Origin of the sequence: Gallibacterium genomosp. 3, assembly GCF_001678475.1 — a bacterium.
GTDB classification, from domain to species: domain Bacteria; phylum Pseudomonadota; class Gammaproteobacteria; order Enterobacterales; family Pasteurellaceae; genus Gallibacterium; species Gallibacterium faecale.
Genome location: NZ_JTJR01000050.1, coordinates 1 through 57,671, shown reverse-complemented (window position 1 = coordinate 57,671; position 57,671 = coordinate 1). Strand labels below are relative to the sequence as shown.

The 57,671-nt window shown below is 36.2% G+C and carries 54 protein-coding genes (1 of these 54 running past the window's edge); 24 read left to right on the top strand and 30 right to left on the bottom strand.

Annotated elements, in window-relative coordinates; genetic code table 11:
- The 7 genes from QV06_RS11165 to QV06_RS11135 form a co-directional block, all read right to left on the bottom strand.
- Window positions 1–709 carry the 5' portion of a carbamate kinase gene (locus QV06_RS11165; protein WP_065238208.1) on the bottom strand. The gene continues 197 nt to the left of window position 1, outside the view, so 709 of the gene's 906 nt are visible here — the first part of the coding sequence; the start codon lies at window positions 707–709; its stop codon lies off the left edge, out of view.
- A 112-nt stretch (window positions 710–821) separates the two neighbouring features.
- Window positions 822–2,345: a xanthine permease gene (locus QV06_RS11160; protein ID WP_065238207.1), complete on the bottom strand. Its 1,524-nt coding sequence runs from the start codon at window positions 2,343–2,345 to the stop codon at window positions 822–824.
- A gap of 11 nt (window positions 2,346–2,356) precedes the next feature.
- Window positions 2,357–3,778, bottom strand: a complete 1,422-nt coding sequence (locus QV06_RS11155) for a DUF1116 domain-containing protein (RefSeq protein WP_065238206.1) — start codon at window positions 3,776–3,778, stop codon at window positions 2,357–2,359.
- Window positions 3,779–3,781: 3 nt separating this feature from the next.
- Window positions 3,782–5,329, bottom strand: coding sequence for an acyl-CoA synthetase FdrA (gene fdrA, locus QV06_RS11150; RefSeq protein WP_065238205.1), 1,548 nt, complete (start codon window positions 5,327–5,329; stop codon window positions 3,782–3,784).
- On the bottom strand, window positions 5,308–6,117 hold the full coding sequence (locus tag QV06_RS11145; protein WP_065238204.1) for a DUF2877 domain-containing protein: 810 nt from the start codon (window positions 6,115–6,117) through the stop codon (window positions 5,308–5,310). Before QV06_RS11145 ends, fdrA begins: the two co-directional genes overlap by 22 nt.
- A gap of 13 nt (window positions 6,118–6,130) precedes the next feature.
- Window positions 6,131–6,721: an ankyrin repeat domain-containing protein gene (locus tag QV06_RS11140; RefSeq protein ID WP_065238203.1), complete on the bottom strand. Its 591-nt coding sequence runs from the start codon at window positions 6,719–6,721 to the stop codon at window positions 6,131–6,133.
- A 23-nt stretch (window positions 6,722–6,744) separates the two neighbouring features.
- A complete protein-coding gene (locus tag QV06_RS11135) occupies window positions 6,745–7,653 on the bottom strand; it encodes a LysR substrate-binding domain-containing protein (RefSeq protein WP_082985098.1) in 909 nt (302 codons plus the stop codon).
- Window positions 7,654–7,987: 334 nt separating this feature from the next.
- Between QV06_RS11135 and QV06_RS11130 the strand changes: the two genes are divergently transcribed.
- From QV06_RS11130 to QV06_RS11090, 9 genes are all read left to right on the top strand, one after another.
- Complete coding sequence (locus tag QV06_RS11130; RefSeq protein WP_065238201.1) at window positions 7,988–8,932, top strand: tripartite tricarboxylate transporter substrate binding protein; 945 nt, start codon at window positions 7,988–7,990, stop codon at window positions 8,930–8,932.
- A gap of 48 nt (window positions 8,933–8,980) precedes the next feature.
- Entirely contained in the window at window positions 8,981–9,427 is a 447-nt protein-coding gene (locus QV06_RS11125; protein ID WP_065238200.1) for a tripartite tricarboxylate transporter TctB family protein, read from the top strand.
- Between the two features lie 8 nt (window positions 9,428–9,435).
- Entirely contained in the window at window positions 9,436–10,938 is a 1,503-nt protein-coding gene (locus tag QV06_RS11120) for a tripartite tricarboxylate transporter permease (protein WP_065238199.1), read from the top strand.
- 17 nt (window positions 10,939–10,955) lie between these two features.
- The gene (locus tag QV06_RS11115; RefSeq protein ID WP_065238198.1) at window positions 10,956–11,885 is read left to right on the top strand and encodes a dihydrodipicolinate synthase family protein; all 930 of its coding nucleotides are present in this window, start codon (window positions 10,956–10,958) and stop codon (window positions 11,883–11,885) included.
- Between the two features lie 54 nt (window positions 11,886–11,939).
- The gene (rbsK, locus tag QV06_RS11110) at window positions 11,940–12,863 is read left to right on the top strand and encodes a ribokinase (RefSeq protein ID WP_065238197.1); all 924 of its coding nucleotides are present in this window, start codon (window positions 11,940–11,942) and stop codon (window positions 12,861–12,863) included.
- A 35-nt stretch (window positions 12,864–12,898) separates the two neighbouring features.
- On the top strand, window positions 12,899–13,894 hold the full coding sequence (locus tag QV06_RS11105; protein WP_065238196.1) for a substrate-binding domain-containing protein: 996 nt from the start codon (window positions 12,899–12,901) through the stop codon (window positions 13,892–13,894).
- Window positions 13,895–14,030: 136 nt separating this feature from the next.
- Entirely contained in the window at window positions 14,031–15,059 is a 1,029-nt protein-coding gene (locus tag QV06_RS11100) for a TAXI family TRAP transporter solute-binding subunit (protein WP_065238195.1), read from the top strand.
- Window positions 15,060–15,061: 2 nt separating this feature from the next.
- The gene (locus tag QV06_RS11095; protein ID WP_065238194.1) at window positions 15,062–15,547 is read left to right on the top strand and encodes a DUF1850 domain-containing protein; all 486 of its coding nucleotides are present in this window, start codon (window positions 15,062–15,064) and stop codon (window positions 15,545–15,547) included.
- Window positions 15,525–17,507 (top strand): TRAP transporter permease, encoded by a 1,983-nt coding sequence (locus QV06_RS11090; RefSeq protein ID WP_065238193.1) that lies wholly within the window; start codon window positions 15,525–15,527, stop codon window positions 17,505–17,507. The genes QV06_RS11095 and QV06_RS11090 overlap by 23 nt, the downstream gene beginning before the upstream one ends.
- A gap of 35 nt (window positions 17,508–17,542) precedes the next feature.
- On the opposite strand, the gene recQ is transcribed toward QV06_RS11090, so the two are convergent.
- The 3 genes from recQ to cyaY all read right to left on the bottom strand — a co-directional run bounded on the left by recQ (window position 17,543) and on the right by cyaY (window position 20,543).
- On the bottom strand, window positions 17,543–19,387 hold the full coding sequence (gene recQ, locus QV06_RS11085; protein WP_156542072.1) for a DNA helicase RecQ: 1,845 nt from the start codon (window positions 19,385–19,387) through the stop codon (window positions 17,543–17,545).
- Window positions 19,377–20,162, bottom strand: coding sequence for a phospholipase A (locus QV06_RS11080; RefSeq protein WP_245174290.1), 786 nt, complete (start codon window positions 20,160–20,162; stop codon window positions 19,377–19,379). The genes recQ and QV06_RS11080 overlap by 11 nt, the downstream gene beginning before the upstream one ends.
- 72 nt (window positions 20,163–20,234) lie before the next feature.
- Window positions 20,235–20,543: an iron donor protein CyaY gene (cyaY, locus tag QV06_RS11075; protein ID WP_065238191.1), complete on the bottom strand. Its 309-nt coding sequence runs from the start codon at window positions 20,541–20,543 to the stop codon at window positions 20,235–20,237.
- A 113-nt stretch (window positions 20,544–20,656) separates the two neighbouring features.
- On the opposite strand from cyaY, the gene lptM reads away from it, so the two are divergent.
- From lptM to QV06_RS11065, 3 genes are all read left to right on the top strand, one after another.
- Entirely contained in the window at window positions 20,657–20,785 is a 129-nt protein-coding gene (gene lptM / locus QV06_RS11620) for an LPS translocon maturation chaperone LptM (protein WP_082985097.1), read from the top strand.
- A 22-nt stretch (window positions 20,786–20,807) separates the two neighbouring features.
- Entirely contained in the window at window positions 20,808–22,061 is a 1,254-nt protein-coding gene (lysA, locus tag QV06_RS11070) for a diaminopimelate decarboxylase (protein ID WP_065238190.1), read from the top strand.
- 145 nt (window positions 22,062–22,206) lie between these two features.
- Window positions 22,207–23,232, top strand: a complete 1,026-nt coding sequence (locus tag QV06_RS11065; RefSeq protein WP_156542069.1) for a hypothetical protein — start codon at window positions 22,207–22,209, stop codon at window positions 23,230–23,232.
- Window positions 23,233–23,315: 83 nt separating this feature from the next.
- Here QV06_RS11065 and QV06_RS11060 read toward each other — a convergent pair whose 3' ends face one another.
- Both QV06_RS11060 and QV06_RS11055 read right to left on the bottom strand, forming a co-directional pair.
- Window positions 23,316–24,617, bottom strand: a complete 1,302-nt coding sequence (locus QV06_RS11060) for an MFS transporter (RefSeq protein WP_065238188.1) — start codon at window positions 24,615–24,617, stop codon at window positions 23,316–23,318.
- A gap of 182 nt (window positions 24,618–24,799) precedes the next feature.
- The gene (locus QV06_RS11055) at window positions 24,800–25,156 is read right to left on the bottom strand and encodes a PepSY domain-containing protein (protein WP_065238187.1); all 357 of its coding nucleotides are present in this window, start codon (window positions 25,154–25,156) and stop codon (window positions 24,800–24,802) included.
- A 235-nt stretch (window positions 25,157–25,391) separates the two neighbouring features.
- Between QV06_RS11055 and QV06_RS11050 the strand changes: the two genes are divergently transcribed.
- The 6 genes from QV06_RS11050 to prmA all read left to right on the top strand — a co-directional run bounded on the left by QV06_RS11050 (window position 25,392) and on the right by prmA (window position 30,855).
- The gene (locus tag QV06_RS11050) at window positions 25,392–26,084 is read left to right on the top strand and encodes an AzlC family ABC transporter permease (RefSeq protein WP_065238186.1); all 693 of its coding nucleotides are present in this window, start codon (window positions 25,392–25,394) and stop codon (window positions 26,082–26,084) included.
- Window positions 26,081–26,371, top strand: coding sequence for an AzlD family protein (locus QV06_RS11045; RefSeq protein ID WP_065238185.1), 291 nt, complete (start codon window positions 26,081–26,083; stop codon window positions 26,369–26,371). Before QV06_RS11050 ends, QV06_RS11045 begins: the two co-directional genes overlap by 4 nt.
- 84 nt (window positions 26,372–26,455) lie before the next feature.
- Window positions 26,456–28,162, top strand: coding sequence for a proline--tRNA ligase (proS, locus tag QV06_RS11040; protein WP_065238184.1), 1,707 nt, complete (start codon window positions 26,456–26,458; stop codon window positions 28,160–28,162).
- A 128-nt stretch (window positions 28,163–28,290) separates the two neighbouring features.
- A complete protein-coding gene (locus QV06_RS11035; RefSeq protein ID WP_065234178.1) occupies window positions 28,291–28,539 on the top strand; it encodes a YhdT family protein in 249 nt (82 codons plus the stop codon).
- Between the two features lie 2 nt (window positions 28,540–28,541).
- Window positions 28,542–29,993, top strand: coding sequence for a sodium/pantothenate symporter (panF, locus tag QV06_RS11030; RefSeq protein WP_065238183.1), 1,452 nt, complete (start codon window positions 28,542–28,544; stop codon window positions 29,991–29,993).
- The gene (gene prmA / locus QV06_RS11025) at window positions 29,974–30,855 is read left to right on the top strand and encodes a 50S ribosomal protein L11 methyltransferase (RefSeq protein WP_065238182.1); all 882 of its coding nucleotides are present in this window, start codon (window positions 29,974–29,976) and stop codon (window positions 30,853–30,855) included. The genes panF and prmA overlap by 20 nt, the downstream gene beginning before the upstream one ends.
- Before the next feature lie 63 nt (window positions 30,856–30,918).
- Here prmA and QV06_RS11020 read toward each other — a convergent pair whose 3' ends face one another.
- From QV06_RS11020 to QV06_RS11000, 5 genes are all read right to left on the bottom strand, one after another.
- Window positions 30,919–31,662 carry an amino acid ABC transporter ATP-binding protein gene (locus tag QV06_RS11020; protein WP_065238181.1) on the bottom strand — a complete coding sequence of 248 codons (744 nt, stop codon included), beginning with the start codon at window positions 31,660–31,662 and terminating at the stop codon, window positions 30,919–30,921.
- A gap of 2 nt (window positions 31,663–31,664) precedes the next feature.
- Window positions 31,665–32,381 (bottom strand): amino acid ABC transporter permease, encoded by a 717-nt coding sequence (locus tag QV06_RS11015; RefSeq protein WP_209435897.1) that lies wholly within the window; start codon window positions 32,379–32,381, stop codon window positions 31,665–31,667.
- Window positions 32,382–32,403: 22 nt separating this feature from the next.
- Entirely contained in the window at window positions 32,404–33,183 is a 780-nt protein-coding gene (locus tag QV06_RS11010; protein ID WP_065234173.1) for a transporter substrate-binding domain-containing protein, read from the bottom strand.
- A 30-nt stretch (window positions 33,184–33,213) separates the two neighbouring features.
- Window positions 33,214–34,032: a transporter substrate-binding domain-containing protein gene (locus QV06_RS11005; RefSeq protein ID WP_065238179.1), complete on the bottom strand. Its 819-nt coding sequence runs from the start codon at window positions 34,030–34,032 to the stop codon at window positions 33,214–33,216.
- 218 nt (window positions 34,033–34,250) lie between these two features.
- Window positions 34,251–37,307 carry a glycoside hydrolase family 2 TIM barrel-domain containing protein gene (locus tag QV06_RS11000; RefSeq protein ID WP_065238178.1) on the bottom strand — a complete coding sequence of 1,019 codons (3,057 nt, stop codon included), beginning with the start codon at window positions 37,305–37,307 and terminating at the stop codon, window positions 34,251–34,253.
- A 318-nt stretch (window positions 37,308–37,625) separates the two neighbouring features.
- On the opposite strand from QV06_RS11000, the gene dusB reads away from it, so the two are divergent.
- Both dusB and fis read left to right on the top strand, forming a co-directional pair.
- On the top strand, window positions 37,626–38,600 hold the full coding sequence (gene dusB / locus QV06_RS10995; protein WP_065238177.1) for a tRNA dihydrouridine synthase DusB: 975 nt from the start codon (window positions 37,626–37,628) through the stop codon (window positions 38,598–38,600).
- Between the two features lie 27 nt (window positions 38,601–38,627).
- Window positions 38,628–38,924 (top strand): DNA-binding transcriptional regulator Fis, encoded by a 297-nt coding sequence (gene fis, locus QV06_RS10990; RefSeq protein ID WP_065234168.1) that lies wholly within the window; start codon window positions 38,628–38,630, stop codon window positions 38,922–38,924.
- A gap of 106 nt (window positions 38,925–39,030) precedes the next feature.
- Here the strand turns inward: fis and QV06_RS10985 are convergent, their stop codons facing one another.
- The 10 genes from QV06_RS10985 to QV06_RS10940 all read right to left on the bottom strand — a co-directional run bounded on the left by QV06_RS10985 (window position 39,031) and on the right by QV06_RS10940 (window position 50,910).
- On the bottom strand, window positions 39,031–39,351 hold the full coding sequence (locus tag QV06_RS10985; protein WP_065238176.1) for a ComEA family DNA-binding protein: 321 nt from the start codon (window positions 39,349–39,351) through the stop codon (window positions 39,031–39,033).
- A 542-nt stretch (window positions 39,352–39,893) separates the two neighbouring features.
- On the bottom strand, window positions 39,894–40,445 hold the full coding sequence (locus QV06_RS10980) for an NUDIX hydrolase (RefSeq protein ID WP_065238175.1): 552 nt from the start codon (window positions 40,443–40,445) through the stop codon (window positions 39,894–39,896).
- Window positions 40,423–41,556 carry a hypothetical protein gene (locus tag QV06_RS10975; RefSeq protein WP_065238174.1) on the bottom strand — a complete coding sequence of 378 codons (1,134 nt, stop codon included), beginning with the start codon at window positions 41,554–41,556 and terminating at the stop codon, window positions 40,423–40,425. The genes QV06_RS10980 and QV06_RS10975 overlap by 23 nt, the downstream gene beginning before the upstream one ends.
- A gap of 246 nt (window positions 41,557–41,802) precedes the next feature.
- Window positions 41,803–42,900, bottom strand: a complete 1,098-nt coding sequence (gene glpQ, locus QV06_RS10970) for a glycerophosphodiester phosphodiesterase (protein ID WP_065238173.1) — start codon at window positions 42,898–42,900, stop codon at window positions 41,803–41,805.
- 64 nt (window positions 42,901–42,964) lie between these two features.
- Window positions 42,965–44,422 (bottom strand): glycerol-3-phosphate transporter, encoded by a 1,458-nt coding sequence (gene glpT, locus QV06_RS10965; RefSeq protein WP_065238172.1) that lies wholly within the window; start codon window positions 44,420–44,422, stop codon window positions 42,965–42,967.
- A 279-nt stretch (window positions 44,423–44,701) separates the two neighbouring features.
- A complete protein-coding gene (galU, locus tag QV06_RS10960) occupies window positions 44,702–45,592 on the bottom strand; it encodes a UTP--glucose-1-phosphate uridylyltransferase GalU (RefSeq protein WP_065238171.1) in 891 nt (296 codons plus the stop codon).
- A gap of 85 nt (window positions 45,593–45,677) precedes the next feature.
- Entirely contained in the window at window positions 45,678–47,042 is a 1,365-nt protein-coding gene (locus QV06_RS10955) for a phosphomannomutase/phosphoglucomutase (RefSeq protein WP_065238170.1), read from the bottom strand.
- A 27-nt stretch (window positions 47,043–47,069) separates the two neighbouring features.
- A complete protein-coding gene (gene csrA, locus QV06_RS10950; RefSeq protein ID WP_065234162.1) occupies window positions 47,070–47,258 on the bottom strand; it encodes a carbon storage regulator CsrA in 189 nt (62 codons plus the stop codon).
- A 105-nt stretch (window positions 47,259–47,363) separates the two neighbouring features.
- A complete protein-coding gene (alaS, locus tag QV06_RS10945) occupies window positions 47,364–49,988 on the bottom strand; it encodes an alanine--tRNA ligase (protein WP_065238169.1) in 2,625 nt (874 codons plus the stop codon).
- Between the two features lie 334 nt (window positions 49,989–50,322).
- Entirely contained in the window at window positions 50,323–50,910 is a 588-nt protein-coding gene (locus QV06_RS10940) for a UbiX family flavin prenyltransferase (protein ID WP_065238168.1), read from the bottom strand.
- 235 nt (window positions 50,911–51,145) lie between these two features.
- Between QV06_RS10940 and asd the strand changes: the two genes are divergently transcribed.
- Window positions 51,146–52,258 carry an aspartate-semialdehyde dehydrogenase gene (gene asd / locus QV06_RS10935; protein WP_065238167.1) on the top strand — a complete coding sequence of 371 codons (1,113 nt, stop codon included), beginning with the start codon at window positions 51,146–51,148 and terminating at the stop codon, window positions 52,256–52,258.
- A gap of 56 nt (window positions 52,259–52,314) precedes the next feature.
- Window positions 52,315–52,902, top strand: a complete 588-nt coding sequence (locus QV06_RS10930; RefSeq protein WP_065238166.1) for a DNA glycosylase — start codon at window positions 52,315–52,317, stop codon at window positions 52,900–52,902.
- A 43-nt stretch (window positions 52,903–52,945) separates the two neighbouring features.
- On the opposite strand, the gene cysS is transcribed toward QV06_RS10930, so the two are convergent.
- Entirely contained in the window at window positions 52,946–54,325 is a 1,380-nt protein-coding gene (gene cysS / locus QV06_RS10925; protein ID WP_065238165.1) for a cysteine--tRNA ligase, read from the bottom strand.
- Window positions 54,326–54,442: 117 nt separating this feature from the next.
- Between cysS and QV06_RS10920 the strand changes: the two genes are divergently transcribed.
- Window positions 54,443–54,955: a peptidylprolyl isomerase gene (locus tag QV06_RS10920; protein ID WP_065238164.1), complete on the top strand. Its 513-nt coding sequence runs from the start codon at window positions 54,443–54,445 to the stop codon at window positions 54,953–54,955.
- A gap of 50 nt (window positions 54,956–55,005) precedes the next feature.
- On the opposite strand, the gene QV06_RS10915 is transcribed toward QV06_RS10920, so the two are convergent.
- Window positions 55,006–55,920 carry a DMT family transporter gene (locus tag QV06_RS10915; RefSeq protein WP_065238163.1) on the bottom strand — a complete coding sequence of 305 codons (915 nt, stop codon included), beginning with the start codon at window positions 55,918–55,920 and terminating at the stop codon, window positions 55,006–55,008.
- A 172-nt stretch (window positions 55,921–56,092) separates the two neighbouring features.
- On the bottom strand, window positions 56,093–56,332 hold the full coding sequence (zapB, locus tag QV06_RS10910; protein ID WP_065235139.1) for a cell division protein ZapB: 240 nt from the start codon (window positions 56,330–56,332) through the stop codon (window positions 56,093–56,095).
- A gap of 169 nt (window positions 56,333–56,501) precedes the next feature.
- On the opposite strand from zapB, the gene glpX reads away from it, so the two are divergent.
- Window positions 56,502–57,518, top strand: a complete 1,017-nt coding sequence (glpX, locus tag QV06_RS10905) for a class II fructose-bisphosphatase (protein WP_065235138.1) — start codon at window positions 56,502–56,504, stop codon at window positions 57,516–57,518.
- Window positions 57,519–57,671 lie beyond the last annotated feature (153 nt).

The following is a 57,671-nucleotide window of genomic DNA, read 5'->3' as shown; positions in this document are numbered from 1 at the left end:
TTTTTCCCCAATTTAAATAAATACCATCGCCATCAGTTAAAATTAAAAAATACTCTGCTTGAATCTCTTTAGCTAATAGCGAAGCTGAAGCATCTTTGTCAATGACACAATCAATATTTAATAACTGCCCATTTTGCTTAGATACTGGAATACCGCCACCACCACAACAAATAACAATATTATTCTGATTCAATGCTGACCTAATAATACTATTTTCCTGAATAGATAACGGCTTTGGAGAAGCTACAACACGGCGATAATAGTTACCATCTTGTTTAATTTGCCAATGGTATTTCTTAGCTAACTTCTCTGCTTCTTCTTTGCCATAGACACTACCAATAAATTTATTTGGCTCTAAAAAAGCTTCATCACTAGAATTCACTTCAACATGCGTAATAATTGAAGTAATCGGGAGTTTTACTAGCTTACGTAACTCTTGTATTAACATTGTAGAAATCATACCTTGAGTTTCTGCCACTAAACAACTTAAAGGATAAGCTGGAACATCAACATAAACATCATTTTGCTGAGCTAACAACCCAACTTGTGGTCCATTACCATGTACAATCGCAATTCTATACTTATCCACTAACTTACTAATTGAATCAGCAACAAGACGAATATTTTCTAATTGATTATCATATGACATTACTTGTCCTCGCTTTAATAAAGCGTTCCCGCCTAAAGCAATAACTATTGTAGGCTTCATGTTATTTCCTCTATTTATAAAATGAATATGCTTTATAGACAAAAAGACTATTTAACCTTTTTGAAGTTAAATAGTCTGAGAAATTATTCTCAGACTATTAATAATTTTTATCTTAGGAAGTGACTTCTGTTGATTTATTTCGATCTAACCAATATTTTAATAAAAATAAAACCATTACCATTAAATAAGCAATGACAAACATTATTGGAGAATCGCCACCAATAACAGGTTTTGCTTGATGAATAATGCCAAAGAATGCTAAAACAGAAGCTAATGCAGCACTAATAGCACCTTTCTTAGGTTGGTTTGTAATTGCGAAAATTGCTATACATCCCCATAACAATGAAGATAATGGTGCACCACTACCTAAATGAAATAATCCTGTAAAATCTACACCATTTTTTTCTAAAATATCCCAACCTAATTTTCCTGCATTTGTTCCTGCGCTTTTCAGCGTATTCCCTACAGTAGTTAAAGCCCAAGCACCAATCCATGGAAATAAGCAGACAAAAATTACTGGCACTTCAAGTTTAGGCGTTTCTCTAACAACTTGATTTGCAGTAACAATACCGATAAAAATCAAGATTGGTGCAATCGCAGCCATTGGAATTAAGGAGAGTAAGAAACCACCTAAGCCAAGTAAACATACTAAAAACATTACAATACCTGTACCAAGTGTATAACCTATACCTGCCCCCATTTCCTTATAAGCGGTATGTCCAACATAAACCGTAACTGGGAATGGATTTCCCATTAAAGCACCAAACATTGTTGAACATCCGTTTGCAATCATTACTCGGCGAGTCGGGTAAGGATCACCCGCTGCATGAGCACTTTCTATATTTTCAAGATCAAATACATAGTTTGCTAAAGCTAATGGTACTGCGGAAGCAAGATAAGGTGCCGCCACTGTAAGACCTTCAAGAAAATTACTAATATGTAATTGTGGTGGGTTAAATCCTGCGCTATGTAAAGCCTCTCCAATTTTTCCTGCATCCTGTAATCCAAATACCCAAGCTAAAATTGTTCCTACAATAAGCAGGAGGAGTCCTGTTGGTATATGCTTGAAAATCGGCGATCGTCCAAACCAATTAATAAAAATTAATACAAGGACAACAAAAGAAACTACTGGAGTATGAAAGGCTTGCAGCATAGGGTTCATTGCTAATAGCAATAATCCTAATCCAGCTAAACAAGATAATAATACAGTCCTAGGCACGGCTCGTCTTAATAGATCCCCCATAAAAGATCCAATAAAAAGAATAAAACCTTCTACGAAGCCCCAAACCACACCAATACTTAACGCTAGCTCATAATCTTGTGTTTGCTGATATACTGGCAATAGTACTAAAAAAGTTACGGTAAAAATTGAAGGAGCACTAGGTCCTGATGGTAAGGCAACCACATCATCCCTACCAGATTGTTTTGCTAATATTTTTGCAAAAATTACATAGCAAATACTCGCACAAAGAACAGCTAATCCGAATGCAGGGACTACTCTTCCAAATACTACTTCAGAAGGAATCCCTACAACAATTGTTAATAAAGCAATCATTGTTAGCAAATTAGTTAAATTATTACTAAAAAGACCAAAGAAAGCAGCCCAGTCACCTTTTTTCCAAAATTGTGTTTTCATTTTCTGCTCCTTTATCTTTTTGCATATTTATCAGTAAAAGCCAATATTGCTTTATTAAAGGCTTCTATTGGTGGGTTGACAATCCCTGCGCCAATCATTCCAATACCAGCCTCTTTATGTGCAATAGCAGTATTAATAACTGGCAAGATATTACTTTCAATAACCTTACGAATATCAATCCCTGTCGGTATGCCCATAAAATTTAATGCAGGAATAGTAATATTAGGATTATTTCCTACAGTAATTTGATTCATTGTTTTACTGTAATTTATGGCATCACTTACTGTACCACCAACTAAGGAAACAATTGCAGGTGCAGCAGCCATAGCAAAACCGCCAATTCCATAAGTTTCTGTAATTGCTGAATCTCCTACATCTAGCCCAGAATCTTCTGGTTTATAGCCAGCAAACATAGGTCCTATAACTTGTTGTGCTGGTCCAGTAAACCACTGATTTGGTAACCCAGAAACTCTAATACCGAAATCTGTACCATTTCTTGCCATAGTCGTAAGAACGGTAGAATACGGAATACCTTGCGCTGCATCTAAAGCAGCCTTACAACAAACCATCCAAGTTGGTCCAGAAAAATAATCCGATGAAGCAACAAATTTAAATACATCTTGCTTATCTTTATTACTAAAATCTGTTTCTAAAATATAAGGTGTTAGCTTTTGAATCAGTAATACCGTACCTGCCACATTACGATTATGACATTCATCCCCCATATGAAGTGCTTGTGAAAGCATTAAACGTAAATCAATCCCTTCCTCACAATAAGACATCGCCTGAGCAAGCATAGGCCCAAAAACATCTCTCATCCAATTTAAACGATCAATCACGCTTTTATCATTAGCCCCCATTCTTAATATTTTCGCTAATTGTTCAGATAAATTAGTAAAAGCGATATTGCCGTGAGTCTTATTTTCTACAATATGAACATACATAGAAGGGCTGGTTATTCCTGTCATTGAGCCAACTGCTTGGTGTTCATGACAAGGTGAAAAAATAATCTCACCACTTGCAGCTAATTCTTCAGCCTCTTGTAGGTTTCTAGCCCACCCTTCAAATACAATAGCACCAGTGATTGCTCCTTTCATTGGTCCATTCATTCTATCCCAATCAATAGGTGGTCCAGCATGTAATAACATTTTCTCTTTCATGCCTGGAATAACATCTTTTGCTTGTCCATACCCCGTTAATATAGGTTGTGCTTGGGTAATTCGTTGGAATGCTTCTTGGTTTGCTTGCTCAATTTTTTCTGTAATTTCGACCTGTTCTAAATAACTTAATGCTTCAATTAATGCTGCATTCCCGTTACCAGCTGGTTTCCAATCTAATTGACACACTTCAACTTGCTGACTAACTAGATCTTCTGCAAATTGGCGTAACCCAACATTAATAATACTTAAAGGTTGTTCAAATAAATGAGTCATACTCTATTCTCCTTTCACGACAAATTCTCTAGCTAACAACCCTGCATTAGTTGAACTAGAGGCAATAGTTATACCAGCCTGTTCTAAAAGCTCTACCTGACTATTTACAGTAGGACAATCTAAATCTGTACCTAGAACATACGCCAAAATCTCTAAATGTCGCCCTACAGATTGCGCTTCTTGCTTCACTTGAACTAAAGCTTTCAATGTTTCACTAACTGGATCAGAATTGGCGCCGAAACCAACTACAAAATCTAGTAATAGAACACCAACCTCAGGATCTCTACCTTCTTGTAAGATACGCTCTATACGATAGCTAGGATCAATCATTGGATGAGCCTTACCCTGTGTAAACTCATCATCACCAAAATCAATAAATGTATGACCTTTTGATATATCTTTTGCAGATATCTTATAAAGTGGATTTGGGTGAATATTTGAATAAACCTCACCATGCTTTTCTAATGCAGAAAATAATGCTTCATCACACAAGGTACCACCACAAAATAGCCCTCTAATATATTTTTGTTCTGGTGATAGTTTTTTCCTTACTTCTGCTATTAATGGCCAGTTAAGAGCATGTTTATCAATACTTTCTTCTGAAATACCCGATGCAATTACTGCTTTCATAGCTGTTGGTTTACTATGAGAAAATATTTCAATATTTGGATATATAGTTTGTTGACTTTGATAACCTAAAAACCAAATAAAAATTGGTTTGCTTATTTGTTGGCAAGTAGTTAGAATTTTTTCTGCAACTGATGGTGCTGGTGGTTTAGAAACAATTACAATAACTGATGTATGGGGATCTTCAGCAAGTAATTTTAAACCATCTAGCATCATTATTCCGCCAATATCCTCGGAGAGATCTCGACCACCTGTTCCGATTAATTGGGAAACGCCCCCACCAAACTCATGAATTCTTACTGATATTTCTTGAGCTCCTGTCCCTGACGCAGCAACAATACCAATATTGCCTTGACGTACTTTATTCGCAAAGCCCAAACCTACTCCATTAATGATAGCTGTTCCGCAATCTGGTCCCATCATTAAAAGTTCTTTATCATGAGCTAATTGTTTTAAAGATAGTTCTTCTTCAATAGAAACATTATCAGAAAATAACATAACATGTTTATTTAGCCTTAATGCTTTTTCTGCTTCTCTAGTGGCATAAGTACCATTTACAGACACAATAACTAAATTACTATCTGGATGTTTCTCTGCGGCAGCACTAATTGTATGAAAGACTTCTTCACAATCCTTTTGATCGCGAATAGGTTTCCGTATTAGTAATTCATCAATTTGTGCAAATATTGTATCTACATCAATGCTATCTTCCAGGATTACCGCAATCATTAAATCAGATATTGTTGCATGACTTAATTCACTAGTTAATAAACCTGCTTCAGTTAATACAGCTTTATTCATAGGGCTACCCATTGCAACTTGGGCTTGAATAACACCATTGAGCTGATTCACAGCAGTGGAAATAGCCATTAATGTTACTGAGTCAATATAAGTATTTGTTTTTAATCGACTATATAAGGGCATAAATATACTCTCTTTGTAGTTAAGTGAGGGAAACCAGCTAATAATCCACTTAATAAATCATAGCCACTTCTATGTCCTAACTTAACGACTCCTTGTATAACAGCAGGACTAGAAAATGGACTTAATAAATTATGGATAAATAGCTGAACTGGTTGGCTTACTTGAGATAAGCAAGCATCTTTTAGAAATCCTACAGAAATAGGGTTTGTTTGTTGTATATTTGCTAGGATAGCTTGAACTAAGTTCTTTCTTTGAGAATGAAATGGACTTTGTGGCAAACATAATGCAATTAATAAACCACACAAGAAATCATCACCACTTGGTGTCAAACCAAAACCTAATCCTAGTAAATTACTAACTTCTTTATATAACGAGCTTCTTGTGGCCAATGCATCTAACAAATTCGCTATTCCTATTCGTAAATACTGTTGAGTTATTATCTGCAGCCTATCTACTGGTACTCTCTGTTCACGAATGAGAACTTGCCAAGATAGTTCCAATAATTCTAAATTCAGTGGATTTAATGAAAATTCTATATCGCAAGAAAATTTTTCTAGCGGAGTCGTAGAAAATAGAAATTCATCAGTTTTAGGAATATTATGCAATAAACGTAATTGGCGTGGCCCATAAGGCACTGACGATTCAACTAATGCAACCACTTTTTTATTAAATAGTTGTAAATTTAAAACGTGCTGATGCCTAGAAAGAATATTAAATTGTCTTGCAATCAGTAACGTATAATCTGGCTCAAGTTTACTATCAATACTAACTACCGTTACTTGTTGCATATTTCGCCTCCTCTTAAAGATATTCTTTAATAATAGAGGCTATTTCATGATAACCTTTGCGACATGCTAATTCTAATGGAGATACACCCCATTCATCTGTCATAGTTGGATCTGCATCATGTTCTAATAACAAGCGAACTATTCTTTGCATTTTCTCTCCACCATCATTAAGAATAATAGCTTCAATTAATGCCGTCCAACCTACAGTATTAGTTAAATTCACATTAATATCCGTATTTTCTAATAGAAATCGAACAATATCCTCATGACCTTTTTCTGCTGCAGGAGTCAATCCATTTCCACCAAAGCGTGTTAAGCAAGTTAAGTCACACCCTAACTCCACCATTAGCTTCACAAGTGATAAATCATTATGAATACAACCATAAATAAATGGATTAAAGCATTTATTATCTTGAAGATTAATATCAGCTCCATATTCAGCTAATAATCTAATAGCCTCATACTGTCGATTTTGTGCAGCAACTAGAATAGGCGTACGTTTTCCCTTATCTCTTACATTAACATCCACATTAGCCTGAGATAATAACTGCCTTATCTGATAGCAATTCCCTTCTTCTGCTGCCTTAAAAAGTAATTCATTCATATGTTTCTCCTTTCGATAATGAATTAAATTAACCACTGTGTACGATATTCATCTGTACACAACACATCTAATAAATAGTTAGTAATTAAACTATTTCTTTGATTTTGCCAGGCATAATAAACCCTTATCGGCTGTTTATGCTCCGCAATTATTTTTTCTATTACGCTCCCTTCTGATAATGCTGATGCTGCAAATCCTCTAGGAACAAAACCTATACCAATTCCATCAATAATCATTGATAGCACCATATTAAGGTCTGTCACATAGATAATTTTTTGTCCTTTTAATGCCCATGTTTTTTTCTGCTGTAAAGCAATTGATGAATCATGTACTACAATGGATGGAAATTGACGTAATTTTGCAGATCTTAGAACTTGTTCTTCTTTTGCTAATGGATGATGAGGTGAAACTAAAAATACCCATTCTACATCTCCTAAATATTCAGTAGAAATACTACCATCATTCCAAGGCGGGTTCTGGGGAGCACCAATTACAAAATCAGCACGATCCTCATATAATGAATCCCATGTGCCATTATAAACTTCTGTACGAATAGAAAATTCTGTTGCGGGGAACTTCTCTAATAGATTAGCTAGTAATTGAGGGATAGGTTGGTGGCTTACAATATAATTTAACGCAATCCTAAATTGGCTTTCTACACCTTCATGTAAACGTAAAGCATTCCTTTGTAATTCTTGTAATCCTTGTAAAATCCAATCACCTTGCTCTAAAATATAATTTGCAACTGGTGTTAATATAATATGCCCATTCCGTCTCTCAAATAGTTTTACCCCCAATTCCTCTTCCATTTTTCTTGCTGTATAGCCAATCGCAGATGGAACACGGTGTAAAACTTTTGCTGTTTCACTAAAGCTACCAGTTTTACTAATCACTTGTAATACTTTGATTGAATCAGAACAAAATCCCATCATATACCCCCTTTAACAATATATTGTTTCACAATGGCGAATTATGGATAGCTAATCACTTATTCAATGATGAAAAAATCATATCAACAAAGTAAAAACCAACAAGCAAAAAAATTTGAAAAGTTTTAGCAAGAAATTTGTTAAATACCCCATCTTCCTTGACTAATTCATTAAGCTTTAATGCTATGTTTTCTAATTCAAACTTTATACGATATTTTTATTTTTTGATCGGCTTCACAAATTTAAACATTGCTTATTTTCAGTCATACAAAACTTCTCCATCATCCCTATCGAAACGTTTCGATAATATCTTTTATACTTTTGCTAGAGGTGATTTATGAAAAATTTGACTACTCAAACGTTATTATTATGTTCTTTATTTTCTTCAATAGCTTTAGCTGCTTATCCAGAAAAACCAATTGCAATTATTGTTCCTTGGGGAGCTGGTGGTAATACTGATACGATTGCACGTCTAGTTGCTAAAGGACTACAAACTGAACTAGGTGTTAATGTAAATGTAATTAACCGTACAGGAGGTAGTGGTGTAGTGGGACATGATGCTATTAAACGGGCTAAACCAGATGGATATACATTAGGTGTTGCAACGGCTGAAATTGCTCTAATGAGACATCAAAAAATGACAGATTTAAGTTATAAAGATTATACCCCTATTGTTCGCCTAGCCGTAGTTCCAGGTGGAATACAAGTAGCAAAAGATTCACCTTATAACACTATTAATGATCTCATCAATGACATTAAAAATAATCCTGGCAAATTAAAAGCATCTGGTAGTGGATTAAACTCTATTTGGCACCTTAATTTACTTGGTATTTTAAAAAGTACAAATCAACCAGAAAATGCTGTGAAGTTTATTCCTTCTCAAGGAGCTAGCACGGCATTACAAGAATTAATCTCTGGAGGGATTGATTTTACAACATCATCCCCAGGAGAAGCTAAAAGTATGACAGATGCTGGGCTTGTTAGACATCTAGCAATTACATCTGATAACACAGATACCCTATATCCTGATATTCCTGTATTTAAAAATGAAACTAAAACAAATTGGTCTCTTGGTGGTTGGAATGTGTTAGTAGGACCTCAAGGATTGCCGAAAGATGTACAAGAAAAACTAGTAAAAGCCATGGAAAAAGTTTATGCCAGCGGTGAATTACAGCAATTTTCTCATAAACAAGGCTTTGATGTTGGACCATTATATGGAAATGAATTAATACAATTTATGCAGAATGAAGATTCAAAATTTGGTGAATTATTATCTAAATAAATACTTAGGAGGTTCTAGATCTCACTCAGTGGGATCTAGAAAAGATTTATGATCAGAATATTAACTCCCTTATTGATTTTAACAATTAGTTTAATTATTTCTATATATAGCTACTACACTTACGGGGATTTCACTTCATATGGAGCAGCATTTTACCCTACTATTATCGGAGGAATCTTGTGTATATTTTCTCTTATAGATTTCTTTATGGAAATCAACCTAAAGAAAAAGTATGTATTCAAAAAATTTGATATAAAGAAAGATATTGTTAGTGGGTCTTTAATAATTATAACTATAATCTTCTATATACTAGCATCTAACTTTCTAGGGTTTATATTAACAACCAGTATTATATTAATTAGTTTGACTATCCCATTTATAAAAAATGGGAAAATTATTACAACTATTTTCCTAATTCTCTTATCTTTTTCCATTTATTTTTTATTTGCAAAAATACTTCTTGTTTCCTTACCTAATGGAATATTCTTTGAGTAGGAGATTTTATGGATATTATCTTATCAGCTATCTCATATATTAACTTCAATGCAATCTTAGCGATATTAGCTGCTGGTTTATTTGGTCTCTTTGTTGGGGCAATTCCAGGTTTAACAGCTACAATGGCTGTAGCATTACTCGTTCCATTTACTTTTTTTATGGATCCAATCACTGCACTTGCATTAATGATTTCTGTAGGTGCATCTTCTATTTATGCTGGTGATATACCTGGAGCTTTATTAAGAATCCCAGGAACACCTGCATCAGCAGCATATGTTGATGACTCATATTTACTTGTTAAATCAGGAAAAATAAATAGAGTATTAGGGCTTGGTTTATTAAGCTCAGTCATTGGCGGAATAATAGGTACAATAATTTTATCTTTGGCAGCTCCTAGTTTAGCGAAATTTGCTCTGAAATTTAGCTCTTTTGAATATATGTGGTTATCCTTACTAGGCTTAAGTTGTGCGACTCTTATTTCGGGAAAGTTTATTACAAAAAGTTTAGTTACTTTACTTTTTGGAATCATTATTTCAACTATAGGCTTTGATGAGTTTACCGGACAAGCAAGATTTACTTTTGGATTTGTATCTCTTTATGAAGGTATTAGCTTTATTCCTGCAATGATAGGATTATTTGCCATATCCGGAGCAATTGAATACTATGCTAATAGATATAAATTAGTTCAAGATTCTCATCAAGAGAATTTTAATGCACCAAAATCCTTAAATATATTTAGTGGTTTAAGTAAAACCTTATACAAAAGAAAAGGAAGCATTTTAAGAAGCAGTGTAATTGGAACATTAATAGGTGCTTTACCTGGTGCTGGTGCAGATATAGCTGCATGGATCTCTTATGCAGTTTCAAAAAAATTATCTAAAACATCTGAATTATATGGTAAAGGTTCAGAAGACGCTATTATTGACTCTTCAAGTAGTAATAATGCAAGTTTAGCTGGTAGCTGGATTCCATCACTTGTATTTGGTATACCCGGAGATTCAGCCGCTGCTATTATTATTGGCGTTCTATATATGAAAGATATGCAGCCTGGACCATCACTATTTTTATTTCAACCAGATAAATTATATGCAGTATTTATTCTATTTTTAATAGCTAACATCGCTCTAATTCCTTTAGCTTTAATTGTTGTGAATTTCCTTAAAAAAATTGTTCAAATTAATAAAGATATTCTATATCCAATCATTATTATCTTTAGCATTATAGGCTCTTTTGCAATAAATAATTCTATTGAAGCTATTATTGTAATGCTTATTATGGGAATAATAGGTTATTTTCTACAAAAGAATGCTTATCCAATCTCCCCTATTATTCTAGGTATGATTCTTGGACCTATGCTAGAACGAAATTTACTTGCTTCATTAACTAAAGCAGATGGAAATTTACTAGCTTTCATTGACAGGCCAGTTTCATTAATCCTTTCTTTCTTATTTGCATTAGTAGTTATTCTGCAAATATATGGAATTATAAAAAACTTTAATAAAAAAAATTAATTCAATGGAGAAATAAGATGAAAATTCAAGGTATTATCCCTGTAATGCTAACACCATTTACAGAAAATAATGAAGTTGATTATGAGAGTTTACGTTGTTTAACCGATTGGTATATTGATAACGGAGCAAATACTTTATTTGCTGCTTGCCAATCTAGTGAAATACAATATCTCTCTTTAGAGGAAAGAGTAAAAATAACAGAAACTGTTATATCACAAACAAATGGAAGAATTCCTGTCGTCGCTTCTGGACATATTAGTAATAATATTGAAGATCAATTGAAAGAATTAACTGCTATTTACCAAACTGGGGTTGACGCTGTAATTTTGATAACTAATCGATTAGATATTAAAAATGAAGGAACTTCTATATTAAAACAACATTTTGAAAAATTAATACGAGCATTACCCAAAAATATCAAATTAGGATTATATGAATGTCCTGCTCCATTCAGACGCTTATTGACAGATGAGGAAATTAGCTATTTCGCTCAATTCGATAATATGTTGGTATTAAAAGATGTTTCTTGCGATTTAGAAACAGTAAAAAGAAGAGTGAACTTAACTAAAAACAGTAATCTTAAAATTGTAAATGCAAATGCATCTATAGCATTTGAGGCAATGAAAGCTGGTTCAGAAGGTTTTTCTGGAGTATTCAACAATATTCACCCGGATCTTTATGCCTGGTTATACAAACATAAACATATAAATCATCCTTTAGTACATGAACTAGCACATTTCTTAGCTATTTGTGGAGCTGCTGAAAGTTTTGGATATCCTAATTTTGCTAAACTAATGCATAAAAAATTAGGTATATTTCAATCCTATAACTCTCGTGTTATTCCAGACGATATCCTAATTAAATATTGGGCTGTAGAAGATTTATTACATCATATCATGCAAGCGTCTGATGATTACCGTGAAAAAATTAAAAATACAACTATTTAATATCAATTATTTAGGATGGGGCATATCCCATCCTTCTCTAATGAAGGAACAATAATGACAAAGCAACTTACTATTTTAGGTAGCATTAATGCTGACCATGTTATTCATATTCCACATTTTCCACAACCTGGTGAAACCCTTGCGGGAGAAAATTACCATATTGTTTTTGGTGGTAAAGGTGCAAATCAAGCAGTAGCCGTAGCTCGCTTAGGTGCAAATGTGAATTTTATTGCCTGCATTGGTAGTGACGATATCGGTCAGCAAATGAAAAACTCCTTTCAACAGCAAGGTATCAATGTAGAAACAATCACGACTATTCCACAACAAACCACAGGTATTGCAATGATTCAAGTTGCGAGCAATGGCGAAAACAGTATCGTGATTTCTGCGGGCGCTAATGCACATCTTACTCCTGAAATTGTTGATAAATTTAAACAGCAAATTATTAATTCTGATGCACTATTAATGCAATTAGAAACGCCTTTAGAGGCTATTATTCACGCAACTAAAATTGCCAAACAGGCGGGTAAACATACGATTTTAAATCCGGCACCCGCAAAACCATTGCCTGATGAATTACTTTCTCATCTCACTATGATTACTCCCAATGAAACAGAAGCTGAAGTATTAACTGGGGTTAAGGTGGTTGATGAACAAAGTGCAGCACAAGCCGCAACAGTTTTCCATCAAAAAGGCGTAGCTATTGTATTAATTACCTTAGGCGCCAAGGGCGTATTCATTAGTCATAACCAATTACAAAAAATCATTCCCGGTTTCTGCGTCCAAGCTAAAGATACTACTGCCGCTGGCGATACGTTTAATGGTGCATTGATGACAGCACTACTCGAACAAAAATCACTTGAGGAAGCAATTCAATTTGCACAAGCCGCTGCTGCGATTAGTGTTACACGTTTCGGGGCACAATCTTCCATTCCAACAAGAGAAGAAACACTCGATTTTTTACAAGCAGCTCAATAAAATTAACCTATAAGCAGTATAGTAAGGGGTAATTTATGGCAACCATGAAAGATATTGCAAGGATTGCAAAAGTTTCAACATCTACCGTTTCTCATGTGATTAATAACAGTCGTTATGTTAGTGATGAAATGCGTGAAAAAATTATGAAAGTTGTCCATGAACTAAATTACACCCCTTCTGCCGTAGCCCGTAGTTTAAAAGTTAAAGAAACCAAAACATTAGGAATGTTAGTTACTGCCACCAGTAACCCTTTCTTTGCAGAAGTGGTAAGTGGTGTGGAACATTACTGCAATCAACATCAATATAATTTAATTATTTCCAGTACTGATGGCGATGAAGCTCGTTTATTACAAAATATTCAAATCTTAATTCAAAAACAGGTTGACGGTCTATTATTAATGTATTCTGACTCTCGCCACTCCATTGTTAAACAGCTAAATGTTCAACTTCCTATGGTGATTATGGACTGGTGGCCAACAGCTTTAAATGCGGATCAAATCTATGAAAATTCGGAGTTAGGGGCGTACCTTGCTACAAAAACTTTAATTGAACAGGGGCATCAAAAAATTGCAATTATTACCGGTAAATTAGACAAATCCTTAGCTCATAACCGCCTCATAGGTTATAAAAAAGCGTTACAAGATGCTAATTTAGCTATCCATCCTGAATGGATTATTGAAAGTCATTTTGACTTTGAAGGTGGCGTGGAAGGTATGAAGAAATTATTACAATGTACTGATCATCCAACCGCCATTTTTGCGTGTAGTGATACAATTGCAGTAGGTGTTTACCAGGTTGCTTGGCAACATGGATTACGTATTCCAGAGGATCTGTCTGTCATTGGTTATGACAATATTATGCTGTCACAATATTTAACACCACCACTCACTACTATCCATCAACCTAAAGCAGAATTAGGGGAACTCGCTGTTGAAACGTTGTTACAACGCATTAAATCGCCACAACAAGAATACAAAACTTTAATGCTTGAACCACAGTTAATTTGGCGACAATCAATTAAGAAACTTTAATCCAATAAATTATTTCCTTCTTATCTAAATTGTGATCCACCACACAATTCAAATCACACCTACTTGCATATTTATGCATTAACATCTATTTTACAATTTTATTTACTTCCAATAACACAACATCGGGATAGCTCATATGGCAAACTTTAAAACTCTCTTACTTTCATCACTTTTAGTTTCATCTGTCGTTCTTGTTGGCTGTAATGATGAAAAAGAAAAACCTGCAGCAAACACTACTGCTAATAATTCTGAACAAGCTGCACCAGCTGCTAACAGTACACCAAAACTTGCTTCCAAATTCGTCACTATTGCAACTGGCGGTGCATCAGGCCCTTACAACATCATTGGTACAACTTTAGCAGAGGTTTACTCCACTGAATTAAAAGCCAATTCTAAAACCCAAACCACCGGAGCTTCAGTAGAAAATATTAACCTGCTTAATAGTAAGAAGGTTGAAATGGCATTTGTAATGCGTGACGCATTGAGTGATGCTGTAAACGGTTTAGGTAGCTTTGAAAATAAAAAAATCACTACTGTCAGTGAGTTAGCAGGGCTTTATCCAAACTTCGTACAAATTATTACTTCTAAAAAAACAGGAATTAAAACCATTGCCGACTTAAAAGGACACCGTGTTGCAACTGGTGCACAAAACTCTGGCGTAGAAGTCAACGCGCGTAAATTACTTGCCGGTTTTGGTATTACTTATAACGATATTACTGTTGATTACTTAGGTTATGCAGAAGCCGTAGACGCATTAAAAGCAGGACGTATTGATGCAGCATTCTTAACCAGTGGCTTACCAAACTCTTCATTAATGGAATTACAACAAGGTTTTGATTTACAACTTGTAAGTATTCCTAAAGAAGGTGCTGAAAAAATTATGCAACAATATCCTTACTTCACTTCAATGGTTATTCCGGCTGGCACTTACAACAATCCTGAAGATATTCAAACTATCGCTATTCGTAACGCTCTCGTGGTTCGTTCCGATTTAAGTGATGATGATGTCTATCTGCTTACAAAAACATTCTTTGAAGGATTAGATAAATTGAAAGCTTCTCACCAAGCAGCAAAAGATATTACTTTAGAAGAAGCACAAAAAGGCTCAATTGCCCCATTGCATCCAGGTGCAAAACGTTATTATGACGAAATGAGTAAAAAATAACGATGAAAACAAGTTTTAAGATCGCTATATTTCTGATTATTGTTGCAGTAGCGATCTTAACTTACCCTCTCGACACGATTTATCTAAAATTTAATGATAAATCGTGCCGTTTACCGACTAACAACTTTACACTGCAGTGGAAACACTCTGTCGAAAAACAGTTATGGCAAGAACATTACACTTTACAAGGTAATATCTTGATTTTAGACAAAGTATTTCAGCAAACCTTTGGTGCTGGTTCACCAGCGGATGGTAATAACATTGCTGCACCAGAGGGTTTTGTTGGTTTTGAAAAACACATTACTTTGCCAGGAATTAATTGGATTGTTTCATCCAATATGCAAGGAGTTCTATTTTCTGACGACTTTATTCTTCCTGTTTATCAACTCGTCCCTGATTATAACGAGATAAAAATTATTCCAATAAAACAAAATATTCTATCTTTTTTATTAGGAGTGAAATGCAATGTCAAACCTCGAACACACTAACCAAGAGAAGAATTATCAAGATATTCTCGAAAAATACGACAAAGAATCGGTAGTTAAATCTGTACAATCTAAATGGCAAAATTACGCCATCTCATTTGTTGCGGTTATCTACTCCCTTTTTCATCTCTACATCACTTTTTATCCGATGCCAACATTATTACAACGTGCGCTCCACGTTGGTATCGGTACATTACTTATTTTCTTAATTTATCCAGTAAGTAAGAAATACAGTAAAAGTAGGATTATGTGGTTTGACTGGATCCTAGGAATTGTTGCACTCGTTACCGCAGGCTATCTCTGTTACGAATATGAAGCACTCATGACAACGCGTGGTGGGATTCCTAATCAAGCCGATATTATCTTCGCAATTCTTACAACGTTAATTGTGATTGAAGCTGCACGCAGAATAACTGGGTATATCTTAATTATTTTTGCATTAATCTTCTTAATCTATCCATTTGTTAGTTCCATGGATTTTATGCCCGACCGTTTATTAACTCGTTATTACGATATTGGGGATATCTTTGGACAACTTTATTTAAAAACTGAAGGACTATACTCTTCTGCCATTGGCGCTTCAGTCAGTTTTATTTTCTTATTTATCTTATTTGGTGCATTCTTAGCCAAATCAGGAATGGGGAAATTATTTAACGATCTCGCACTTGCACTCGCAGGTAGTCGCCAAGGTGGGCCAGCAAAAGTGGCTGTTATCTCCAGTGGTTTTATGGGAAGTATTAATGGCGCGGCAGTTGCCAATGTAGTAAGTACTGGTGCATTTACTATTCCATTAATGAAAAAAATTGGGTATCACCCAAACTTTGCTGGTGCAGTTGAAGCCAGCGCCTCTGTTGGTGGACAAATATTACCACCAATTATGGGGGCCAGTGCGTTTATTATGGCTGAAACAACAGGTGTTAAATATAGTACAATCGCCTTAGCAGCACTGTTACCTGCTCTTCTCTACTACATTAGCGTCATTGCGCAAGTCCATTTCCGAGCAGGAAAACACAACCTTAAAGGACTCTCTAAAGATCAATTACCACAACTTAAATTAGTGATGAAAGAACGTGGTCATATGTTCATTCCGATTGTGGCTCTCGTTGTATTCTTAATGGAATCTGTTCCTGTTGGTTATGCAGCCGCTTACACTATTTTAATCACGATTATTGTGAGCTGGTTCCGCAAGGAAACTCAGATGGGTGTAAAAGAGATTATTGAGGCACTTGAAGATGGCGCTAAACAGTCCCTTTCTGTTATGGCGGCTTGTGCGGTAGTAGGTATTATTATCGGTGTCGTTAACCTCACCAGTTTTGGTACCGTAATGACTTCTTATATCGTGACTTTTGGTGCGGGTTCATTACTTCTTACCTTAATCTTAACCATGCTTGCTTCCATTGTGCTAGGTATGGGCTTACCATCCATTCCAGCATATATCATCACAGCAACTATGGCAGCGCCTGCTTTAGCGGATTTCAATATTCCACTTTTAGTAAGCCATATGTTTGTCTTCTATTTTGGTATCTTCGCTAACATTACTCCACCAGTGGCTTTAGCCTCTTTCGCTGGTGCTGGAATCGCCAGCGGTAATCCGATGAAAACAGGTTGGCAATCATTACGCTTAGCCTTAGCAGGCTTCATCATTCCATTTATCTTTGTCTATAATCCAAGTATGTTGATGATTGATATTCACAATTCAGCGATTACAGCAAATTCATTCCCGTTGCCGGCAATCAGCGAAATTATTTCTGTTTGTGTGACATCGATCTTAGGGGTTATTGGTCTATCTGCCGCAGTAGAGGGCTATTTCAAACATAATATCAATATGGTATTCCGCATTATTCTTGCAATTGGTTCAGTCTTATTAATTTCACCTGAATTTATTTCTGATATTGTCGGTATTGTGATTTTATTGATTATGTTATTTATCAATCTTAAACAGAAAGACAAAATTACATCATAAGTTAGCAATTAAGCACCTATTATTAGGTGCTTAATTTATTTCCTCTGATATCCTACAATCACCTGTAAAAAAGGTTGAGCATAACGTTCTAGTTTTTTAAAACCTACCCCATTAATCTGTAACATTTCTGATAACGATGTTGGCATTTCACGGGTCATTTCTTCTAGAGTGGCATCATTAAACACTGCGTACGGTGGAATATTATCCCGGTCGGCGAGCTGCTTACGTAATTGACGTAATTGATTAAATAATTGTCGATCACCTTGGCGGGCTTGTAGTTGGTGGGCATGATTAATCATTGACAGATTTTGACGTGGTAATGCCAACGATAATGGAATTTCACTACGCAAAAGAGGTCTTGCTGCTTCGGTTAATTGTAATGCTGAAAAGTTAGTAATATTTTGTGTTAAAAAACCAAGATGAACTAACTGACGAATCACACTGTGCCAATATTCTTGTGATTTATCTTTACCAATACCATAAACGGATAACTTATCATGTTGTAATTCTTGGATCTTTTGGTTATTTACCCCACGTAATACCGCGATCACATAATAACTACCAAAGCGTTGCCCAGTACGATATACGGTAGATAAAATTTTCTGTGCATCAATTAAACCATCATATTTCTGCGGTGGATTTAAACAAATATCACAATTCTGACAAGGTTGATGACGATGTTCAGCAAAATAATTTAATAACACTAAACGGCGGCAAGTCTGAGCTTCTGCAAATTCTCCCATCGCTTGTAATTTGTGTTGCTCAATCATTTTTTGTGAAGAATCAGGTTTCTCCTGTAATAATTTATTTAACCAAATATAATCCTGATGATCATAGAATAATACCGCTTCTGCGGGTAGGTCATCTCGCCCTGCACGTCCTGTTTCTTGATAATAAGATTCTATGCTGCGAGGTAAATCATAATGCAATACAAAGCGAATATTGGGTTTATTAATTCCCATACCAAACGCTATTGTTGCAACAATCACTTGGATATTATCACGTTGAAAATCATGCTGAACTCGTTCACGTACTTCATTACTAAAGCCTGCATGATAGGCTTTTGCAGCAATACCTCGCCGTTGTAATAGTTCTGCTAAACGTTCGACTTTATTACGGCTATTAGCATACACAATCCCGCTTTTTCCTTTTTGAGCTAAGACAAATTGGAGTAATTGTTCTTGCGGTTTAAACTTTTCCACCACCGTATAACGAATATTTGGACGATCAAAACTACCAATATAGATAAATGGTTGCTGTAAATTGAGAAGCGATAAAATATCTTGGCGTGTCACACGATCCGCTGTTGCAGTTAAAGCCATAATCGGTACATTAGGAAAAACACGGGTAAGATTGCTTAACCTTGCATATTCTGGACGAAAATCATGCCCCCATTGCGAAATACAGTGAGCTTCATCAATCACTATTAAACTCACTTGGCACTGCTGAATAAAATAGAAAAATGCACTGGTCATCACTTTCTCTGGTGAAATATAGAGTAATTTTAGTTGTCCAGAGAGCGCTTGTTGTTCGGTAGCTCGTTGCTGTTCTAACGTTTGACTAGAATTTAGATAAGCGGCAGCAACACCATTGGCAACTAACTGATCCACTTGATCTTGCATTAAAGCGATCAAGGGAGAAATGACTAAAGTCAGCCCAGGGAAACAGAGTGCAGGAATTTGGTAACAGAGCGATTTACCACCCCCTGTTGCCATTAAAATAAAACTACTTTGTCCTTGTAGCGTGGCTTCAATAATTTGTTGTTGTCCTTGGCGGAATTGTTGATAGCCAAACACCTCTTGTAAGATGGTTTTAGCTTGTGCAAAAGCAGGTGAATCCGTAGCTGATGATGCCACCTGCTCTAGCGGATTAAAAGACATTATTTAAACTAATACCTAGTCCGATACGATCAATGGAACGATTATAATCAATCAAGGATTCACCATAACCATGATAATATTGTGCATATAAACGTACATATTTGGCGATTGGATAACTCCAAGAAAGCTCCATTCCACCTTTATTTGAAGCAGTATTATAGCGTGCAGTAGTTTTCACGATATGATCACCAAAACGATAACCTACGCTTAAATCACCATAGCCATAATAATCCACAATATCAGGATTATTATCACTAGATGCTTTTTCTGGGATTCGCCAATATGGTTTTAATTCCACTAACCAATCATCTTTAGTAAAGCTCGCTCGTAAATATAGACGATTCCAACTGCGTGATTTGGCTTGTTCATCACTACGCCCATTAGAAAGGTGAACAATCCCTGTTTCTACATCAGCAAGTTTCCAGCCCCACCATAAATCATAATCGGTTGCCCAAGCGAGAAATAATTGTGGTTGGTAGTTACTTTCTCTGAATGGTGAAGATTGTTCACGATTACTTAATTGGAACCATGAACGTTGTGTATAAGCCCCTGCAAGTACCGAGTTCTTACCGAAAATACCTTTCCAAAGCGGTACCGCAACACTGATTTGAAACTTCACTTCATCATGTTTCATATTTTCAGGGTAATTAAAGTTTCGATTAGAATAAGTTTCCATTAAGTAGTTTTGTTCATAAGGTTTTAAACCAACAAAATTTTCTGGCGCCGCTTGCAATAATAATGCGGTACGACTTTCATATGGCAACACACTCGCCATGGCAGTTGGTAATGCAATTAAAGTAGAAAATGCTAAAAAATAATGAGTGAGGCGCATCGTTATTCCTTTTTATTAAGTAAAATCAACTTGTTCACCATGAGCAAGACAAGCTGCTGTTAAATAGCCCCAGAAATTTTTTCCTTCTGCATTTAACCATTGTCCTTGCTGATAAGTGAAATGATAACCGCCTAACTTACTTGCCAACCAGAGTTCTTGCAGCGGTTCTTGTTTGTTAATCACAATCTGGCTGCGATCAGCAAAAGTAATCGTAAATACCGATCCTTGAGTGTCGCAATCAACATCGCAATCTTGTTCTTCTAACTGTTCTTCTACTTGTTGCCAAGTCTGTTCTACAGCTTGATGATATTCTGCGTTATTCATAACATACTCCTCAAAAAAATAGCTGGGTCATTATAGAGATTTTCCCCTCTTAGAGATAGCACAAAGCACAAATTAATGGTAAAAAGAACACCTATCAAATGAGGAGTTAAGTTATGAAAAAATTATTAATTGCCATGGTTCTAAGTGGCTTTTGTTTAAGTTTAACCGCTTGTGGCGTAAAAGGCCCTTTGTATCATCCCGTTCAAGAACAACCTGTCCAACAAAAAACAGATTCCCAATAATATCGAGGTTTAAGACGTAGTTATGGACTATTTTAATTATAAAAATAATCAACTGATGGCAGAAGAATTGCCAGTAAGTCAGTTAGCACAACAATTTGGTACTCCGTTATATATTTACTCTCGTGCGACGTTAGAACGTCATTGGCACGCCTTTGATTCAGCACTCACTGGTCATCCTCATTTAATTTGCTTTGCTGTAAAATCTAATCCCAATATTGCTTTACTTAATCTGTTAGCAAAACTTGGTTCTGGTTTTGATATTGTTTCACAAGGCGAATTAGAACGTATCTTAGCTGCTGGTGGCGATCCGAATAAAGTCGTTTTTTCAGGTGTCGCTAAATCACACACTGAGATCGCACGTGCTTTAGAAGTTGGAATTCGCTGCTTTAATGTCGAATCAGAAGCAGAATTACTGCGTATCAACCAAGTTGCAGCAGAGATGAAGAAGCAAGCACCAATTTCTTTGCGAGTTAATCCAGATGTTGATGCGAAAACCCATCCTTATATCTCTACAGGTTTAAAGAAAAATAAATTTGGGGTGAGCGTTAAACGTGCTCGTGAAGTTTATCGTCTGGCGAAAGGATTACCTCATATTCAAATTGTTGGTATGGATTGTCATATTGGTTCACAACTTACTGAATTGCAGCCATTTTTGGATTCAGCTGATCGCTTATTAGTTTTATTAGAACAGTTACATGAAGATGGGATTGAATTACATCATTTAGATTTAGGCGGCGGTTTAGGCGTACGTTATAGTAATGAAACACCTCCACATCCAACAGAATATGCAAGTGCATTACTTGCTAAATTTGTTGATTATCCTAATCTCGAAATTATCCTTGAACCAGGACGTGCGATTAGTGCGAATGCCGGTATTTTGGTAACTAAAGTAGAATATTTAAAATCCAATGAAGATTTTAATTTCGCGATTGTTGATGCTGGGATGAATGATATGATTCGCCCAGCGCTCTATCAAGCGTATATGGAAATTATTGAAGTTGATCGTACCCTAGCCCGCGAAAGCAAAACCTACGATGTCGTTGGTCCAATTTGTGAAACTTCGGATTTCTTAGGAAAAGAACGCCAGCTTGCGATTGCTGAAGGCGATTTTATTGCCCAGCGTTCTGCTGGTGCTTATGGTGCAAGTATGGCATCCAATTATAACTCACATCCAAAGGCAGCCGAAATATTAGTTGATGGTAATAAAGCCCATCTCATTAAACGCCGTGAAAGCTTTGCTGAGTTATGGGCAAATGAACAGTTAATTAAAAAATAACTTTACTATACTTGTTGTATCAGATACCTTACATCCAACAACTGATGCCATTTTCAGGCAGCTAGGTTTAGATAATAGGATTAGATAAATTTCAAAATATGGTGTCAATTATTGACATCTCCCAATAACAAAAAGGTAAATTATAATGAACATGCCCCACATAAAAGAGATGATTGCTCCTTTAGCACACATCGAAAAAGAACAGGTATTAACTGAGCAATATAATGCTGCCATTGAACAGGATAATCTAAATTTAGCTGCTGATATTGCTAATTATGTATTAGATGAAGTTCAAACAGAATTCCATATTCGTTTTCGGGCGCATTGCTTTCGTTTTTTGTTGCAATACACTCATGAAAAATTAAGTAATCTGCCAGAAACAGCTCCTGAAAGTGAATCTGATAAATATTTTGAGAATTTGATGGAGCTGATATGGAAATTCAAATGGATTATTCCACATATACCAGAAGATGCTAATGCTACTATGGAAGAAATAGACTATATGTTGGAATTAATGAAAGATTATTATCAATATTTTGAATTTTCTATGGCTCCTGTTTACACATCCAAAATGCTACAATATATGGCTAGAGGTGATCGGGACAAAGCACAAGAATACTTTAAATTATGGCAAAATGAGCCTGCCGATGATATGAATGACTGTCCTGCTTGTGTCGCAGCAGATAAAGTGAATTATTATTATTTTATTGGTGACTATGCCAAAGTATTAGACTTATCCAAAGATATTCTATCTGGCAAATTAGCTTGTGCTGAAGTACCTCACATTACTTATGCTGCAATCCTATATAGCTTATTAGAAACACATCAATTTGATAAAGCTAAGAAACTATTACCAAAAGCTGTCAAATTAATTGAGCAAGAAAAAACACTAAGAGAATTACCTGATTTAATGATTATTGCTTATCAATTAGGTGAAACTGAAATTGCAGCTAACCTTATTGAAAAATACCATGAATCTATTTTCCAAATAGGAGAAAGCGTCCATATCTTAAAGGTTTTAATGGCACTTTCCTACCACGATACTCAAAATTATGATACTGCAAAAGAGCTTGCATTAACTTTAGATCAACGTAATGGTAATCAATTTTACCAAAATAAGATTGATTCTTTAGGTAAACAAATCGGTGTGTTACCACATATTTTACAATAATATTTAAACTAAAGTAGCTTAGCAATATTATTGCTAAGCTACAAAAGTCCTGCATATAGGATACAACACATCTAATATATGTATTAAATTTCTTGATGACTTTTCAAATAAGTTAAAGCCACTGTCGAAATTAACAATACTACTGCAACACCAATATAAAGATCCTGTTTATCCCAGCCTTGATCTAATAATAGACCTGCGATTGTCGGTGCAAGAATTGCCCCGATTCGCCCTACCCCAATGGCTGTACCCACGCCAGTACTACGAATATCTGCCGCATATACACTAGGATTTAAGGTGTAAAGTCCACTAATACATCCGTTAATTAATGCGCCGACTAAAATTCCTAACACCATCGCCAACCATAACACCGTACTCGATAAAATAAATAGTACTACTACGCCAGCGGCGACAACGATAAAAAAGAGTAACACTGATTTTGCTCGCCAATAAGTGGCTAATAAACCATATAATAAAGCGCCAACTGTCCCACCTAATGAGATCATCATACCGATACTAACACTCTGCTCTACTGTCATTCCTGCTTCTTTTAATAATGCTGGCGTCCATGAACTAATAAAATAAAAACTAAACATAATTGAGAAGAACGCAAGCCATAACAGAATACTAGAACGGCGATAAGTTTGATCTAATAAGCGAGAAAAAGGTAAGCGTGTTACAGCAGTAGGTACTGGCTTTTCTGGTAATGTCCATTGATTACCTAACCCTATTTTAGCGGTAATACGATTCAATTTCGCTTGTGCATTTTTCGGTTGTTTAACTAACAAGAAATCTATTGATTCAGGCAACCAAACAACAATTACTACCAAGCAAATTGTGGTTAATACCGCCCCAGCTAAAAAAACAGAACGCCAACCATACTCTGTTTGTAACATGACGGCAAACATTCCTCCTAATACTGCACCAACCCCAAATCCTGCTGCATAGATACTGATTGCTAAACTACGCCAACGACGTGAAGAATATTCACTGGTTAGTACATTGGTTCCAACTAAAATACCACCCACACCTAAGCCAGTAATCACTCGCCAGACACCTAACCAAAATTGACTGCCAGAATAAGCAGAACCAAACATTCCTAAAGCAGACAATAGCACAGCAATCATCAACAATGGACGGCGACCAATTTTATCTGCCACTGGCGCAAGAAACAGCGAACCCGCTGCCATCCCAAATAATCCGGCACTTAATAATGCACCTAATTGTATGCCGCTTAAACCAAACTCTTGACGAATCGCTGTCGCAGTAAAGGCTAATGCTAAAACATCAAATCCATCTAATAAATTCATAATGGCAGCAATTACCACGATTCCCCATTGATAGGCACTCATCGGGCTACTGCTAATCGTATTACGTAAATTCATTGCTCTTCCTTATTCATTTAATCACAACAAAGGTTTTAGATAATAACGGAAATAAATCAGCAAAGAAATGGGACAATCTGAAAGAGAGATAAAAAAACAGTAGCCGAAACGACTACTGTAAACTGCGGGGTAACTAAAATTTAATTATTATAATTTAAGAAAGTGACTAGTGACGACAATCTTTAGTGATCATGTTTTCTATGTCTATGTGGAGCATCCATCTCCTTTACTTCATTCCTAATAACTTCTGAGGTTACTGCATCAATCCTAACTTCTTTAAGTTGTTTTTCCTTAGTAAGGATTTCTACATCATAACTTGGATTTCCTTGTTTACGTGGGTGGAACTCCGCTTCAAGTACTTTGCCATCTACTTTTTTACTTACAATATCAATTGCTTCAACAAGCGTAATTTTACTATTATTTAATGCGGTTTCTAAACGTTGAAAATCAGGATCATCGGCCATTGCGAATTTCGCTGTCCCAACTGTAATTAGTGCAATTGTTGAAAAAATTGCCACATTTTTACTGAGTTTAGACATATTCGTCTCCTTTGTTATTATGTTATACCTACTGAAATTCAAAATTTGTCTCCTTTTCGTCTTTCAGCGGAGCGTAGTCTAGCTAAGCAAAATTAGAGAAAAATTAGTAACCTTAATCTTATGAAGATGGTTACCAGAAAAATCGATACAGAATACTGATCATTCCTGAAATCTTAGCTAGACTAATTCCCTTTTTTCATTATTACAATACGTTGTCAGGACAATAAGAATAAATATGCAACAGACAAATAACTCAATCTCTCAAGGCTTCCGAGATGCCTTTCCCGTATTACTCGGTTTTATTCCTTTTGGTTTGGTATTAGGTGCGCAAGGTACCGCTAGCCATATGACTTTATGGCAAGTCCCTTTAATGACCGGAGTCAATTTTGCAGGCGGTTCCGAATTTGCTGCTATTGGCTTATGGACTTCACCGCCACCGTTACTGCTGATTATGTTTACCACTTTTCTGGTAAATTGCCGTCATATTTTAATGAGTACAGCACTTACACCTTATTTAAAAGGATTACCCTTACGTAAAACATTACTGATACTCTTTTTTATGTGTGATGAAGCTTGGGCCTTAGCGTTAAATCATATTAAGCAACACGCATTACGCCAGCTTGATTTGCGTTATTATTTTTCAATGGCACTTTCTCTTTATCTTGCTTGGATTATTTCAACTGGTATTGGTGCTTGGATAGGCCCATTCTTAGGTGACATCAAACAATATGGTTTTGATATCGCTTTTGTCTCAGTATTTTTGGTATTACTCAAAGGAATGTGGACAGGTTTTCGTCCTGCAATCGCCTGGTTAGTCAGTCTTGTGGTAGCGGCAATCAGTTATCAACTCTTTGCTGGCGCTTGGTATGTGCTATTTGGCACATTAAGTGGTTTAATCATCGCCTATTTCTTGGAGAAACATAAATGAGTTGGGAAGTATTAACTATTTTTGCAATGGCTTCTGTTACCTATTCTACCCGTCTATTGGGCTTTTTCTTATTACAGAAAAAACATCTTTCACCTATGGCAAAAAACTTATTAGCTCAAGTACCACCTTGTGTTTTAATTTCGGTGATTGCCCCAGAATTTACTAGCACCAATATCGCTGATTGGATTGGTTTAATTGCCACATTTTTGGCTGCTACACGTTTCTCTGTATTACCCACAGTGGTCATTGGCATTATTGTGACTGCGTTGGCTCGACATTTTATTTAACTAACTGAGAATTCTGCTATTCCGCCTTGTACAGGCTAATGCTAGAATACGGGCAATTTTTTTGTTTTATGATGGAATTTTATTATGCGTACTAGTCAATATTTACTTGCAACTCTGAAAGAAACTCCAGCTGATGCTGAGGTTATTAGCCATCAGCTTATGTTACGAGCTGGTATGATCCGTAAACTCGCTGCGGGTTTATACACATGGATGCCTACTGGTGTGCGTGTATTGAAAAAAGTGGAAAATATCGTGCGAGAAGAGATGAACAAAAGTGGGGCAATCGAAGTGATTATGCCCGTTGTTCAACCCGCTGATCTATGGCAAGAATCACAACGTTGGGATCAATACGGTCCAGAATTATTACGTTTTACGGATCGTGGTGATCGTCCTTTTGTATTAGGGCCAACTCACGAAGAAGTAATTACAGATCTTGCTCGTCGTGAGCTTTCTTCTTATAAACAACTTCCATTAAATCTTTATCAAATTCAAACTAAATTCCGTGATGAAGTCCGTCCTCGTTTTGGTGTAATGCGTTCACGTGAATTTATTATGAAAGATGCTTATTCATTCCATCTCTCTAAAGAGAGTTTGCAAGAAACTTATGATGTTATGCATCAAACCTATTGCAATATCTTTAACCGGTTAGGTTTAGATTTCCGTCCAGTCCAAGCTGATACTGGTTCTATTGGTGGTAGTGCTTCACATGAATTCCAAGTATTAGCCGCAAGTGGTGAAGATGATATTGTTTTCTCTACCGAATCAGATTATGCCGCAAACATTGAGTTAGCTGAGGCAGTTGCCTTAGGTGAACGTACCGCAGCAACTGAAGAGTTACGTATCGTTGATACTCCTAATGCTAAAACGATTGCCGCTTTAGTCGAACAATTTAATTTACCAATTGAAAAAACAATAAAAACTTTAATCGTTCATGGTGTAGAAAAAGGTCAATTAATTGCGTTATTAATACGTGGCGATCATGAACTAAATGAAGTCAAAGCAGAAAAATTACCTCAAGTAGCAAGCCCACTGACCTTTGCCACAGAAGAAGAAATTCGTGCTGCAGTAGGTGCTGGTCCGGGTTCACTTGGTCCAATTAAGCTACCATTAGAAATTATCATTGATCGTACAGTTGCCAATATGAGCGATTTTGGTGCAGGTGCAAATATTGATGGTAAACACTATTTTGGCATTAACTGGGAACGTGATTTGCCAACACCACAAATTGCTGATTTACGTAATGTAGTAGAAGGCGATCCAAGTCCTTGTGGTAAAGGAACATTACAAATCAAACGTGGTATTGAAGTTGGACATATTTTCCAACTTGGTAAAAAATACTCTGATGCAATGAATGCAACGGTACAAGGCGAAGATGGTAAGCCACAAACTATGATGATGGGTTGTTATGGTATTGGTGTAACACGTGTTGTTGCTGCTGCTATCGAACAAAGTCATGATGATCGTGGTATTATCTGGAGTGATGCACTTGCACCATTCCAAGTAGCAATCGTGCCAATGAATATGCATAAATCTCCCACAGTACAACAATATGCCGAAGAACTTTATCAAACCTTAACACAACAAGGTGTTGAAGTTCTCTTCGACGATCGTAAAGAACGTCCGGGTGTAATGTTTGCAGATATGGAGCTTATTGGTATCCCACATATGATTGTGATTGGCGAAAAGAATCTCGAAAAAGGTGAAATTGAATATAAATCACGTCGTACTGGTGAAAAAGAGATGATTAGCAAACAGCAATTAGTTGAATCCATTATGAATAAATTGAAATAAAACTAAATTACGCTAAGATGATAAAGGCTTGATGAGTAATCAAGCCTTTTTGTTCACAACAATATTGTGAAAATTACAGGAAGTTAAAAATAGATGCTATGACAACAGCTCTCTAAAAGGAGATAAAAGTGCAAAAATTTGAACGTTATCGCCAAGCAACAAAAGAAGCAAAAATTACTTTATTTGTTGCAATTCTTTATGTCATTGGTTGGTGTTTATGTGCCTACCTGCCTACAAACACTCATGGTCCATTAGGTTTTCCACTCTGGTTTGAATTGGCCTGTATTTATTTACCTATTCTCTTTATTGTTATCGGGTATTGGACAATTCGAATCTTTTTCCAAGATCTACCATTAGAAAATGATGATAAGGAGTAACCATGAATTTAGGTGTTATTTTTCCATTGGTTATTTACTTAGTCTTTATTTTCGGCGCCGCACTCTACGCATACAGTAAACGTCATCAAGGTGATTTTCTAACTGAATATTATGTTGGTAATCGCTCTATGACGGGTTTTGTTTTAGCTATGACAACTGCCGCGACCTATGCCAGTGCAAGTTCTTTCGTCGGTGGGCCAGGCGCTGCTTATAAGTTTGGTTTAGGGTGGGTACTACTTGCAATGATCCAAGTACCTGTGGTTTGGCTCGCTTTGGGTACACTAGGTAAAAAATTCGCTATGCTTTCCCGAGAAACCAATGCCCTCACGATTAATGACTTACTGCTATATCGTTATAAAAATAAATATCTCGTTTGGATCGCTTGTATCGCACTATTATTAGCCTTTTTTGCCGCAATGACAGTGCAATTTATCGGGGGAGCGAGATTATTAGAAACCACTATCGGCTTAAATTATACGCAAGCGCTCCTTATTTTTGCGGTTACTGTTGGTTTATATACTTTTATTGGTGGGTTCCGGGCAGTCGTACTAACAGATGCTATCCAAGGTACTGTGATGATTTTAGGGACTGTCATTTTATTAGGTGGCGTGATTTATGCTGCTGGTGGTGTAGAAGCTGCAGTCGATAAATTAGCCACTATTGATCCCGCCCTAGTTTCCCCATATGGGCCAAATGAAATGTTAAGTTTTTCCTTTATGGCATCATTCTGGGTTTTAGTCTGTTTTGGTGTAATTGGTTTGCCTCATACTGCGGTTCGCTGTATGTCTTATAAAGATAGTAAAGCACTTCATCGCGGTATGATTATCGGTACTATTGTACTTAGCGTAATTATGCTAGGAATGCATCTTGCTGGTGCATTAGGACGTGTGATTATTCCTGACCTAACGATCCCTGACCAAGTTATTCCAGCTTTAATGGTTAAAGTGTTACCGCCAATTGTTGCAGGAATTTTCCTTGCAGCACCAATGTCGGCAATTATGTCCACCATTGATGCCCAACTCATTCAGTCTTCTTCTATCTTTGTCAAAGACTTATACCTTTCAGCAAAACCTGAAGCCGCAAAAAATCAAAAGAAGATTAGTCGTTTTTCTTCCTTGATTACGCTATTACTCAGTGCGTTATTAGTTATTGCTGCATTAAATCCACCAGATATGATCATTTGGTTAAATTTATTTGCTTTTGGTGGTTTGGAAGCAGCCTTTTTATGGGTTATTATTCTCGGCCTTTATTGGGAAAAAGCGAATGCATATGGTGCAATTGCTTCAATGATTGTAGGTTTAGGCATTTATATTGGCTTTACTACAGCAGCAATTAAACCTTTCAATTTACACGCAATTGTTCCATCTCTTGTATTAGGCTTAATTGCGTTCTTAATTGCAAATAAATTTGGTGAAAAACGAATTAAGGATACTTATGGCGTGGTTACAAATTAGATTAAATAGCACAAATGAACAAGCAGAACAACTTAGCGATATTTTAGAAGAGCTTGGTGCTGTTTCTGTTACATTTATGGATAGTAAAGATACCCCTATTTTTGAACCATTACCGGGTGAAACTCGCCTTTGGGGGAATACAGATGTAATGGCATTATTTGATGCAGAAACAGAAATGCAAGCGATTGTTGAAGCACTATTTGCAGAACAAGCTATTACCGCTGAAACCGCTTATAAAATTGAACAAATCGAAGATAAAGATTGGGAAAGAGAATGGATGGATAACTTCCATCCACTCAAATTTGGCCAACGTTTATGGATCTGCCCAAGTTGGCGTGAGATCCCTGATCCAACTGCGGTCAATGTGATGTTGGATCCGGGGCTTGCTTTTGGCACAGGGACACACCCAACTACTGCACTTTGTTTAGAATGGCTTGATTCTCTTGATTTACAAGATAAAACTGTCATTGATTTTGGTTGTGGTTCAGGTATTTTAGCCATTGCTGCACTAAAATTGGGTGCTAAACAAGCTATTGGTATTGATATTGATCCACAAGCGATTCAGGCTAGCCGTGAAAATGCAAAACGCAATGGTGTTGAAGATCGCTTACAACTTTATTTATCCGCAGATACCCCACAAGATCTCACCGCAGATGTAGTAGTTGCTAATATTTTAGCTGGTCCATTAAAAGAGTTAGCGCCTATCATCTCTAACTTAGTTATTCCACAAGGGCATTTAGGTCTATCTGGGATTCTCGCTACACAAAGCAACGCTGTTGCTGCTGCCTATGCTGATCAATTTGCCTTAGATGACGTTGCTGAACGTGAAGAGTGGTGTCGAATTACAGGAATTAAAAAATAGGCTTACAGGACGAAAAATAATGAATGTCGGATACAGTGTTCCGACATTCATTTATCTAAAGACTTAACGTCTAATGGAACGCAAAAACGCATTGGTTCTTGGGTTAGTGCTATATTCAAATAGCTGTTCTGGCGTACCCTGTTCAATGATTTGTCCATCCCCCATCAAAATCACATGATCCGCAACTTCACGAGCAAATTGGATTTCATGAGTCACAATCACCATTGTCCATCCCTCACTCGCCAAAGATTTCATTAATACCAACATACCTTGTACTAACTCAGGATCTAATGCTGAAGTCGGTTCGTCAAACAACATTAATTCTGGCTCAATCGCTAATGCACGAGCAATTCCTACTCGTTGTTGTTGCCCACCAGAAAGTTGGAATGGATAAAAATTAGCTTTATCTGCTAGCTCTACTCGAGCTAATAAATGGTGTGCTTTTGCCTCTGCTTCCGCTTTAGCAACTTTTTGCACAACAATTAAGCCTTCCGTAATATTCTCTAATGCGGTTTTATGTGGAAACAAATTATAGTTTTGAAAAACCATACCGCTTTTTTTACGTAATGCCTGTACTTTCTCTTTAGTTAAAGGTTTCGCAAAATCAATCGCCAATGAACCATCATCGAATTCTATTGTGCCAGCATCTGGTGTTTCTAATAAATTTAAACAACGTAATAATGTTGTTTTACCAGAACCAGAAGCCCCTAATAATACGATAACTTCACCTTTATTAATCCGTAAATCAATCCCTTTCAGAACCTGATGATCACCAAATGCTTTATGTAAATTCTTAATCGATAACATACTTACCTCGCCACATACCGTTCAAAATGTTTTTCTAAACGTTGTTGCACATAACTTAATAATGCACACACAACCCAGTACATTAATGCAGCTTCACAATAAATCAGTAAGAACTCATAAGTACGTGATGAGATAATATTTGCCTGACGCATCATTTCTGGCACTAACACCACACTCGCTAAAGAAGTTTCTTTAACTAAGCCAATAAAACTATTGGAAAGTGGCGGTACAGCAACTCGTAACGCTTGTGGTCCAATAATTCGGAAAAAATTCTGCCAATAGCTCATACCAATTGTATAACCTGCCTCCCATTGCCCTTTTGGCACAGATAAGATGGCTGCCCGCACGGTTTCTGAAGCATAAGCCCCAGTATTTAATGAAAAAGCAATAATTGCGGTTGGCAATGGATCTAAAGTAATTCCAACATTTGGCAAAGCATAGAAAATAATAAATAACTGTGCCAATAATGGGGTACCACGAATCGCAGAAATATAAAAATTGGCTACACCATTTGCCACTTTGTGTACAAAATGTTTTTGTGGCGTTACTCGAATTAAAGCAATCGCTAATGCAATTAACATACCGAGTAAAAATGAAATAATAGTTAGTGGAATCGTGAAATAAACCATTCCCTCTAACATAGGAAAAAAAGCATCAATCGCAATTGATGCTTTATTATCATCCATCCAAGGAAGTGCACTCAGAATTGAGTGGGAAATTGCCGAGATGCTCTCCGTAATACTACTGCTCACTAATATCTACTCCAAAAAATTGTTTAGAAATGGCGGCTAATTTACCTTCCTTTTTCAGTTCTGTTAAGGCTTGATTTAATTTTTTTAACTTATCATTGTCATCTTTTCTAACGATAAATCCTGCACTTACTTTACCTTCTTCAGGTAAATCAATCACTTGGATCTTATCATTAGCATTTAATTTTTTCTGGTAATACAACACCGCAAGACGATCATTAAGTGTAAAATCGACACGTCCTTGTGCCACCAGTGCCATTTCTTGACCTAAGCCACCTTCGACTGGTACAACTTCTCCTTGATTCTGACGAACTAAATCAGCAAAGTTACTGGTAAATGCTAAACCACCTTTTAAGCCCTTAAGATCTTTTACTGCATGAACTTGGCTTAAACTACTACGTACGGCTAATGCTGCACCAGAATAACTATAAGGTAATGAACTTTGATATTTCTTTCTTCTTTCATCATTCATAGTAACTTGGTTTACCACTGTATCAAAACGCCCATTATTTAATCCTGCTAATAATGCATTCCAGGCAGTTTCTTTAAATTCAATTTTTAAACCAAGTTTTTCCGCTACTGCTCTAGCAACTTCAACATCGTAGCCGGTTAATTTGCCATTTTCATCATGATAAGTAAAAGGCGGGTAAGTTCCTTCAGTACCGACTGTCAGTGTATCTTTTGTCATCCAATCAGCTTGGTTAGCGAAAGCCGCTGTCGCACTAAAGAAGCCTAACACTACTAATCCTTTAACAATCTTACGTAGTAACATACCCACCTCCACTTATAAATACTGATTTAATTATTCAATAACAGAAACATCTTCACCAAAGAATTGAGTTGAAAGTTCTTTTAATTTGCCTTCTTTCTTTAATTTTTCGATAGCTGCATTAAATTTCGCAATCACCGCTTGGTTACCTTTATTGAAGACAAAACCAGAACCGACTGGTTGTGATTTATCACGTAATACAATTTCTAAATTTGCATTTGGGTGTTTATGTAAGAAATCTAATACTGCAAGGCGATCATTTAAGGTGACATCTGCACGGTTTTGTAACACCAGTTGGATTGCTTGCGCTAAGCCATCAACACCAACAATCTCTGCACCATTTTTAGTGGCTAATTCACCGTAATTACTGGTGAAAGATTGTGCTGATTTTAAACCTTTTAGATCTGCCCAGTCTTTAACACGGGTTTCACCTTTACGAGCCACCACAACTGCACCAGAATAACTATATTCTGTTGTTTTATCATATTTCGCACGACGTTCTGGTGAAGTTAAACCGACTTGGTTAGCAACAATATCAAAACGGTGGTTATTTAAGCCTGATAACATTGCATCCCATTGTGTTTCTTTAAAATCCACTTTCACGCCAAGCTCTTTTGCCACTAAACGAGTTAATTCAACATCATACCCGGTTAGTTTGCCTGACTCATCATGGTAAGTGAACGGAGGATAAGTTCCCTCTGTTCCTACAACGATTGTCCCATGTTCATTAACACGTTTTGCTAAATCTGCCGCTGCTTCTTCATTAGTTAATGCTAATGCAGATTGTGCTAATGCTAAACCTAAAGAAAGAACAAATGTTCCTTTCAAATATTTTTTAAATGTTGTTTTCATTGTGAATTCCTTAAATTAAATTTTAGACTTTATGAATAAATTTTAATGAGAGGTCGATAGAAAGGAAAATAGCTATTTTGCTTTATATATAGCTATAAGTTATAAGAAAAACCAATTTCGTGACTAAATTACCTGAAATTAGGTATAAAAATACCCATAATTTCTAGATTACTGCAAATCATGGGCATTTTTTACTTATAACAAAATACAAATGTTTATTACATCACTAAACCACTTAATGTAAAACTAAAACAGATCCGTTCCGTTGCAGGAATACGATATTCAGGGTGGACTTCTGCTCCCCAACTATCATCACCGCCTACGCCCATTTGTTTAGCTGCTACGGTCACTACTGTGTAATGGATTGGCGGTAATTCATAATGATGTTGTGCATTTTCTATTTCAAATGCTGTATAAGGTAAGAAGTTACACTCTAATGGCTGATCAACGGCTTCTATTTGGAAGCCAGCTGTTGCTGCTTGGTTATAACATTTTACCCAACGCACTCCCGTTCGATTCCCTGTTTCCTGCGGAATACTATAAGGTGCATAATTTTCGCTTACACAATTATGGAAAATCCCTAATTTTGCACCGCAACAACGATCTTGGTAATTTTCTGCTTCACCTAACCCATACCAACTTAATTGTTGATATTCCGCATCTGTCCGAAAACTTAATGCAAAAATTGGCAAATCAGGTAATCCCTCTTGCCCTTCATATTCACAAATTACCCTGATTTCACCAGAATCAAAGACACGATAAATTACAACTACGTTCAGTTGTTGATAAATTGGATAAATATAGGTGAATTTCACCTCCACACACTCATCAGCAATAGATTGCCATACCATTTCTTTACAACGCCCTGATAAGCTCGCCATTAACCAATATCCTGCTTTAAAACGTCTTGCTGTACCACGATCATTATCTGTTGTTGCACGCCAAAACAGTGGCATTGGTGCGGTCTTGATCAACTCTTTACCGTGATAAACCAAAGAGATCAGGCTTCCTTCTTGGCGAGAAAATAGTGCAGAAAAATGTTCCCCTCTCACGCCAAGATTAATATCTCCATTAATCACTGTTAATTTTTGGGTTGCTAATGCTGTTTCAGTTTGAATACCTTCAGCTTGACTAAAAATAAATTGTCCAAAAGCCATCTCACTATCCGCTTCTGCCCACACTGTTTTTTGCTTTAAATGAGCGGTTACTTGTACACAATACTCACCCGCTTGCTGTAAGTTTTCTTGATCCCATTCTAGTTGAATTTCTTCTGTGGATAAGGCAGGAATTATCGCTTCAAATCGAATTTGTTGCTGTTCTACACCATTCAACAGTAAATGTGCAATAAAGTAATAATCTTGCGTATCAATAAAACAATTTTCGTTACGAATTAATACCTTATCTTGTTGTGGCAATAATTTTAAATTTTGATAAAGGTATTTCACTTCTTGCATTTTAGGAGATAAAGTACGATCCGCAAATACTAGACCATTACAGCAGAAATTACGGTCCGTCGGACGATCATCAAAGTCGCCACCATAAGCAAGATAAGGCTTGCCATAACGATCTTTCTGCAATAATCCTTGATCGATAAAATCCCAAATAAAACCGCCTTGATACTGTTCATATTTTTCTAAGGCAATATATTTATCCAGATTGCCATTTGAATTTCCCATTGCATGAGTAAACTCACAGCTAATATATGGCTTAGCGGGTTGTTGTTGCAGATAAGCCTCTATTTCATCTGGTTTTGCATACATTCTGCTTTCCATATCGCTGATCTGATCAAATTCACGACAATGGAATACGCCTTCATAATGTACTAAACGATAAGGATCTTGTTGATGAAAATAACGAGAAACATTTAATAACACTTCTCCAGCATAAGATTCATTACCACAAGACCAAATTAAGATCGAGGCATGATTTTTATCTCGTTGATACATTGATTTAGCCCGATCTAATACAATCTCATTCCAACGCAGATCACTTCCTGGAATGTTCCAAGATGGCTCAACTTTTCCCATTTTTTGCCATGAACCGTGTGTTTCTAAATTCATTTCATCTATCACATATAAGCCATACTGATCACAAAGTTCATACCAAAGGGTTTGATTTGGATAATGTGAAGTACGTACAGCATTAAAATTATGCTGTTTTAATACCTGAATATCCCACAACATATCTTCTTGAGTAATCGCCCGCCCACGAACACAATTAAATTCATGTCGATTTACGCCTTTGAAGACAATGCGCTTACCATTTAATTGCATCACGCCATTCTTTAGTTCAAAACGGCGAAGACCTAATTGTTGAGGTATCACTTCAATTAGTTGTTGTTGCTCATCAAAGATTTCTAGATATAACTGATATAAATAAGGGGATTCAGCACTCCATAGATATGGCGATTGTACGGATAACGCTAATTCTGCTTGTTCTGCTGTGGTAGTACATTCCGTTGTAGCGATTAATTGATCTTGTTGATCAAACAATGATGCTTTAATTGTTTTGATCCCCATTGGACTAGCGGATAAAAATTGAGTTTTAAGTGTAATTTCTGCGTGGTTGAGATCTTCACTCACCGCAATTTTACTATCAAGATCATAGAGATGAATTTTAGGCACGGTATAAAGATAAACATCACGAAAAATCCCTGAGAAACGCCAAAAATCCTGATCTTCTAACCAACTGCCAGTACTACGTTGATAAACTGCTACTGCTAATTTATTTTCACCTGGTTGTAAAAAAGGCGTAAGTTCAAACTCTGCTGGCGTAAAAGAGTCTTCACTATATCCAGCAAATTCGCCATTTAACCAAATGAAAAATGCCGTTTCTACCCCTTGAAACGAAATAAACACAGGTTGAGTTTGCCAAGTTGCTGGAACAGAAAAATAGGTTACATAACTTCCCACACTGTTCTCCGCAACGGGAATCGCTGGTGGGCGAATATCTGCTTTACCATCCCAAGGGTACATCGTATTTACATAATGTGGTTGCACAAACCCTTGTAACTGAATATGCCCTGGTACTCTTATGGTTTGCCAGCTGCGATTATCATAGTCTAATTGATAAAAATCTGATGGCTGTTGTGCTAGGTTCTTTGCATAATGAAAAAACCAATCACCATTCAATGAATATCGCATTGGCATTTCACCTCTGCGTTTTGCTTCTCTTGTTGTAGCGTAATAACGATGATCTGAATGTGCTTGCAATCTATTGACTGCAAAAATGGCAGGATCGGATAACCATTGTAAGTCAGGTTTTCTCTGTTCCATATATTCTCCTTATTCCTTTGCGTTTGCACCTGAGAAATGTCATATGGAAAGAAATCATCGCTTTTTATTCCCTTTTTAGCAATTAGGTTTGATCAATTTTCGATTTTAATCATAAAAATTTTACATTGTTTAAACTTTCAGCGAATTAAGTCGAAAAAAAGTACACTTTTTCTTCGTAAAATCGCATTTAGGGCTTCACTATTGCTATAAAAGTGCGTATTATAAGCGACCGTTTCAGTCCCAAAGACTGGCGATTTTGTCATCATCAATTAATCCATAGAAGAACGAAAAAACGATAGGTAGCAATAGGTAATAAGTGTGCAGATTGGTCAATTTATTTTGAAAAATCCCGTCATCTTAGCACCTATGGCAGGGATTACTGATCTTCCTTTTCGGCGTATTTGTTCACAATATGGTGCGGCATTAACTTTCTCTGAAATGATGTCGACAAATCCTGATGTATGGCATACCGAAAAATCTAAATTACGTTTGGCTCATCATCCTGAGATTGGGATCAATGCTGTGCAAATTGCAGGTAGTGATCCGGATGAAATGGCTCAAGCAGCACAGGTTAATGTCGGTTACGGCGCAGAAATCATTGATATTAATATGGGTTGTCCTGCCAAGAAAGTGAATAAGAAATTGGCGGGTTCAGCGTTATTACAATATCCTGATCTCGTTGCTAAGATTTTAAAAGCCGTGGTAGATGCGGTTGATGTTCCCGTTACGTTAAAAATAAGAACTGGTTGGGATCAACAACATCGCAATTGCAGTTTAATTGCAAAAATAGCAGAAGATGCTGGAATTCAAGCACTCACTATTCATGGTCGCACTCGTGCTTGTCTATTTAATGGGCAAGCAGAATACGACAGTATTAAAGCTGTAAAACAAGCTGTATCAATTCCCGTCATTGCCAATGGCGATATTGATTCCGCAAACAAAGCCAAGGAAGTCTTAGATTATACAGGTGCTGATGCTGTTATGCTTGGCCGTGGAGCATTGGGAAATCCATGGATTTTTCGAGAAATTACCGAATTATTAGAGAAGAATAGCCCAGCATCTGACTTACCATTTTCTGAAAAGAAAGCGGTAATATTGCAGCATATTGCAAACTTGCATCAATTTTATGGTGCCGAGAAAGGTTATCGTATTGCACGTAAACACGTTGCTTGGTATGTGGATCGCTTCTGTTCATGCTCTGATTTTAAGAGATCTTTTAATGCTTTAACTGATCCAAATGATCAATTAGATGCATTAGAGGAATTTTTGTGTTCAATCCGACTAATGTCGTAATCATAATAAAGTAGATAAAGGGAAAAAATGTTCGAACAACGTAGCACTGCCGAAGCTTTAACTGTATCAACGTTAAATGCTCAAGCTCAAGTAACTAATAAACCATTACGTGATTCTGTAAAACAAGCATTAAAAAACTATTTAGCACAACTAAATGGACAAGATGTGAATGATCTCTATGAATTAGTATTAGCAGAAGTTGAGCATCCAATGTTGGATATGGTTATGCAATATACCCGTGGTAATCAAACTCGTGCTGCAACTATGTTAGGCATTAACCGCGGTACATTACGTAAAAAATTAAAAAAATACGGTATGGGCTGATTAAATACTGACCTTTTACAATAGAATCAAAAAGCTCCCAAATTGTCCTTAATTTGGGAGCTATTTTTTTACACTGCTAATCAATTATTGTGTTTGTCTATTTATCTTACTCAATCGTCATTCTCCCCTTATTTTTCTCAAAAATTGCACTGCCAATTCCTTTTACTTCTGTAAGCTGTTCTAAGGCTACAAACGGCCCATGCTGATCGCGATACTCAACAATAGCTTGTGCTTTTTTAGCACCAATGCCAACCAATCCTTTCTGTAACTGTTCAGCCGTCGCAGTATTTAAATTCACCTTATCGCTTTGTACTACCGTCGCTTCAACTTGTGTTTGGTCAGTCGCCTCTGTTGTTGCCATCGAAAAAGGGGTAAATAACACAGACAAAGAACCACAAATCATAAATAGAAGATGTTTTAATTTCATAAATACCTCATCAATAAATAACCATAGAATGTCATAGCATTATGACGAGAGTCATTGTGTAAAAGAGTCAAAACTGAATCTATGTTGAGGTATAGAAAATGGAAGTGAGATCGCAAAAAATAAATTTAATTAAATTGTGTTACATATTGAACTCAAGCTACTGGCAAACCTAAATTTATGCACAAATCTTAATAAATGTTTAATGGGTTCCCTCTCACACTTGCCCGAATGCAAATAAGATTTTTAGGCAAAAAAAGTGATCTTTTTTCGAACGGAGTGAGAAAAATCTCTGTTTTTTGCCGCCCGGAAAATCTTATTGGAATGAGGAATAGCAAGTGAGTGAGGGCGTGTTTATTCGCTTCACTCAGCCTTCAGGCTGTTGCTTTCAGCAACATTCAACGCTTTGCGTTGTCTTTTGCTTCATTTTCTTTGTACGAGCAATGACAAAAAGCGATAGCTTTTTGAACGTTGCTTGCAACGGCCCGTTAGGGTGAGCAAGCTTGCTTGCGAATAAAATGAAGTCGCCCTGCGAAACCTAAATGCTAATTAGATAACAAGCAGAAACCTATACCACAAACAGTAAAGCTATCAATAATCGCACCTTCTTTAATCAATTTAATAATATTATCAATAGTTTCCCATCTAAAATCTTCTATATTTTCCTCGGATTGCAAATGAATTTCTGGCAAGGACTGCTTAAGTTCAATTAAATAAAATGGTGTCATTGTTGCCATAATAGAAGAGCTTACTGCAATTTCACCTAACCTTTTGATTGAATCAATTTCAGGATTAAATGTAATGCCTGTTTCTTCAAATAATTCTCTAATCGCACACGCTTCCAAAGTTTCTCCTTGTTCAACATAACCTCTAGGAAACTCCAGACTCATTCGAGCAATCCCATAACGATAGTTATTAATTAATAATAATTTATCTTCAAATTTACAAATAGCGACTGCACCAGGATAAATTGTTTCTTTTTCGATTAAACGAAGATGTTCAAAAGATTTATTTGTTGTTTCCTCTATGACATTATTATTTTGCAATTCTAAGTATTTATTTTTAAATATCGTATTAATTTTTATTGTCTTTAACACTTGCCTTTACTCCTATTAATAAATTCTTAGACTCTGCTACACCAAGTAACCTTGTCTTTGGTAAAAGATAAGATATTGCTTTATGTGCAGCACTCACACCTCTATCACTCGCTTCATTTAATAGTTCATCAACAAGATAATTTACAATACCTGCAGGATTCGACACTAAGTCTAAGATCTCAATTTTTGATTTAATTTTTTTAATTGTTTTATATAAATTATAAGCTGTTATTAATATCCCACTATCAGCATAAGAATCAAATAATTTTTCATATACAATATCTAATGCATCGATACTTTTATATCGAAAAATTTCGCCTTCTTTGATAAAAGAACTATTATAGGAAATATCTATAATATCTGTTTTTAATTTTTCTTTCAAAATCACTGAATGTTCAGAAAACTCTCGTGCCAACATAGTTTCCAACAAATGATACACCTGTGATCGACTCTTAATATCAATATTACCTTCAATTAATTCTTTAAATTGTTGTAATGAATCAATATATATTTTTTTGAAATTTTCATCCATTTCTGAAAATTTACTAATATCAGTCAGCATATATGTCGATCTATTTAATAATAATGATCTTAAATCTAAAACAGCATTATCATTCCTTATTTTAAAAATATTATTTCCTGTTTCTTGATAAATATATTGAACAAACTCATTTAATGCAGTAAGTTTCTGAGCAATTTTTTCTTGCATTAAACTATCTTTTTCTATTTCTTGCTTAGTTAAATGATATGAACTAAACAAATAATGTTCTCTTAATTTCTCATGATAATATCTTTCAAAAGGATTCTCTTTGGCATTAAAGTCAAAATATCCATCTTCAATAAAATTATTATAAATATGAACATTAATACAATACTCTAAACCTTCCTTCTCTTTCTCTTTGACTTTTTTTGCAAAAAATTTTTTCACTTTAGGATCTGAAATAACCATTTCAAACCCTTGACTGTCAAAAATCATATTCGGATTCATTCCAATACTTTTTGCCATCAAAATACCTGATTTAAAACGTCTCGTGTAATGTGCATTATCATAAGTAGAGTTAACACTATCGCAGTCTGCAACATAAAGATTTGCTCGAAATAATTCTTTCATACAATCACCAATTATTGGAACGTTATGAGCTTAGTGGAGTAAGTTCAGAGATTAATTCCTTAATCGCCAACAAGCTTACAAAGGAATTTATTTAATTCTAGATAAAACGATTTATCAATTATCTAGCTGATAGCAAAACAATATCAGATCTTTGCATAATTAGATAAGAATTGATGGGAATTTTATTAAAAATGTGATCGAAATCTACCCAATATTCAAACAATATTGGGTAGTAATAAAAAAGAACTATTTTTTACATTGAGTTTCTAAGAATTTAACTGCTAAATCAGGAAAATCGGTAAATAATCCTGTTGCCCCTGCTTTGTTATATAACGCATCATACATTTCATTGACATCTTTCATATATTTAGGCAATGCGTCCTTACGTACAGTATAAGGATGTAACTCTAATTTCTGTTTAGCAATATCTTGTACCATCGGGGTATATTTAATATTACCTAATGTTGATTTCTCATCATCAACTAACATATACCAACCTGGTCCAACTCCATCCGCATATTTAGCAACTTCCGCCATTGCACCCAGTTTAAACATCCAGTCATAACTATAATTTACCCATTTACCTTGCGCATTTTTTTCTTCTGTTTCATGCCAATCGGTATAAGCAATTAATTGTACTAATTTAAGATCCATACCCAATTTTGGCTCTAGCTCTGTCTTAATTCGTTTTAACTCATTAAAATCAAAGGTTTGCAGGTAAACACGATCATTTTTACTGGTATAACCATATTTCTTCAATACCTTTAATGTTGCTAAAGCAATATCTTTACCCTCTTGATGGTGTAACCATGGTGCTTTAATTTCTGGATAGATACCAATTTTTTTACCTGTTGATTTCTCTAGCCCTTGAATAAACTCAATTTCTTCTTCAAAGGTATGGATTTTAAAATTAGATTTCCACATAGGGAAACGATCTGGATACACTTGGACTTGCTTACCATTTTCTGTTTTAAAATTTTCAGTCATATTCAGACTTTTAATTTCAGCTAAAGTGAAATCCATTACATAATACTTGCCATCCTTACGATGACGTTTTGGAAATTTTTGTGCTACATCAGTTAAGCCATCTAAGAAATGATCATGAATCACCACTAAATGATTATCTTTAGTCATCACCAAATCTTGTTCTAAGTAATCTGCTTGTTGCCCAAAAGCTAACGCTTTAGATTCTAAAGTATGCTCAGGGATATAACCACTTGCTCCACGATGAGCAATCACCAATTTTTCATCACACATATTGTTTTTTTCCATTGCAGATTGAGTTGCACAACCACTCAGCACGCCAGCCCCAATTAAAGCAATAACAAGGTTTGCTAATTTCATCATTTTCTCCTTTATATTTTAGATACAAAAAAGGCGATAAACTAGTTATCGCCTCTATTAGAAATTAATTACCGTAACGATCTTCTCGAGCAATTTTCGCTTTATGTTTACCTTCTTCCATCATAGTGATTAACATTAATACACAGGCTAATACTGAGCCACCTACCATAACGTAGAAACCGCCATCCCAGCCATAAGTATCAGATGCCCAACCAACAACCGCACTTGCAGCTACTGTACCACCAAGATATCCGAATAAGCCGGTAAAGCCTGCAGAAGTACCTGCTGCTTTTTTCGGTGCTAATTCAAGTGCATGTAAACCGATTAACATAACAGGACCATAGATAAGGAACCCAATAGTTGTCATAAGAATAAAATCTGTTAATTGATATGGATTTTTATACCATGGTAAGTTTGCATATTGTGCTAACTCTTCTTGTGGTGTTGCTGGGTTTAACCAGAAAACAACAACAGCAATCGTCACTAACACCATAAACACAAAACCAGTTAAACCACGTTTACCTTTAAACACTTTGTCAGATACCCAACCACAAAGTAATGTACCTGGAATCGCCGCAAACTCATAAATTGCATACGCTGACGCTGTACCTTTGATATCAAAGTGTTTCACTTCACCGAGGTAAACTGGAGACCATTTCAAAATACCGTAACGAATGAGATACACAAATACGTTCGCAATCGCAATGTACCAAAGTAAACGGTTTTTCAATACATAAGTAATGAAGATATCTTTAGTACTAAGATTATGTTCATAAGTTTTTTCATCATAATCTTCAGGATAGTCATTTTTATATTTCTCAATTGGTGGTAAACCACAGGATTGAGGGGTATCTTTCATAACAAAGAAAATAATGACAGCTGCAACCATTGCGGCAATACCTGGATAATACAATGCTTCTTGCCATACATGGGCAAAAGTCACTTTCGCCACTTCAGGGTGATTTGCTGCATAAATTGAACTTGCAATACCGACTAATACAGCTGGCATCATACCACCTAAGTTATGTGCAGTATTCCAAATAGAAACGATTGTTCCACGTTCTTTCTTTGACCACCAATGCACCATAGTACGGCCACAAGGAGGCCATCCCATACCTTGGAACCAACCATTGATAAACAAAATCACGAACATAATTAAAATGCCAGATGTTGCCCATGGAATTAATCCCATTAGGGTCATACATAACCCAGAAAGCGCCAAACCAAATGGTAAGAACATTTTTGGATTAGAACGGTCAGAAACAGCTGCCATAAAGAATTTTGATAAACCGTATGCTAAACCTGGTGCAATCCCAATAATACCAAGTTCGGTTTTAGTATACATTCCAGCTTCAATTAATCCTTTTTGAGCTAAATCAAAATTACTACGAACAAAGTAATAAGCTGCATAACCAAAGAAAATACCAAAAAATACTTGCCAACGTAACCGACGATACGTTGGATCAATTTGTGCTTCTGGAAGCATTGGCTTCTCAGGAGCGGGTTTCAAAAAACCAAACATAAGTAATCCTCCAATTTTTTATTATAAAGACTCAAAAGACTTCATGCGTAAAATAGCACAAAAACATAGGGTTGTTATCTAGATGATTTATTATTTGTGAGCGTTATCACAAAGAATTTTGATTTTTTATTTTCTTATGTTCAAATTTGAGTTTAAAAACTCAAAAAACGAACATAAAAAAGATAAAATTAGCGTTAGTAGAAATTTTTTAATGACAATTTACTATGGAATAGGTAGAAAAATAGGCTAAACTCAGTTTAGCCTATTCAAAAGAGATGATTATTTTAGCGTTTTTGATAATTGTAGAAGATATTGTTTAAATTCATCACCTAATTTTGGATGATGTAAACTATGCTCAACGAATGCTTGCATATAACCAATCTTATCACCACAGTCAAAAGTTCTACCTTTCATCGTAAAAGCTTCAACTGTTTCCTGTTTAATTAACAGATCGATAGCATCCGTTAACTGAATTTCATCACCAACCCCAACAGGCGTTCTTGCAAGCAGATCCCAAATTCCAGCTGAGAATACATAACGACCAACTACAGCATAATTAGATGGTGCAGTTTCAACACTCGGTTTTTCAACAATATTATGAATTACTGCATTTTCATTCGCATTTAAATCAACATCACCACAATCCACAATACCGTAACTAGAGACATCTTCTTGTGCCACAGGTGCTACCATAATTTGGCTGGCTTTAGTTTCATTAAAACGCTTGATCATCGCCGCAAGATTATCTTTTTTCTGATCCGCAGTAAACTCAGCCAAAATCACATCTGGTAAAACCACCGCAAATGGTTCGTTACCAACTAATGCTCGTCCACAGAGTACCGCATGCCCTAATCCTTTCGCATATCCTTGACGGACATGCATAATAGTCACATCTTTAGGACAAATTGAACGAACTTCTTCCAATAATTGACGTTTTACCCGTTTTTCTAACATCGTTTCTAATTCAAACGAAGTATCAAAATGGTTCTCTATCGCATTTTTTGAAGAATGTGTTACTAAAACAATCTCTTTAATGCCTGCAGCCACACACTCATTCACGATATATTGGATTAATGGTTTGTCCGCAATAGTTAGCATCTCTTTTGGAATTGCTTTGGTCGCTGGCAACATTCTTGTTCCCAAACCTGCAACAGGGATAATTGCTTTCATTCTTTTTCCTTTTATTTTCAACTACTAGATACAAATAACCGCACAAATGTGCGGTTATCTTACCTATCCCATTCGGGAAAATCGATTACTGACGTAACAAAGCTAAAACTTCGGCTGTTTTTTCTTCCATTAATGCTTTATTACCACGAGTTTCTAAGTTCAAACGTACAACAGGTTCTGTATTAGAAGAACGCAAATTGAAACGCCAATCTGGGTATTCAATGCTTATACCATCTAAATCATTCACACTTACTGCTCCTGGTGCATAAGCATTTTTCACTCGTTCAATGGCAACTTTCGCATCTGCCAATTTACTATTGATTTCACCTGGTGATGGGAAAGTTTCTACACTATTACCCACTAACTCACCTAAGGTTTTTCCTGTTGTGCAGAGTAACTCTGTCACTAATAACCACGGAATCATACCACTATCACAATAGAAGAAATCACGGAAATAGTGGTGCGCACTCATCTCTCCACCATAAACCGCATCTACACTACGCATTTTTTCTTTAATGAAAGAGTGGCCAGATTTAGACATTACTGCTTCACCGCCATTCTCTGCTACAATTTTTTCTGTATTCCAGATTAAACGTGGATCATAGATAATTTTGGCACCAGGCATTTTTTGTAAGAATGCTTGAGATAATAGGCCTACGATATAGTAACCTTCGATGAATTCTCCTTTTTCATCAAAAAGGAAACAACGGTCAAAGTCACCATCAAATGCTACGCCCATATCTGCTTTATGTTTTAAAACAGCATCAATAGTGTCTTGGCGATTTTCATGTAAAAGTGGGTTAGGAATACCATGAGGGAAAGTACCATCAGGATCATTATGAACTTTAATAAATTCTACTGGTACTTGTTTTTGTTTAAATACCGCTTCAATCTTATCAATAATTGGACCAGCGGCACCATTACCTGAGTTAATCACTAACTTTAATGGTTTTAACTTACTTAAATCAATATAAGAAAGAAGATGCGCTACATAGTCATCCACGACTGAAATTTGTTTATATTCACCACGTTTGGTAACTTCAGGGAAATTATTTTCCTCAGCTAAACGCTGAATATCTTTTAAACCTGTATCACTACTAATTGGACGAGAACCCTCACGTACAAGTTTCAAACCATTATAATCCATTGGATTATGGCTTGCTGTAACCTCGATTCCGCCATCGGTTTTTAAAAATGAGGTTGCAAAATAGATCTCTTCTGTCCCAGTTTGCCCAAGATCAATAACATCTACTCCTGAGTCTAATAATCCATTTGTTACAGCACTCTTTAGCTCTTTACTTGTCAGGCGAACATCTCCACCAACAACAATACTTTTCGGTTTTAAAAATTGCCCAAAAGCACGTCCGATTCGATAAGCTATATCTGCATTTAACTCTTCGCCTAATTTTCCTCGAATATCATAGGCTTTAAAGCAGGTTATTTTCTCCATGTTGTACCTCATTTTATATTGTCAAAATTATTCTTTGTCTTGCTCTTTTAGTTTCGCTTCTTTTACCTTGTGATAAATCTCTTCACGATAAATAGCAACATCCTTTGGTGCATCAACGCCAATTTTGACTTGATTGCCTCGTATCTCTAACACACTGATTGTAATATCATCACCGATTAATAATTTCTCATCCATTTTTCGAGTTAGAATTAACATAATTCACTCCTTTTCCTGTATTAATATTAGCGAAATTTATCAATCTCTACTTTCAGATAGGTTCATCGCACGAGGATGCCACCTCCTTAATAGAGGTGGACTAACTTATAGCTTATCCACTAACCAACTTTGCGCAAAGGCTAATGCTTCGTTTAATTTTTCAGGCTCATTACCACCAGCCATTGCCATATCTGGTCTGCCACCGCCTTTACCCCCAACAAATTGAGCAAGTAAATTAACTAATTCCCCTGCTTTTACTTTACTGGTTACATCTTGGGTAACACCAACAATAAGATTGACTTTTTCATCTTGTGTTGCACCAAAAACAATAACAGCGGAACCAAGTCGATTTTTCAAATCATCTACCATTAGTCGTAATGATTTTGGTTCAACACCATTTACTGCTTCAATGACTACTTTAACACCATTCAATTCTTGCGCTTGTTGCGCTAGATCAGAAACTGCTTGAACGGCAGATTTTTCTTTGAGTTGTTGCAGCTCTTTCTCTAATTTTTTCGCTCTATCTTGTAATTGTTGAATTTTTTCTACAACTGATGCGACATCAGATTTCAACAAATCTGCACTTTGTGTTAATAATGCTTGTTGAGCTAATACGGCATTAAATGCTTCTTCACCAGTTACAGCTTCGATACGGCGAGTTCCCGCAGCAATCGCACTTTCTGAAACAATCTTGAAGAAACCAATATCACCTGTTCGTTTTACATGGATCCCACCACAAAGTTCAACTGAGAAATCCCCCATAGTAATCACACGAACTTCATCACCATATTTCTCACCAAATAGTGCCATCGCACCTTTTGCTTTTGCCGATTCAATATCCATAACTTCTACTGTTACTGGATGATTCGCGCGCACTTGTTCGTTAACTAAACGCTCAATCTCTGCAAGTTGAGCCTTAGTAATTGCTTCTGGTTGTGAGAAGTCAAAGCGTAATACTTTGTCAGAAACCAATGAACCTTTTTGGACAACATGTGTACCTAATACTTGGCGTAATGCAGCATGTAACAAGTGAGTTGCAGAGTGATTCAAAGATGTTGCTTGACGACGTTTTGCATCAACAATCGCATTTAATGTCTGACCAACTTTAATCTGACCTTTTTCTAATTCACCAATATGTCCAAAAACCTGACCATACTTTTGGGTATCTTTTACTTGGAATAAAACATCTGCACTTTCTAATACACCGCTATCTCCAATTTGACCGCCTGATTCAGCATAGAATGGGGTATTTTCTAGAATAATTACGGCACTTTGTCCTGCATTAACTTCTTCAACCTGTTTTCCATCAATAAAGATTGCAGAAACTTTAGCGAGGCTTTCAACTTCATGATAACCTTCAAATGCGGTTGTTCCTTCAACACGAATCAAATTATTGTAGTCCATACCAAATTGGCTTGCTGCTTGTGCACGCTCACGCTGTGCATCCATTTCACGATTAAAGCCTTCTTCATCAATCGTAATATTACGTTCACGACAAACATCCGCCGTTAAATCAAGAGGGAAACCATAGGTATCATAAAGCTTAAATGCCACTTCTCCAGAAAGCACACTTCCATTTAATCCAGCAAGCTCAGAATCTAACAACGCTAAACCACGCTCTAATGTTCTCGCAAATTGTTCTTCTTCTAAACGTAATAATTTTTCTATATGTGCTTGTTTTTCTTTAACAATCTCACCAGCCTGAGCCATCACTTCGATCAAAGTTGGGACTAATTTATAGAAGAATGTTTCTTTTGCGCCTAATAGGTGACCATGACGTACTGCACGGCGAATAATACGACGCAATACATAACCACGGCCTTCATTAGATGGATATACACCATCAGCAATCAGATATGCACAAGAACGAATATGGTCAGAAATCACACGAAGAGATTTATTATTTAAATCTTTCTCACCTATAATTTCTGCCGCTTTAGCAATCAATACTTTAAAAATATCAATATCATAGTTTGAGTTTACGTGTTGCAAGACAGCACTAATTCGTTCTAATCCCATTCCTGTATCTACAGATGGTTTTGGCAATTTTTCCATTGTTCCATCTGCAAGGCGGTTATATTGCATAAATACCACGTTCCAGATCTCAATATAGCGATCGCCATCTTCTTCTGGTGAGCCAGGAGGACCTCCCAAAATATGATCACCATGATCATAGAAAATTTCTGTACACGGACCACATGGACCTGTATCACCCATTTGCCAGAAGTTATCAGAAGCATAAGGTGCGCCTTTATTATCTCCAATACGAATAATACGTTCTGCTGGTACGCCTACTTCCTTATGCCAAATATCATAAGCTTCATCATCCGTTTCATAGACAGTTACCCATAATTTTTCTTTTGGTAACCCTAACCATTGTGCTGAGGTCAAAAACTCCCACGCATAATGAATTGCATCTTTCTTAAAATAATCACCGAAACTAAAGTTACCTAACATTTCAAAGAAAGTATGGTGACGTGCGGTATATCCAACATTTTCAAGATCGTTATGCTTACCGCCAGCTCGCACACAACGTTGTGCTGTGGTTGCACGATGATAAGCGCGTTTATCAACACCTAAGAAAACATCTTTAAATTGATTCATCCCAGCATTAGTAAATAACAATGTCGGGTCGTTTTCTGGCACTAATGAACTACTCGCAACAATTTGGTGTCCTTTGCTATGAAAGAAATCTAAATAAGCTTGTCTAATTTCTGCCGTTGTTTTCATAAAAATCCTATTAGTTTTAAAAGAAGAATTTTCTTTTATATATCCTACAAATTTTCACGACATCTTAAAAAAGAAAAGAGAGGGGAAATTTGTATTTTACCGATAAAATAAACGGTGCTTATTCTTGCATATTTTTCTATTTTATTGAATGTAGAATAGGCATTTTCAGAGAAAATTCTTACTTTATACTAAGCGGAAACAAATTTAATCTCGTTATCATCTTGCTAAAAACTCCTCAATATGAGTTATCTTAACCCAATATGATGCACAATTTAGTGCGTTACCTCTCAAAATTAAGATTTTTTTCTATAAAAATACCTACTTTTTCAAAATTTTAGCGTTTACTAGTCCGAAAAGAACCTTGCCAACGCTCTGCATCTGGATATGCAATCCCTAAAGAATCTAACATTTTCGTTGTTTGTTGACGGATTAACTCATCTATCGATTGCGGCGGATGATAAAACGCAGGAATAGGGGGAATAATATGAGCCCCTAACTTCGCTAATTTAGTTAAATTTTCTAGATGGATCACACTTAAGGGAGTTTCTCTCGGCACAATAATTAATTTACGTTGTTCTTTTAAGGTTACATCTGCCGCCCTACCAATTAAACTGTCATGAAAACCGCACGCAATTCCAGCAACTGTCTTCATACTTGCAGGCACAATCACCATTGCATCAATTAAATAAGAGCCTGATGCAATAGTCGCTGCCATATCATGATTTGCATAATGATAATCCATTAGATCATAGAGGTTAGATAATTCTATTGTCGTTTCAATACGTAAATTTTCCCGCGCCCATTGGCTTACAACTCCGTGAATTTCTACATCAATCTTTAACTGGCGTAATGTTTGTAATAGATCGATTGCATAAACGATACCAGACGCACCAGAAATCCCAACAATAATTCGTTTTGTCATTATTTTCTCCAAGCGAATTTTGCTTTATTGCTCCATATATCATAGCAAATAAATATAAAAACCACCGTTGTTATAGCGATTCCCATACTGTTTGCTAAATACTTCAACAAATTTTAGACTTTTTCATCTTTTTTGAGAATCAACTATTGATTTAATTCATTTTATAGAGTAATTAATTAAGCCTTATCAAAAAAACACAGCATTTATTTCAAAATTAACTAATGAGGGTATAACAATGAAAAAAGTCGGTTTTATTGGTTGGCGCGGTATGGTGGGTTCAGTATTAATGGACCGTATGCAACAAGAACAAGATTTTGCCAATATTGCACCAACATTCTTTACTACATCACAAGCAGGTCAACCAGCGCCAACCTTTGCGGGAAAAGATGCAGGCGTTCTTCTTAATGCTTATGATCTTGATGCATTAAAACAACAAGAAATTATTGTTACTTGTCAAGGTGGGGATTATACCAATGAAGTATATCCTAAATTACGTGCTACTGGTTGGGACGGCTACTGGGTAGATGCAGCTTCTGCACTACGTATGGAAAAAGATGCCATTATCGTGCTTGACCCTGTCAATCAACATGTGATCGATAAAGGGTTGAAAGAAGGAATTAAAACTTATGTAGGTGGTAACTGTACAGTAAGTTTAATGTTAATGGCTTTAGGTGGTCTATTTGAACGTGACCTTGTTGAATGGGTTTCAGTCGCAACTTATCAAGCAGCAAGTGGCGCAGGTGCTAAAAATATGCGTGAATTATTAGTGCAAATGGGACAACTTCATGGCGTTGTTGAAGCAGAACTCAAGGATCCTGCTTCTTCAATTTTAGATATTGAACGTGCTGTTACTGCAAAAATGCGTGCAGATGACTTCCCAACTGATAACTTTGGCGCAGCATTAGGCGGTAGCTTAATTCCTTGGATTGATAAACTTCTAGAAAGTGGTCAAACCAAAGAAGAATGGAAAGGCTATGCTGAAACTAACAAAATTCTTGGTTTATCTGAAAACCCAGTTCCTATTGATGGTCTATGTGTACGTATCGGTGCATTACGCTGCCACAGCCAAGCATTTACTATCAAAATGAAGAAAGACTTACCTTTAGCAGAAATTGAACAAATTCTTGCTTCTCACAATGAGTGGGTCAAAGTTATTCCAAATGATAAAGAAACCACACTACGTGAATTAACACCAGCAAAAGTAACAGGCACTTTAAGCGTACCAGTGGGTCGTTTACGTAAACTCAATATGGGACCTAAATATCTAGCGGCTTTCACCGTAGGTGACCAATTACTTTGGGGTGCAGCAGAACCAATCCGCCGTATCTTAAAACAATTAGTTGCTTAATCATTTTTATTTTTCTAGCTCGCTCACTAAGGGCGAGCTTTTTATTTTATTCAATTATGACAGAAAATATTGAAATACATCCATTATCCCCTTTTCTACCACCTAACGCTAAAATGCTGATGTTAGGCAGTTTCCCACCACCGAAACATCGTTGGAAAATGAACTTTTACTACCCTAATTTTCAAAACGATATGTGGCGTATCTATGGATTAGTCTTTTTTGATAATAAAGATTATTTTTTGAATGAAGATAAAACTGCTTTTGATCAGCCTAGGATCGAACAGTTTTTACAAGAAAAAGGCATTGCCGTCTTTGATAGCGGCTACAAAATTTTTCGCCAACAAGGTAACGCTTCCGATAAATTTTTACAAATTATTGAACCTGTGGATATTGCTAAACTCTTAAGCAAAATTCCTCACTGTCATACAATTATGACCGCTGGCGAGAAAGCAACTGAAACACTACTTTCTTTATTACCGAATAAGATTGATACCCCTGCTACTGGAGAGAGTTGCCAATTCGAGATCAATAACCAACTATATCGGTTATACCGTTTACCCTCTTCTTCACGAGCTTATCCACTCGCCCTCAATAAAAAAGCCGAAATTTATCGGCAGTTTTTTATTGATATTAGTATGTTATAGCGTCCTTGATCATAAGGACGCTTTCTACTATCACCTACGTAAATTACGCTTTACGCCAAGTCGTGCCACTTGCACTATCTTCAATCACCACGCCCATTTCTTTTAATTTATCTCGTGCTGCATCTGCTGCTGCCCAATCTTTATTGACTCGAGCTTGATTACGTTGCTGGATTAATGCTTCAATCACTTGGGTTTCATCATCATCTAAGCCAGCTTGTAAAAAGGTTTCTGGATCTTGGTATAACAAACCTAATACACCAGCTAACTCACGCATCCTAGCAGCAAAAGCATCTGCTTGTGGTTGCTGTTCTGCTTTTAATTTATTTAATTCTCGTGCCATATCGAATAATACGGATAATGCACCTGGTGTATTAAAATCATCGTCCATCGCAGCTTTAAATGCGTCAACAAAATCTTCTCCTCCTGCTGGCGCAATAGTCGCATCTGTACCACGTAAAGCCGTATATAAACGCTCTAATGCTGAATGGGCTAATTTAAGATTTTCTTCACTGTAATTCAGTTGGCTACGATAATGTGCGGTTAATAAGAAATAACGTACACTTTCTGCATCATAATGTTGCAATACATCACGGATAGTAAAGAAATTGCCTAACGATTTAGACATCTTTTCTTTATCGACCATAATCATCCCAGAATGTAACCAGTAATTCACATAGGCCCCACCATGTGCACAGCACGATTGTGCAATTTCATTTTCATGATGAGGGAACATCAAATCTGAACCACCACCATGAATATCAAAATGTTCGCCCAGTTGCTTGCAGTTCATCGCAGAACATTCAATATGCCACCCAGGACGTCCTGCTCCCCAAGGTGACTGCCAGCTAGGTTCATTCTCTTTTGACATTTTCCATAAGACAAAATCCATTGGATTTTTCTTAATCCCATTAATTTCAACTCTTGCCCCTGCTTGTAATTGACTGAGATCTTGGCGTGATAATTTACCATAATCGGCAAAGGAATCGACATCAAACATCACATCACCATTATCTGCAATATAGGCGTGTCCATTAGCAATTAATTTCTCAACTAAAGCGATAATTTCTGCAATATGATGAGTTGCTCTTGGTTCAAAATCGGGGCGTAAAATATTTAATGCATCAAAATCTCGATACATCTCTGCAACCATACGATCTACTAATTGCTCGCAAGTTTCATGATTTTCTAATGCTCTTTTAATAATTTTGTCATCTACATCCGTAATATTACGTACATAAGTCAGTTGATACCCTAAATAACGTAAATAGCGTGCAATTACATCAAAGCTAACAAATGTTCTTCCGTGTCCAATATGACAAAGATCATAAACAGTTACTCCACAAACATACATTCCGACTTGATTTGGATGAATAGGGGTAAAAATTTCTTTTTCTCGTTTTAACGTATTGAAAATCTTTAACATATTAATGACCTTTTATAAATAATGAACTACATCTGCTCGATTTCACAAAAATAGACCACTTTTGTATTTTGTGGAATAATAACGCCGTTTTTTACAACGCTATTTAAGGAACAGCTAATGATAATACTACATACCAATTTTGGCGATATTAAAATCGCATTAAATTTTGAAAAAGCACCAATTACCGCAGAAAACTTTCTAAATTACTGCAAAGAAGGCTTTTATAACAATACTATTTTCCATCGTGTTATTGATGGCTTTATGATTCAAGGCGGTGGTATGGAACCGGGAATGAAAGAAAAAGCCACTAAAGCTCCGATTCGTAATGAAGCAAATAATCGTTTAAGTAATAAACGTGGCACCATCTCAATGGCACGTACTTCTGATCCACATTCAGCTTCAGCACAATTCTTCATTAATGTTGCTGATAATGCTTTCTTAGATTACCGTGCTAAAGAGATGTTCGGTCGTGAAGTTGTCCAAGAGTGGGGTTATGCTGTATTTGGTGAAGTAGTCGAAGGTATGGATGTTGTTGATAAAATCCGTGGCGTAAAAACTACTCGCAAAGGCTACCATGATGATGTCCCAGTAGAGGATGTTATTATTCAATCTGTTACTGTAGAAGAGTAATCTCTATTATCCTAGGTACAACGGTATCTAGGATAATTCCTTAATCCATATTACTTGCCAATAAATTTATGCCCTGCTGAGGAAAAGAAAGCTCCAAAAACTACAACACCCGCACCTAAATAACTCACTATATTTAAACTTGGATAACTAAAATAACTTGGCGCGATAAGGGCAAAAAGATACGAAAATAGCATAGTCACAATCGGGATCAATGGCATAATCATACTAATTTTAGATACATCCCACCGATTTAACGCCTCAGCATAACAACCATAAGCTAAGATAGTCCCGACACATCCATAAAATAAAAACAGTAAAGTAATTGGCGAAAGCGTAGCTAATTGAGATGGATCTGCCGTTGGTAAAAACACTAATGTACACCCTAAATACATCACAAATAAAATTTGTTGGGAACTAAAATGTCTGAGTAAAAATTTCTGTGCCACTGCATAAACTACCCACACTACACTCGACATCACACAGAAGAAAATACCTAATGAAAAATTATTCACATAAGAAAAATCAGCAAAACGATCATTAAAAAATAAACCTAATCCTATTAATAAAATAAACAATCCGATTTTTTGATGACGTAATAGTTTTTCTTTAAAAATAAAAATGCCACAAATTAGCATAAAAAAGGAAGATAACGGACTTAATACTTGACTTACTGTCGCCGGAATATATTTGAGAGTTAAATTATATAGTAGAAAATTTGCACAAAGCCCCATAATCCCTAATAACAGAAAAATAAGATGCTGGCGTTTTAATAATGGACGCAAAGCCTGTTTTTTCCCCATAAAGAGAATAAGATAAGCACCCACAGCAGCAACGAAAAACCGGCACCAAACAACGGTTTGATTATCGATATAAGGTAATACAGGTTGCAAAATAATAGGTAATGTTCCCCACATCAAAATTGCAATTAATACTAAAATAAACCCAATAATAGGTTGCTGTTTCATCTTATCAATCCTATCAATATTTCTTTTACATCATTTCTACAATAGTGGTTAAACAAGAAAATAGAATCAAATCTAATTATGATCAGATCTGATTCTATTCTCTATTTTGCAGAAAAATGAACCCACTTTATTAAGCCATAATAAAGTGGGTTGCTATCAAAAAAGCGTTTAATTAAACGTTCTCAATTTGTCCAATTAATGAACGTAAACGTTCTTGCCAACGTTGTTGTTCTTCTTTTAATTGTGCATTTTCTGCATTAAGTTGAGATTTTTCTGCTTGAAGAGCTTGATTTGCTTGTTCTGCGTTTGCTTTTTGCTCTTTTAATTCTTCAATTTCAAGTTGAAGAAGTTGGATAGTTTCTACTGCTTGTTTAATTTTTGCTTCAAGTTGATCTAAGATTTCTAAAGACATTGTTATTCTTCCTCATTAGTTGTCCAATACATCAGGATGGCTAACATTCTATCTTAGATAAGATTCCATTTCATCTAAATTAAAAAAATCTTTCACAAATTAGTTAAGCAATCGTTTGCCAAGTGCTAGAATTAGGCGGTTTTGACAATCAATAGGGTAAGGAAAAATTATGAAAAGAGCATTGGCAATTGAATTTTCTCGTGTCACCGAGGCTGCAGCATTAGCGGGTTTCTCATGGCTAGGTCGTGGAGATAAAAATGCAGCAGATGCAGCTGCTGTGAAAGCGATGCGGACGATGTTAAATCAAATTGAAATGAACGGAGAAATTGTTATCGGTGAGGGTGAAATAGATGAAGCGCCAATGCTATATATTGGAGAAAAGCTAGGTAAAGGAACTCAAGAAGAACCAATTGCCATTGCAGTTGACCCTATCGAAGGTACTCGTATGGTAGCCATGGGACAAGCTAATGCGATTGCTGTATTAGCTGCTGGTGGTCCGAATACATTTCTACGTGCACCTGATATGTATATGGAAAAATTAGTCGTTGGTCCAGAAGTGAAAGGTATGGTTGATCTCAATCTTCCTTTAGAACAAAACTTACGTCGTGTTGCTTCAAAAATGGGTAAATTGTTATCTCAACTTACTGTGGTCACCTTAGATAAACCACGTCATAAAAATGTGATTTATAAAATGCAACAACTTGGTGTCAAAGTTTTGGCAATTCCTGATGGTGATGTCGCTGCTGCATTGCTTTGTTGTTTACCTGATACAGGTGTCGATATGATGTATTGTATTGGTGGTGCGCCAGAGGGAGTAGTAGCTGCTGCAGGAATTCGTGCTTTAGGTGGTGAAATGCAAGCTCGCTTACTAACCAGAGAGGTTGTTAAAGGCGATAGTGAAGAAAACCGTCAGTTTGCAGAAAGCGAACGCCGTCGCTGCCAAGAAATGGGTGTAGAGATTAATAAAGTATTACTGCTTGATGAGTTAGTCCGCGATGATAATCTTGTTTTCTCAGCTACGGGAATTACCCATGGCGATTTACTCAAAGGTGTACACCGTAAAGGTGATATCGCAACAACAGAAACCCTCCTGATTCGTGGACGTTCTCGGACAATTCGTCGTATTCAATCATTCCACTATTTAGATAGAAAAGATCCTGAAATCTATCGTTTAATCAATCAATAATTGCACTAAATAGATAAAGGTGTAGTAGACAAAATGGATGCTGATTTTAAAAAAACTACACCAAGTGGACAAAGTGGTTGCTAATAATTATTTTCTAAGATTATTAGCAACTCTTTTTATTTAAAAAATCTTGTATAAACATAATCTTACGTT

Excerpts from the sequence above, each read along its gene's own strand:
- QV06_RS11160 (WP_065238207.1), bottom strand. The coding sequence starts at position 2,345 with ATGAAAACACAATTTTGGAAAAAAGGTGACTGGGCTGCTTTCTTTGGT.
- QV06_RS11155 (WP_065238206.1), bottom strand. The coding sequence starts at position 3,778 with ATGACTCATTTATTTGAACAACCTTTAAGTATTATTAATGTTGGGTTA.
- fdrA (WP_065238205.1), bottom strand. The coding sequence starts at position 5,329 with ATGCCCTTATATAGTCGATTAAAAACAAATACTTATATTGACTCAGTA.
- QV06_RS11145 (WP_065238204.1), bottom strand. The coding sequence starts at position 6,117 with ATGCAACAAGTAACGGTAGTTAGTATTGATAGTAAACTTGAGCCAGAT.
- QV06_RS11140 (WP_065238203.1), bottom strand. The coding sequence starts at position 6,721 with ATGAATGAATTACTTTTTAAGGCAGCAGAAGAAGGGAATTGCTATCAG.
- QV06_RS11135 (WP_082985098.1), bottom strand. The coding sequence starts at position 7,653 with ATGATGGGATTTTGTTCTGATTCAATCAAAGTATTACAAGTGATTAGT.
- QV06_RS11130 (WP_065238201.1), top strand. The coding sequence starts at position 7,988 with ATGAAAAATTTGACTACTCAAACGTTATTATTATGTTCTTTATTTTCT.
- QV06_RS11125 (WP_065238200.1), top strand. The coding sequence starts at position 8,981 with ATGATCAGAATATTAACTCCCTTATTGATTTTAACAATTAGTTTAATT.
- QV06_RS11120 (WP_065238199.1), top strand. The coding sequence starts at position 9,436 with ATGGATATTATCTTATCAGCTATCTCATATATTAACTTCAATGCAATC.
- QV06_RS11115 (WP_065238198.1), top strand. The coding sequence starts at position 10,956 with ATGAAAATTCAAGGTATTATCCCTGTAATGCTAACACCATTTACAGAA.
- rbsK (WP_065238197.1), top strand. The coding sequence starts at position 11,940 with ATGACAAAGCAACTTACTATTTTAGGTAGCATTAATGCTGACCATGTT.
- QV06_RS11105 (WP_065238196.1), top strand. The coding sequence starts at position 12,899 with ATGGCAACCATGAAAGATATTGCAAGGATTGCAAAAGTTTCAACATCT.
- QV06_RS11100 (WP_065238195.1), top strand. The coding sequence starts at position 14,031 with ATGGCAAACTTTAAAACTCTCTTACTTTCATCACTTTTAGTTTCATCT.
- QV06_RS11095 (WP_065238194.1), top strand. The coding sequence starts at position 15,062 with ATGAAAACAAGTTTTAAGATCGCTATATTTCTGATTATTGTTGCAGTA.
- QV06_RS11090 (WP_065238193.1), top strand. The coding sequence starts at position 15,525 with ATGTCAAACCTCGAACACACTAACCAAGAGAAGAATTATCAAGATATT.
- recQ (WP_156542072.1), bottom strand. The coding sequence starts at position 19,387 with ATGTCTTTTAATCCGCTAGAGCAGGTGGCATCATCAGCTACGGATTCA.
- QV06_RS11080 (WP_245174290.1), bottom strand. The coding sequence starts at position 20,162 with ATGGCGAGTGTGTTGCCATATGAAAGTCGTACCGCATTATTATTGCAA.
- cyaY (WP_065238191.1), bottom strand. The coding sequence starts at position 20,543 with ATGAATAACGCAGAATATCATCAAGCTGTAGAACAGACTTGGCAACAA.
- lptM (WP_082985097.1), top strand. The coding sequence starts at position 20,657 with ATGAAAAAATTATTAATTGCCATGGTTCTAAGTGGCTTTTGTTTAAGT.
- lysA (WP_065238190.1), top strand. The coding sequence starts at position 20,808 with ATGGACTATTTTAATTATAAAAATAATCAACTGATGGCAGAAGAATTG.
- QV06_RS11065 (WP_156542069.1), top strand. The coding sequence starts at position 22,207 with ATGAACATGCCCCACATAAAAGAGATGATTGCTCCTTTAGCACACATC.
- QV06_RS11060 (WP_065238188.1), bottom strand. The coding sequence starts at position 24,617 with ATGAATTTACGTAATACGATTAGCAGTAGCCCGATGAGTGCCTATCAA.
- QV06_RS11055 (WP_065238187.1), bottom strand. The coding sequence starts at position 25,156 with ATGTCTAAACTCAGTAAAAATGTGGCAATTTTTTCAACAATTGCACTA.
- QV06_RS11050 (WP_065238186.1), top strand. The coding sequence starts at position 25,392 with ATGCAACAGACAAATAACTCAATCTCTCAAGGCTTCCGAGATGCCTTT.
- QV06_RS11045 (WP_065238185.1), top strand. The coding sequence starts at position 26,081 with ATGAGTTGGGAAGTATTAACTATTTTTGCAATGGCTTCTGTTACCTAT.
- proS (WP_065238184.1), top strand. The coding sequence starts at position 26,456 with ATGCGTACTAGTCAATATTTACTTGCAACTCTGAAAGAAACTCCAGCT.
- panF (WP_065238183.1), top strand. The coding sequence starts at position 28,542 with ATGAATTTAGGTGTTATTTTTCCATTGGTTATTTACTTAGTCTTTATT.
- prmA (WP_065238182.1), top strand. The coding sequence starts at position 29,974 with ATGGCGTGGTTACAAATTAGATTAAATAGCACAAATGAACAAGCAGAA.
- QV06_RS11020 (WP_065238181.1), bottom strand. The coding sequence starts at position 31,662 with ATGTTATCGATTAAGAATTTACATAAAGCATTTGGTGATCATCAGGTT.
- QV06_RS11010 (WP_065234173.1), bottom strand. The coding sequence starts at position 33,183 with ATGTTACTACGTAAGATTGTTAAAGGATTAGTAGTGTTAGGCTTCTTT.
- QV06_RS11005 (WP_065238179.1), bottom strand. The coding sequence starts at position 34,032 with ATGAAAACAACATTTAAAAAATATTTGAAAGGAACATTTGTTCTTTCT.
- QV06_RS11000 (WP_065238178.1), bottom strand. The coding sequence starts at position 37,307 with ATGGAACAGAGAAAACCTGACTTACAATGGTTATCCGATCCTGCCATT.
- fis (WP_065234168.1), top strand. The coding sequence starts at position 38,628 with ATGTTCGAACAACGTAGCACTGCCGAAGCTTTAACTGTATCAACGTTA.
- QV06_RS10985 (WP_065238176.1), bottom strand. The coding sequence starts at position 39,351 with ATGAAATTAAAACATCTTCTATTTATGATTTGTGGTTCTTTGTCTGTG.
- QV06_RS10975 (WP_065238174.1), bottom strand. The coding sequence starts at position 41,556 with ATGAAAGAATTATTTCGAGCAAATCTTTATGTTGCAGACTGCGATAGT.
- glpQ (WP_065238173.1), bottom strand. The coding sequence starts at position 42,900 with ATGAAATTAGCAAACCTTGTTATTGCTTTAATTGGGGCTGGCGTGCTG.
- glpT (WP_065238172.1), bottom strand. The coding sequence starts at position 44,422 with ATGTTTGGTTTTTTGAAACCCGCTCCTGAGAAGCCAATGCTTCCAGAA.
- galU (WP_065238171.1), bottom strand. The coding sequence starts at position 45,592 with ATGAAAGCAATTATCCCTGTTGCAGGTTTGGGAACAAGAATGTTGCCA.
- QV06_RS10955 (WP_065238170.1), bottom strand. The coding sequence starts at position 47,042 with ATGGAGAAAATAACCTGCTTTAAAGCCTATGATATTCGAGGAAAATTA.
- csrA (WP_065234162.1), bottom strand. The coding sequence starts at position 47,258 with ATGTTAATTCTAACTCGAAAAATGGATGAGAAATTATTAATCGGTGAT.
- alaS (WP_065238169.1), bottom strand. The coding sequence starts at position 49,988 with ATGAAAACAACGGCAGAAATTAGACAAGCTTATTTAGATTTCTTTCAT.
- QV06_RS10940 (WP_065238168.1), bottom strand. The coding sequence starts at position 50,910 with ATGACAAAACGAATTATTGTTGGGATTTCTGGTGCGTCTGGTATCGTT.
- asd (WP_065238167.1), top strand. The coding sequence starts at position 51,146 with ATGAAAAAAGTCGGTTTTATTGGTTGGCGCGGTATGGTGGGTTCAGTA.
- QV06_RS10930 (WP_065238166.1), top strand. The coding sequence starts at position 52,315 with ATGACAGAAAATATTGAAATACATCCATTATCCCCTTTTCTACCACCT.
- cysS (WP_065238165.1), bottom strand. The coding sequence starts at position 54,325 with ATGTTAAAGATTTTCAATACGTTAAAACGAGAAAAAGAAATTTTTACC.
- QV06_RS10920 (WP_065238164.1), top strand. The coding sequence starts at position 54,443 with ATGATAATACTACATACCAATTTTGGCGATATTAAAATCGCATTAAAT.
- QV06_RS10915 (WP_065238163.1), bottom strand. The coding sequence starts at position 55,920 with ATGAAACAGCAACCTATTATTGGGTTTATTTTAGTATTAATTGCAATT.
- zapB (WP_065235139.1), bottom strand. The coding sequence starts at position 56,332 with ATGTCTTTAGAAATCTTAGATCAACTTGAAGCAAAAATTAAACAAGCA.
- glpX (WP_065235138.1), top strand. The coding sequence starts at position 56,502 with ATGAAAAGAGCATTGGCAATTGAATTTTCTCGTGTCACCGAGGCTGCA.